This is a genomic window from Vibrio rumoiensis (genome assembly GCF_002218045.2).
Classification (GTDB): Bacteria; Pseudomonadota; Gammaproteobacteria; order Enterobacterales; family Vibrionaceae; genus Vibrio; species Vibrio rumoiensis.
Window position 1 is genome coordinate 1,322,180 of record NZ_AP018685.1, and the last position, 57,671, is coordinate 1,379,850.

The window sequence follows — 57,671 nt, forward strand, 5'->3', positions numbered from 1 at the left end:
TTGGTTGCCATGATGTCACCGGTACATAAGTGATAACCGCATCGAGCAAGTCCCTGACATACGAATTCAGCTAACTTGGCAAAGTATTCACCATGAAGCGCTTCATCATAGCTGTTATCTAAAATGATCGCGTTATCTTGGTCAGTGACAATTAGCTGCTCGTCTCTAGCCATCGAACCTAGAGCAAGGAAGCAATATGGAACGGGTGGTTCGCCATATTCTTCTTCCGCTAATTCTAGAATTCTTTGTTTAAAGCTGCGGCCAATCACCGCCATCGCACTCCCCACCATATGGGAATTGGCATCCTCATGTACTAAGCGAACAAAACAATCTTTCACTTGTTCAGAGATGGAAACTAAATCATCAATGTTTTGTTGTTGGTAAATTTGATTGACTAACAGCAAGCTATTTTGTGATTCGTAACGAATAATATCCGCCACTTCGATAATACCAATTGGCTGTTTATTTTTTAGGATTGGAAGATGATGGACATTACATCGTAACATTGACAACATCGCTTCATAAATATAAGCATTATGATCTAACGAAATGAGTTCATGAGACATCACTTCACTGACTTCTGATGTTGGGTCTAAGCCCTCCGCGAGTACGCGGGTACATAAATCACGGTCGGTTATGATACCAATCACTTGGTTGTCATTTTCTTCATCGATATTGATGGTGTCATCTGTGATCAATAGTGCCGATATATTCTCATCTGCCATTAATTTTGCAGCAGATTGAATCGTTTGATGTTTATCTAAACTGAATGCTTCTCGAGTCAATAAAGTTTTTACTTTCGAGGTGGTTAAGTCATTGGCATTTTTATTATCTGAGATGGCTTGTCGTAAACGAGCGTTATTTTCGATTTCGACAAAATCTGCGAACGTATCTTCAGTCTCATAAAGTTCATTGAATACTTCTACGGGAATACAATAAAGCAAGGAATCCGCTGTCGCAGTGGCCGGCAAACGGACTTTACCATTCATCAATAGCCCCATTTGTCCAAAGATATCGCCTTCATCTAAACGGTTATAAAGCTCACCTTTTCGGCGATATATTTCAACCATGCCAGAGCGAACGATATACAAATCTTTTATATGATCGCCAAATTTGATAATGGGCGTGTTTTCTCGGTAATAGGCAATCTCAGTATTATTTGCCACGTAGGATAACTTTTCTTCTGGCAAAGAATCAAAAGGAGGGTATTGGGCGAGAAAGTTTTGAATTTCTTGTAATTCGGCTTCCATAAGAACCACGACTGCATTATGAATTTGTTGTAACTATAGGCAATTACGCCTACGAACTAAAGCATTAATCACGTTATCTTTTTTAGTGAACTAGAATTAATCAATAGAAGCTAAATTTGTATAAATTGACGAATAAGTTCCGTCGGTTTTTTTAGTGTGTCATGCTAACCTCTACGCCATGTGTGATATTTTTCTAACCAATTTAAAATGGTTTGTGGAGCGTGCGCTTTTTTCCATTCACCCGCTGCATATTTGTTTCCTTCCGCCCAAGTAGGGTAAGCATGAATAGTGCCGAGTATTTTATTCAGCCCAAGTCCGTGTTTCATTGCCAAGACAAATTCAGAGATTAAATCTCCTGCTTGTTGGCCAACAATAGTAACACCTAAAATGGTATCTTTTCCTTTTGGGGTGATGACCTTGATAAAGCCTTTGGTACTGCTTTCGGTGATGGCTCGGTCTAATTCTTCAAATTCAAAACGAGTGACTTCGTAATCAATGCCTTGCTGTTGAGCTTCAGTTTCATTCAAACCAACACGAGCAACTTCGGGATCAATAAACGTTGTCCAAGGGATCACACGGTAGTCGACTTTGAATTTTTTAAGATTACCAAATAGGGCATTAACGGCGGCATACCAAGCCTGATGAGCGGCAACGTGGGTAAATTGGTAAGGGCCAACAATATCACCAGCCGCGAAAATGTTTGGGTATAAGGTTTCTAAATAATCGTTGGTTTGTACGGTACGGTTGGTTTCAATTCCAAGCTCCTCTAAACCATAACCTTCAAGGCGAGCTGAGCGACCTACCGCGCAAAGCAGTTGATCAAATTCGATTTCAATTTCGGCGCCTTGATGCTCTACCACGATGATCTTTTGATGATCACGTTTTTCACATCGTAATGCTTTGTGAGCGGTGAGAATCTCGACACCACTTTGAGCTAACTCTTTATGGGCCAGTTCCGATACTTCTAAATCTTCGCGCAGCATGATTCTATCGGCCATTTCAATTTGAATAACCTTAGATCCTAGGCGTGCAAAACTTTGCGATAACTCACAACCGATAGGGCCACCGCCTAACACTACCAGCCTCTTTGGCGGAGTATCGAGTTCAACAAAGGTTTCCCATAAGGTATCGCTCGTGACATAGCCCACGTCTTCTAAGCCTGGTAATGGTGGTACGAATGGTCGAGCACCCGTGGCGATCACAATATTTCGAGTGGTCAGTTTTTCTACCGAGCCATCGTGCAAAGTCATTTCGACTGTCCATGGGTCGATGATTTTGGCGTAGCCTTGTTTCACTTCAACGCCCAAGCTTGTATAGCGTTCAATGCTGTCATGAGGTTCTACTTGAGCGATGACATCATGGACTCGTTGCATCACTTTCTTAAATGAAAAGGTGGGTGCATGATTATCTAAACCGTAATTTTCCGCATGTCTGAACTGTTCGGCAACTTTTGCACTTTTGATGATTGCTTTACTCGGTACACAACCGTAATTTAAACAATCACCGCCCATTTTATGGCTTTCTATCAATGTGACTTTTGCTCGTACTGTGGCAGCAATATAGCTACTCACTAATCCTGCAGCACCACCACCAATCACAATCATATTACGATCAAATTTTTGGGGTTTATTCCATTTCGCATAAACTCGTTTTTTTTGAATCGTAGTAATGATGTTTTTGGCAATCAATGGAAATAAGCCAAGCAAAGCAAATGAGATCAATAAGTTGAAAGAGAGAATGCCTTTTAAACTCTCAATTTTTGCGAGTTGCGTTCCTGCGTTGACGTAAACAATCGTACCAGCCAACATTCCGATTTGGCTAACGAGATAAAATGTCAGCGTTTTGATTTTGGTTAGTCCCATTAATAAATTAATTAAGAAAAAAGGGAAAATAGGAACTAGACGTAAAGTGAATAGATAAAAAGCGCCATCACGTTCGATCCCTTCGTTAATAGGTTTTAAGCGCGATGAAAACTTTTTCTCAATGGTGTCACGTAATAAATAGCGAGAGACTAGGAAGGCAAGGGTTGCTCCAATGCTTGAAGCGAAAGAAACGATGATAAGTCCAGATGTTAATCCAAATAAACCGCCTGCAGCCAGGGTCATAATAGCGGCGCCAGGAAGTGATAGCGCGGTAACCAGTACGTAAATAACAAAAAAGCTCGCCGCCACCAAAACAGGGGAACGTTGTTGCCAGTCGCGAAAATCATCGATGCGAGCTTTTAACCCATCTAAGGTCAAAATATGCTGTAAATCGAAAGTAAAAAATAAACTGATGAGAATAATTGCACTCGCGAGTAATAAGAGTTTTTTTAGCATATTTATTTCCATATTGTGCTGTTATGTTTCGATAGTAGTATATCGATAGGAATAAACTAAGAGACAGGGTTTAGATTTAAAAAATTTCACATTAATAATTTTATTAATGTGGATTCGCGTTAAAAAAGAGGGGGATAGTTGGTTGCTTGAGATTTGGTTATAGATGTAAAAAAGGCCAGCAGACACTGACCTTTAAAATGTATATTGAGTCTGGGGTTATAAAACCGCCGCTATACCTTTACATAATGGGCCCATGTTTGATTTTGTCATACCCGCTACGCTAATACGGCCAGAACCAACAATGTAAATGGCGAATTCATCTTTAAGGCGTGCTACTTGTTCTTTGCTTAAACCAGAGAAAGAGAACATGCCGTTTTGGGCTTCGATAAAGCTGAAGTCTTGAGTCACGCCTTCTTCTTTTAACGTCTCAACAAAAAGGGTGCGCATCTCTTGAATGCGGTCACGCATTTCAGCCACTTCTGCTTCCCATTCAGTACGTAATGCTTCATCGTTTAAGATGAGTGTCACTACTGCCGCACCGTGAGCGGGTGGGTTTGAATAGATAGAGCGGATGATCTTCTTAACTTGAGAAAATGCGGTTGTTGCGGTTTCTGTCGTTGCGGCTACTAGCGTGAACGCACCAACACGTTCATTGTATAAGCCGAAGTTTTTAGAGAATGAACTTGCGACTAAAATTTCATCACAGTATTGCGCGAAAGTACGTAAACCCGCAGCATCGTCTTCAACACCTTTAGCAAACCCTTGGTAAGCAAAGTCAAATAGTGGAAGTAGGCCTTTATCAGCACATAGTTTAGCCAGTTGTTCCCATTCAGCAGCGGTAGGATCAATGCCGGTTGGGTTGTGGCAGCAACCGTGTAGCAATACCACATCACCTGCTTGAGCATCGGCTAGGCTAGCGAGCATGGCATTAAAATCTTTATCGTGAGTTTCTGCGTTATAGTAGTTGTATTGAGCAGTTTCTACACCTGCTGCAGTAAACACTCCTACGTGGTTTGCCCAAGTTGGATTGCTGATCCAAATTTTTCCTGCATTTAATTCACGTTTGATAAATTCGCCCGCTACGCGAAGTGCACCAGTACCACCCGGAGCTTGAGCTGTTTTTGCTAGCTTATCTGTCACAATTTTTGAATCAGCACCAAAAAGAAGCTTTTGCACTGCAACGCCATATTCGGCAGTACCTTCAATGGTTAGGTAAGACTTAGTCTTTTCTGATTCAAGTAATGCGGCTTCCGCTTTTTTAACCGTGGCTAGTACTGGCGTTTGACCTTCTTCATTCTTGTAGATACCTACACCTAAATTGATTTTGGTTGCTCGAGAATCACTCTTAAATTCTTCAGTTAAACCAAGAATCGGGTCGGCAGGTGCAGCAGGTACTTTTTCAAACATAATTTCGTCCATGTAAATGAGTAAATAATTCGATTATTTATACCGTTATACGCTATAGGTTACAACCGTAAATCATACTTGGTAGCATGTTTGATTCATATCATTCAATCATGAGTAAACAGGCGTACACTTGTCAGTCATTTTTAAAGGGGATGATTATGTTTACCAAATTACCGAAGTGGGTTGAGTATGGGGCTTTTACATTGTCCTTAATAGCCGGTTTTGTTAATGCGATTGGCTTACTTGGTTTTGAGCATCAAGCCATTTCTCATCTATCGGGCAGCGTTACCCAAATTGGCGTGAGTGTCATTGAGAGCCCAATGACTTCGGTCTTTTTAGTTTCTTTGGTAGGCAGTTTCGTCCTTGGGTCAACCATATCTGGAATGTTAATTTCTGGTGAGTCGTTAAAGCTAGGAAGACATTATGACCTTGTTTTGTTGTTAGAGGGCATTCTACTCGTCATTTCAACAGGATTACTCTATGAACACATTGGTTGGGGGTTATGCTTAGCATCGATGGCCTGTGGTTTACAAAATGCACTAGTAACCACGTACAGCGGAGCGGTTATTAGGACGACACATTTAACCGGTATTTTTACCGATCTTGGGTTGATGTTGAGTAGTAAACTACAAGGGAATGAAGTGAATAAAAGGAAGTTCGTTATGTTTAGTGTGATTATCGGTGGATTTCTCAGTGGTGGTATTTTCGGTTATTTGGCGTTCCAACGTCTGAATGTATCCGCACTCGCCATTCCCGGGGCATTCTGTTTGATCCTATCTTGTGTGTATAGAATCTATCGACAAAAGAATAAAAATTAACTGTTTTTCAGCGGTTGGTAACACTTTTTACGTTCATTTATAACAACGCCATGACACTGCAACATGTTCCGTTTAAGCTTCTAATATTCAAGGATGAATGGGAACAATGGAAAATGACACCACGTGCAAAATCTTATTTAAATCACTACCTTTTTTCATTAAATGAAAGTTTACGTCGACGCTATACCTCATTTAGTGCTGATTTTTTTTGTGCGACAGAGCAAGATGCCAATACTTGTGCTCAGCTTGTTGTTCAAGGAGAGAAAACGGCAACATGTAGCCTGAAGTATTGGTATGATCAAGCGAATGAACCAATGCCCGAAGTTGGTCACTTACAAGTGGTTCTTAATTGGAAAGGGGAACCACAATGCATTATCGAAACCTTAGAAGTCTTCGAAATTCCATTTAATCAAATGACTGAGCAATTTGCTTTTGAAGAAGGCGAAGGCGATAAAACACTTGAGCATTGGCAAACGACACATCAAGATTTTTTTGAGAAAGAATGCGAGCAAGAAGGCGTTATCTTTGATAAAAATATGGTGTTGGTTTGTGAACGCTTTAAGAAAGTTTACCCTTAATCTCTGGTGCTTAAGGGTAAGATCCTACTCTCCAATAACCAATGGATCTGATTAGCGAGTGAATTTTAAAATGTGGCCTTTAAATTCGCCGTCAATATAGTCGGTATGCATTGGTTTTTCATTAGTATAACTAAAACCAAATTCAATCATTTTAATGCTTAACTTATTTTTCCGACCTCGGCCAGGGTCGACTAAAATGACTTCACAATGCGGGTTAGCGTGTGCATCAATAAAGCTTGCCAGTAAATTAATATGATTATCTTCGTACAGCAAATCGCTCCCAATAATCATATCGAATAGGCCGAGGTTATCCGTTAAGTCTGCCCAATCGGTGCGTTCAAAATCAATGAGACTATCGCCATTTAATTCGGTGTTACGATCAAGAAAAGTTTGTACTTCTGGGTGGTAATCGGTGGCGGTAATGTCCGCGGATTGAGCATTAAGCACTAGGCTAGATAAGCCAATGCCGCAACCAATTTCTAAAATACGCTTTTTACCTGTTTCACAATCAAACATATAGTGCGCAAGTACTAAGCTAGAAGGCCACAACACACCAAAAATAGGCCAAGAAGCGTAAGCGCATCATAAACCCCGCATTCTAATCGTCTAGCCCGAATAATAAGATCAAACCTCCAACCCAAAGCAGCAAAGGAGATTTGAAATGGCCAAACGACGCACTAACCAAGAATGGCGAACCCTGTTCGAACGCTATGAATCCAGCCAACTATCACAACGATTATTCTGTGAACGTAACGGCCTCAGCCTTTCCACTTTTTATGCTAAGCACCAACAGTTAAAGCACATCGAAAAACCGAACACGGTTGGCTTTGTTAAAGCAGAAGTCGTTGAAAAGACCACAAAGTATCAAGCCACTCACCTTGCCGTTGCCAATATGACCCTGCTCGTCAATGATGTTGAACTGAGCATCCCACAAGGCACGCCAGCGACCTATCTTGCAGAACTTATCGGTGCGCTGTCATGAAACGTATGCTCAGTGCTCCCGAAATCTATCTCTATCGCGAAAGCGTCGATTTTAGAAAGTCCATCAACGGCCTCGCTGCGATTATCGAAAATGACACCGACTTGCCCTTGGGCAGCGGCGCACTATTCCTGTTCACCAACAAACAGCGCGATAAAGTCAAAGTGTTGTACTGGGATAAAACAGGCTTTGCTCTTTGGTACAAGCGCCTTGAAAAAGCCAAATATAAATGGCCTTCCAAAGAGAAAAATGACGTGTTTACCCTGACTCATTTCGAGCTTGATAGGCTGCTTTCAGGCTTCACGATTATCGGCCATAAACCCGTTAAAATAGAAGATTTTACAATGACTTAATCGATAATATAGTCTTATCCACCAAGCGTTAACGGCATGATTTTAGTATAATAAATGCCATGAAAAAGACGCCAAATATCAACCCAGAAAGCCAAGATGTTGCCGAGCTACAAGCGATGGTGAAAGCGCTGTTGGCGTCAGAAATCCAATTGAAACAAGAGCGCCAATCGCTGCTTGAACAGCTCAAACTTGCCTTCGACCGTCAGTTCGCTAAACGCTCGGAGGCGTTAAAGCCTTACAATGAATCCCAAGGTGACCTCTTCAACGAAGCGGAGTGTGAAGCTGCTAAAGAAGAAGAGGTTGACGTTGTCACAACGACCATCACAACGAAGAAACGCGGTAAACGCAGACCACTGCCAAAGAGCTTGCCTCGTGAGGTTATCGAACTCGATTTAGACGACGATGAAAAGCAGTGCGCTTGCTGCCAACATAGTCTGCATAAAATCGGTGAAGACCGCAGTGAAAAGCTTGAGTTCACGCCAGCGGTACTCAAAGTGTTGGAATATGTTCGTCCTAAATATGCTTGCCGCCAATGCGAGCAAACTCAGGACAACAGCCGCATTGTTCAAAAGCCAGCGCCGCAAAGCATTATCCCGAAGAGCTTCGCCACAGAAAGCTTGTTGGCCAATATCATCCTCGGTAAATACCAATACGCGATGCCACTTTATCGACAAGAGTCGTTGTTTACCCAGTCGGGTATCGAACTCTCACGAACCACGATGGCAAGGTGGATTATCCAAGTCAGTGAGAAGTTCGCCCCGCTTTACGCGGCCTTGAAAGCGCACCTACTTGAGCAAGTGGTGATTCAGGCGGATGAAACGCCGCTCAATGTCCTCAAAGAAGATAAACAGTGTTACATGTGGCTCTACTGCTCGGGCGCAGACTCGCCAGATGCCGCACTCCCCAATGTGAAAAATATCGTCTTGTACGACTATCAAAACAGTCGCGCGAGGGCGTGCCCCGTTGCCTTCTTGGGCGACTATGATGGGTATCTGCAAACCGATGGCTATGGTGTTTATGATGGGCTTCATCTCGTCACCAATGTCGGTTGCTTCGCGCATGCTCGGCGCAAGTTCATGGAGGCGAAAAGCTTCAAGGCAAAGGCAAGTCAGGTAAAGCGGATAAAGCGTTGGCCAAAATCCAGAAGCTTTATGGAATAGAATCACGCTTAAAAGGTGCCAGTGCCGAAAACGGAAAGCAGAGCGCCAAGAGCATGCTAAGCCGATACTGGATGAGCTTTATGAATGGATGACAACTCAGAAAGTGCTTGAGTCTAGCCCGCTGGGTAAAGCAATAAAATACACGCTCGGTCAGTGGCCGAAGCTCACCCGCTATATCGATGACGGTCACTTATCGATAGACAACAACCGAGCTGAACGCGCAATAAAACCGCTGGTTATTGGGAGAAAGAACTGGCTCTTCTCGACCAATCCCAATGGAGCTGAAGCGAGCGCGATGCTTTACAGTATCGTCGAGACAGCGAAAGCCAACGGCCTTATCGTTTACGACTACATGGTCAAGTGCATGCAGGAGTTAGCGAAAGCGGAACCTGATATCGATGCACTCCTGCCTTGGAACTTCAAACACTAACAATATCGCCCCGTGGGTTCATGGCGCGGATACCAAGAAGCCGATGAAATCCCGAGCTTTTCAGCAGTGCCATTAGGATCGTGAAACTCTTGATTACTGCGTAAGGTACACAGGTGGATATCCGTTTTACCAAATTCTACGGTTTGGTAACTTAAACGTAATTTTGTCATTGGAGGCCTAAATAGTTGGCGCTGAGCCAGCTAACTAGACATGCTAGATGAAATGACAAAACGAGAAAGGAATATTCAGAGTATAGAATAACAGCAAGAAGGCAATCTATTTATACATTGAGTTTATGTGGTTATTACGGTTATAAGAGGAATAAATGACAATATCATCAGTAGAAACCAAAAGAATAATGACAAAGAAGAATCGAATGATGTTACTGGTGGTGGGGGTCTTGTTGATTGCCGCGAATCTACGAGCACCGGTAACAGGCATCGCGCCGATGATTGAGTTGATATCCAATTCTTTCCAACTATCAGCAACTCAAGCAGGATTACTCACAACACTGCCGTTAATTGCTTTTGCTTTATTTGCACCGCCATCGGCTTATTTAGCCAAACGCTTTGGCGTTGAATATACGATATTTTTTGCACTGGTTTTCATTGCGGTAGGGTTAATTCTCCGTTCGCTTGGTGGTGTCAGTAGTTTGTTTCTTGGGACAGGTTTTATTGGGATTGGTGTCAGTATCGGTAATGTACTGCTGCCGATTGTGGTAAAGCGAGATTTTCCAATGAAAGTGGCCTTGATGACGTCTAGTTATGTCTTAGCCATGGGGATAGCTTCTGCATTGGCATCGGCATTTTCTATTCCACTGGCCAATTATCATCAAATAGGTTGGCAATGGTCTTTAGCCGCGCTGAGCGTACTTTCCTTTGTTGCTATGATCGTTTGGTTACCGCAACTGGCAAATAATCAGAAACCTAGCGCCGTCACTAATACGAGCGTTAATTCAGTTAACTTATGGTCTAATTCATTAGCTTGGCAGGTTTCTTTTTATTTAGGCTGTGGTTCGTATTTTACCTACACGATGGTGGCTTGGTTACCGAGTTTACTGGTTCAGGCTGGTTATAGCTCTACTGAAGCGGGAGTGGTGCATGGTGTTTTTCAAATTGGTACAGCGCTTCCTGGAATATTCATCATTCCATTAGTTGCTAAGCTCGCTAATCAACGAATGCCGGCATTTGGGATTTGTTTTATCGCTGGCGTGGCATCTGTAGGGTTATTGATGCTGCCACAATTTGCTTACATGTGGTCATTTCTACTTGGGCTTGCTTCGGGAGCTTGGTTTATTTTAGGGTTATCATTTATCAGCTTTAGAACCAGCAGCCCATTACAAGCTACCGCGTTATCTGGTATGGCGCAATTTTTAGGTTATTCATTAGCGGCTATCGGGCCGATGCTTGCCGGGTATTTACATGGTTTGAATAATGGTTGGAATGAAGTGATTTGGATGATTGTTATTTTATGTGCAGTCGCTGGCACAATAGGTCTATTTGCAGGGCGGAATACCGTCATTAAATAAGCGTTTATAAATTGGGCATCACTTGATTATTTAGTGATGCCCATAACGTACTTCGTATAAATGATGATAATTATTACGAGGCAGAAAGCTCTTTTAATTCTGGTTTATGGGTTTTAGTCTGAGCCTCTTGGCTGTGTTTCTTTTTAAGCTGTATATGACAAAGCTCGAGAATTAAACCAAATAACATCGCAAAGTAAACATAGCCTTTGTTGACATGAATAGTGAAGCCTTCTGCCATTAAAAGCCCTCCAAGCAAAATTAAGAATAATAATGCTAGCGTCTTAAATCCAGGGTATTGGATGACGAGATTATTGATCTTTTCCGCAATGCAAATCATGACAATCGCTGATGTTAAAATAGCAGCGACCATGATAGGTACTTCATTGGTTAAGCCTATCGCGGTGATGACTGAGTCCATCGAAAACACAGCATCAACGGCTACGATTTGCAGTAATACGACTGCCATACCTGTACGCATATGAGTTGAGTGCGCTTGTTCTGTGTGCGTCAACCACGACCATAACTCTTTTGCACTTTTAGCTAATAAAAACCCACCGCCTGCAATCATAATAAGATCACGGCCAGTTAAGCTAAAGTCTTGTATTATCAATAAGGGCTGTGTTAGTGACATTACCCATGAAATTGAGAACACTAGAGCGATACGAGTTAATACTGCCAAGCTGATACCTAAGTTCCTCGCAAGTTTACGTTGCTGTACTGGTAATCGTTCGCATAATACCGAGATAAAGACGATGTTATCCACACCTAAAATGATCTCAAGTGCGAATAATGTGGCAAAAATAGCCCACGTTTCTGGTTGTAAGAAGAGTTCTAGCATGTTGTCGCTCCCAAGGTTGTGGAAGCTTGGTGTGTGTACAGTCGACTAAAGGGGTCGTCCATATAGTTTGTATTTACCTCTTATTGTTTAAGGAAGAATAGTACATCACAGCTTCCTAATACTGACAATATAATCATTTGTAAGAATTTTTAACTGCAACTGTAGAGGTTTAGAGTGAATTACATTTTTCATCCTTTATATTATTCATTCTTGTGGATTCGACGGCTTATATAGGTATGCAGGATTCAACTATCAAGGCCGGATAAATAAAAAAATATAAGCGGAACGGCAATAAGTGGGCGGGTTAGCGTTGAAAGAGAGTGATGAGGATATTGAAATTAAAAAGCCTGCTCGTTGAAAGAGCAGGCTTGAACTTATTGGGTTAACATTCTAATGATTAGAAGTTTGCACTACGTGGTGTACGTGGGAATGGGATCACATCACGAACGTTACCCATACCGGTAACGTAAGAAACTAAACGCTCAAAACCAAGCCCGAAACCTGCGTGTGGCACTGTACCGTAGCGGCGTAGGTCACGATACCAAGACATGTGCTCAGGATCGATACCCATTTCAACCATACGAGCATCTAATACCTCTAAACGTTCTTCACGCTGAGAACCACCGATGATTTCACCAATACCTGGTGCTAGTACATCCATAGCCGCAACCGTTTTACCGTCATCATTCATACGCATGTAGAAAGCTTTAATGTCTTTCGGGTAGTTTTTCACGATCACTGGCGCTTTGAAGTGTTCTTCAGCAAGGAAGCGCTCGTGCTCAGAAGACATGTCGATACCCCATTCAACAGGGAATTCGAATTCACGACCAGAATCAAGCAAGATTTGGATAGCATCCGTGTAATCGACTTGTGCAAAGTCAGATTCAACAAATTGCTCTAGGCGTGTAATGGCTTCTTTATCGATGCGAGAAGCAAAGAACTCAAGATCATCACGACGCTCAGCAAGCACGGCTTTGAAGACGTATTTCAGCATGTCTTCGGCCAGTTTCGCGACATCATTCAAGTCAGCAAATGCCACTTCAGGCTCAACCATCCAGAATTCCGCTAAGTGGCGACTCGTGTTGGAGTTTTCGGCACGGAACGTTGGGCCGAAAGTGTAGACTTTACTTAATGCACAAGCATAAGCTTCAGCATTTAGCTGGCCAGAAACGGTAAGGAATGTTTCTTTACCGAAGAAGTCTTTATCGTAATCAACGTCACCTTTGTCAGTGAGAGGCAGGTTTGCTTGATCGAGTGTTGAAACTCGGAACATTTCACCTGCGCCTTCTGCATCAGAAGCGGTAATGAGAGGGGCTGACATCCAGAAATAACCATTTTCATGGTAGAAGCGGTGGATAGCTTGAGATAAACAGTTACGAACACGTGCAACCGCACCGATCACATTTGTGCGAGGACGAAGGTGGGCAACTTCACGTAAGTACTCAATTGAGTGGCGAGTTTTAGCCATTGGGTAAGTATCAGCATCTTCAACCCAACCAACCACTTTTACTGCGGTTGCCGATAATTCAAAGTCTTGGCCTTTGGCTGGTGATTCTACAATTTTACCCGTTACTTCAACTGAGCAACCTGTGGTCAGTTTTAGCACTTCATCATTGTAATTATTTAATTCATTAGGGACCACGGCCTGAATCGGGTCGAAACAAGAGCCGTCATAAATGGCAAGGAATGAGATTCCAGCTTTGGAATCACGACGTGTACGGATCCAACCACGTACAGTGATTTCACTGTCTACGGCTAATTTACCGCTTAGTACGTCTGCTACAGGCGCGTAAGTCATTTTTTTCTCCATTAAAACACTGCAAAAGAAGGGCAGTGCAAACTATTAATTAGGTGTAATAGACTATTAATTAGGTGCAATAGAAAATTATCACAAGTATTCGACATATTACCCATCACAGGTCTGGCTTCAACCTTTATTGTGCAATTATTTCCATTTTTAGCGCTTTAGTTTTAATTTCAGGTGATAGTGGCCAAAAATATGCGTAAAAAAAAGAGCTAAATAGGTTTTAGTCGAGCTACAATGGAGTCATAACTGACAGGTAATTAAGGGGGAAGAGTGACTTTTCGACTGTTATGTACCACTGTTCTGACAGCCAGCGTATTAGCGGGTTGCTCTACGATTGATGGTGATCGTGTTTCAGTAAAATCTGCACAAGACGTTAATGATCACATGACTTTCAAACGAGATTCTTTAACTCGTAGTCTTGATTTACAGACAGAATCTTATTGGACCAAATGTGAATCTGAATGGGATGGACTGGGTTACCGATATCGAACTTCTGTTTACCCAAGTGGTAATCAGCAAACTCAGATTTATATTCGTTTAAAATCCTCTCAAGGTGCCTATGGCATAGAAAAAGCGTTTGACGATAATGGTGAACACTATCCTGTTGAGTTGTATAAGCCAGAAAATAAGTCGGATTCCGTTGTTTATGAAAACCTCGCTTTAAATATTTCTCCTGAGCAATTAAAAGCCGCCAGTAAAGCCCCTGTTGTGATGCACTTAAAAGGCAAGCAGCATGATTGCTCCTTCACGGTTGAGCAACCAGTTAGTTACGCTTTTTCTTTAAATTATGATGAATTAATGAAGCAAGTGAGTGAAGCTAAAAAAGCGAAACCTGAACCGTCAAAAGGTCAAGATTCAAAAGAAGCCGTCGATAACCAAGCAATAGAGAGTGAAAATAATGACAATTAATCGAGTGAACCCTTGTGCACGTTGGTCTGATGTGACGGTTTATAATGGCATCGCCCATTTTGTCGAAGTACCTGAAACGGATACCAGCGTTGGGATTAGGGAGCAGGCTCAACAAGTGTTTGCTCAAGCAGAAGAAATGTTAGCGGCCGCAAATAGTGATAAATCACGTATTTTATCATGCACCATATATCTCACTGACTTCGCGAATATTGATGAATTTAATCAAGAATGGGAAGCTTGGTTACCTGAGGGCAGTGCACCAAGCCGAGCGTGTGTGAAAGCAGAACTTGCGAATCCTGAATATTTGGTGGAGATTGCGTTTGTCGCTGCTGCGAAATAACGAGTCTCGTTGCTAGGACGCTTTGCTGATCGTTAATCGAAAAAGCTTAAAAGCAAGCATTAAAAAAGGTGAACAATTAAACTGGTTCACCTTTTTATTTATTTGACTTCGAGTTTCCAAGAAGCGAAGCGTTCTAGATTCGATAACCGAGCATCAACAAATCACTTTGACCGCTAAACCACCTTGGGATGTTTCACGATATTTAGCGTTCATATCTTTACCCGTTTCGAGCATGGTTTCGATAACTTTATCCAGAGACACGCGTGGCTCAGAGGAACGGCGCATTGCCATGCGAGTTGAGTTAATCGCTTTTACTGCAGCAATACCATTACGTTCAATACAAGGCACTTGTACTTGGCCTGCAACAGGGTCACAAGTTAAGCCTAAGTTATGCTCCATGCCAATTTCTGCCGCCATGCAAACTTGTTCAGGACTGCCACCAAGTAATTCAGCAAGGCCAGCTGCTGCCATTGAACAAGCGACACCAACTTCGCCTTGGCAACCGACTTCAGCGCCTGAAATAGATGCATTTTGTTTATACAAACCACCAATGGCTCCCGAAGCTGCGAAGTAACGGATGTAGTCTTTTTCTGTGACGGGTTGAATGAACTTATCGTAGTAAGCTAATACTGCTGGAATAATGCCACATGCCCCATTGGTAGGTGCGGTAACGACACGACCACCAGCAGCATTTTCTTCATTAACCGCGAAAGCATACATGTTAACCCAGTCAATCACCGCCATGGGATCGGTTGACGTATTCGATGACGTCATCAATTGTTGGCGTAGGGCAGCTGCACGACGTGGTACACGTAGCGGGCCAGGTAAAATTCCCTCGGTATTCATGCCTTTTTCCATACACTCACGCATGGTTTTCCAAATATTTGCGAAATAAGTACAAACTTCATCTTGAGAATATTGAGCGCTTTCATTCTTCATCACTAAAGTACTGATCGATAAACCATGTTCTTTACATAGTGTGACTAATTCCATCGCAGAATTAAATTCGTAAGGCACGTTGTATGATGACTCAATTTTCTTACCAAAATTTTCTTCATCAACAATAAAACCACCACCAATTGAGTAGTAGGTTTTCGTATAAACTACTTCGTCGCCGATCCAAGCATGCAAAGTCATGCCATTTTCGTGCAATGAAAGGTTGGTCTTTTGGAAATTCATACCGCCATCTTTTGGAAAATCGACGGTGTGACTATCCATACCAATAGGCAAGCGTTCTGTTTCTTCAACACGAGCCATGAAGCTCGGGATGGCGTCAATATCTACGTGTTCTGGCGTGTTACCTGCCAGACCCATAATGATAGCGATATCAGTATGGTGACCTTTCCCTGTCAGTGATAATGAACCGTAAACATCGACAGTAATTTTTGTAATATCATGCAGTTTACCTTGCTCCGTAAGATCATCGATAAACTGTTTACCGGCTTTCATAGGGCCAACCGTGTGAGAACTGGATGGGCCAACACCAATTTTGTAGATATCAAAAACACTGATCATGTTATTACCTCTGATAAGCCCCTCTATATTAAGGGGCTTTGATTTTTTATTTATTAAGCTAACGGTCTAAGCTGCTTATTATTTTTTCAACAGCGTATGTTCTGTATTTTTTGTACTGATTAGCTAAATTATAGTCGACTTCTCTATAACGATAGCGTCATATATCAAAAGGAGCCGTAGATTACAGAAGTAATCGCTGCAACACCACAAATAGCTGTAAAGATTTGTGCGAAAGTTGAGGTTTTAAACTTCGCCATAGCAGGGACTTTACGCATTGCATAAATTGGCATAATAAACAGGATTGCCGCAATCATTGGGGCGCCCATTGATTCAATCATACCTAAGATGCTTGGGTTAATGATCGAAATGACCCATGTAGTCAACACAATGAAGAGTAATGAAACTTTGTTAGCCTTTGTTTCAGTCAATTTAGAGCGTGATTTAACTAAGCCAACTAAACCTTCGTGAGCCCCTAAGAAATGACCAAAGTAGCTTGAAGTGATCGCAGCAAATGCCACGATAGGGCCCAGGTAAGAAATCATTGGTGAAGAATGGATATTGGCTAAGTAAGATAATACGCTGATGTTTTGCGCTTGGGCTTCACCTAATTGCTCAGGTGTTAGAGATAAAACCACAGAAAATACAAAGAACATCACAAATGCCATCAACATGGTTGCTGCGCCACCGGTGATCATATCGGTTTTTTTCATTGCGTCATTGCCATAAACACGACGTTGTTCTTTAGTAAACTGGCTGATAATCGGGCTGTGATTAAAAGAGAACACAATTATAGGAATGGCTAACCAAATGATTTTTGGCATTTCTGCCCAGTTTGGTGTTACTTCCGTCATGCTGGTGTTCCATTCCGGAATTAAGAAGATAGAGAGAGCAAGCAGGATGAAAACCAAAGGGTAAACCATCAAGGAGGTCACTTTTAGCATTAACTCTTTTCCAAAGAGAACACCGCAAGTCATCAAGGTAATTAAGGCGCCGGATAATAACCAACGTGGAATCGATTCAAAACCCAATTGATTGACTAAGAATGAATCAACTGTATTGGTTATGCCAACACCATAGATTAGAACAATAGGGTAAATAGCAAAGAAGTAAGCGAAAGTAATGATGGTGGCACCGGTTTTACCAAAATGTTCTTCAACCGTATCGGTAATATCCGCATCGGGATTTTTCGCAGAGAGTACGAAACGCGCTAAACCTTTATGCGCTAGCCAAATCATCGGCATGGCGATTACCGCTAGAATTACCAGTGGCCAAAAACCACCCGCTCCAGCTTTAATCGGTAGAAATAACACGCCAGCACCAACGGCGGTGCCAAATAAAGATAGTACCCAAGAAAAATCTTGGTAGGTCCATTTACTCGAGGTTGAAATGTCCTCAGCTACAGCATTAATGGTTTTAGTATTCATTGTTAATTCTCTTAAAATTTTGGGAACAGGAAGAATTGCCGAGGATTATGCTGATCTTGAGCGATAAATATAGGATCAATATCACTTTATGTGCCGAATAAATTACAAGTGTTTCATAACATGCGCTGAGTCACGAAAAAATAGCGCTTCGGATTAGAAAAAGTAATTTGGTTTTTATGAAAAAGTAATCTGAAAAGGCAGTTTGCTTGAAGAGTGCACAAATGAAAAAGAAATGAATGTTAACGAATGACTTTAATCAGTGAATAATTGTACGTCGTTAGGGTGAAATATGCGCTAAATAATCTCTCGAGTTTGTAATGTGTGAAGGCATCATATTTTTAATATCTAATTGAGATTGTAAAGCTTGAATGATTTGAGCGGTGACTCCCCATATAAAATGCCTTTGGTAATTGATGGCAAAGATACGATGCGCCGTCCCTTTTATTTGCATTTTTTTACTATAAAGGTTGTCGGGATTAAATAAGTAATTCGCTGGAACCTCAAAGATATAATCGACTTCATTTTTATCGATAAGGCTTTGATAACCATCTTCAACAAAGGCGACGAACGGGGTGACATTAAAGCGGCTAATCGTTATCAACGCAGGTAACTGACCAATAATGCTGACTTGGCTTGGGTGTAAGCCAATTTCTTCATGGGCTTCTCTTAAGGCCGTATCGGCGAGGGAATGATCAAAAAACTCGTATTTACCGCCGGGGAAGCTGATTTGTCCTGGGTGGCTTTTTAGATGTGAAGCGCGTTTAGTGAATATTACCGATAAGCCTTGAGGGCGATCAACACAAGGAATGAGCACGGCCGCTTTTCTTAATTGAGAAGCATCTAAATGCGCCACTCGAAGGAGGCTTTCAGGTTGATAATTAGCAGGAATGTTTAGTGAAAATTGGCGTAATAATTCTTCTTTTTTCATAAGCATTCCTTTTATCTTATTTATAGGTTAGATAACGTAGGCAAAATTCGGCTGACTTTATCGAGCGTTTCTTGATATTCCGATTCCGCTTCGCTATCGGCGACGATTCCACCACCAGCCCAAGCATAAAGTTGCTGCCGATACGCCACTAAAGTTCTAATTGTGATATTGGTATCCATGCGACCGCAGCGGCTGATATATCCAATACTTCCACAATAGGTATTACGGCGGTGAGGCTCTAATTCTTCAATAATTTCCATCGCGCGAATTTTGGGCGCACCAGTAATCGAGCCGCCAGGAAAACAGGCGCGAAGCAAATCGCTAGCACATTGATCTTTATCGAGTATAGCACGGATTGTACTCACTAAATGATGCACTGCTGGGAAGCTTTCAATCGCAAATAACTCTGGTACGGTGACAGATCCGGGTTGGGCGACACGACCAATATCATTGCGTAACAAGTCAACAATCATTAAGTTTTCTGCTTGATCTTTCTCAGCATTTTTAAGCTGTTCAGCGAATTGACAGTCTTGTTTTGCATCGTTTGAACGTGGGCGAGTGCCTTTAATTGGCTTGGTTTCAATCACATTTTGGTTTAATTCTAGAAAGCGTTCTGGAGAAATACTGATTAATGTTGTTTCATCGGTACGAATAAATGCAGAAAAAGGCGCATGATTGGACTCTTCAAGTGCTTGATAAGCCAGCCATTCAGACCCTTGATATTGAGCATTGAATCGCTGAGCAAGATTGATTTGATAGCAATCGCCTGAACGTAGGTATTCTTGAATGGTGTTGAATTTTTCAATATACGACGCTTTGGTCATATTTGACTGCCAGTCAGAGGTTAAAGTAAATGCTTTGCTAGGCTGGCTGTGTTGTGACTCTAACCAAGCCTGATGTTGCTCGATATTCTGCCCAACGAAATAGGCTTGTTTTAATTGATGATCGACGATCAAGGCCCATTCATATAAACCAATGGCCATATCTGCGGTTGGAATGTCGTGTTCAGCCAAAGCGGGCATCTTCTCGACCCGACGACCGAGATCATAACCAAAGTAACCTAAAGCACCACCTATGAAAGGTACGTCATCAATGCTTGGGTGTTCTGGTAGTAATGTTTGTTGGTAATGGGATAGTAAAGTAAACGGATCCTCTTTTGAGTGTTCCTCTTGCCATTCATCATTGTTTTTTTGATGGATTTGAGTGGCATCACCATAAGTGAGTAACTTGGCCGTTGGATTCGCCACTAAAATATCGTAGCGATTATTAGGGTGGCCATCCGCAGCTGAGCGCAATAGCATGGCCCAAGGCAAGTGTTCGATGGTAGCAAAATAATGCTTAGCTAAAGATGCCGAATAAGAAATGTGCTTAATCTTTATACGGTCTTGATGTGTGCTTGAGTTGTTTTGAGTCATATTGGGATTATTTTGCTTTTTCATTCTATAAAGTGTGACAAAGGTTCAATCGTTACGTGGCATCGAATGCTGAGCGAGAGTATCATAATTCCAGATTAAGCAATGTATGTGAATCGGTAATTGATTGGTTTAGTTAAAATCCCGCCCAAACAAGGATTGGTTGGTTATCAGAGTGACGCTGTCACTATTGTAGCTATCCACTATCGCCAGTCTTTATCCAATTATAATAATGTAATGTGTAGAGGCATGTATGACCGTCATTCGTAAGCAAGATGTGATCAGCAGTGTGGCTGACGCTCTCCAATATATTTCGTACTACCATCCAATGGATTTTATTCAAGCGCTTGAAAAAGCGTATCACAAGGAAGAGAGCCAAGCTGCGAAAGATGCGATTGCTCAAATCTTAATAAACTCACGTATGGCTGCAGAAGGGCATCGTCCGATTTGTCAGGATACGGGTATTGTGACTTGTTTCGTTAATATTGGTATGGACGTTCGTTGGGATGAAACCGATATGACGGTTCAGCAAATGGTAGATGAAGGCATTCGTCAAGCCTACACCAATCCCGATAATCCATTGCGTGCATCGGTACTTTCTGATCCTGCTGGCAAGCGTATTAACACCAAAGATAACACGCCGGGTGTGGTACATATCAACATGGTACCGGGTAATAAAGTTGAGATTCAAATCGCGGCAAAAGGCGGCGGTTCTGAAAACAAAACTAAAATGGTGATGTTAAACCCATCCGATGATATCGCGGAATGGGTAGAGAAAACGTTACCGGCGATGGGAGCGGGTTGGTGTCCACCGGGTATGCTTGGCATAGGCATTGGCGGTACGGCTGAGAAAGCAGCGGTATTGGCAAAAGAATCCTTGATGGAACATATCGATATTCATGAATTGATCGAACGTGGCCCACAAAACGCGGAAGAAGAATTACGTTTAGATATCTTTAACCGAGTTAATAAACTGGGTATTGGTGCACAAGGTCTTGGCGGTTTAACGACGGTCGTCGATGTGAAAATTAAAACGGCGCCAACTCACGCAGCGTCTAAACCTGTGTGTTTAATTCCAAACTGTGCAGCGACACGTCACGTACATTTCACTCTTGATGGTTCTGGTCCTGCAGAATTAACGCCACCAAAACTAGAAGATTGGCCTCAAATTACTTGGGAAGCGGGTGAAAATACCCGTCGAGTGAATCTCGATACCATTACTAAAGAAGATGTTCTTCAGTGGCGTACCGGTGAAACAGTATTGCTATCGGGTAAGATCCTAACCGGTCGTGATGCGGCGCATAAACGTATTCAAGGTATGCTACAAAGTGGCGAAGGTTTACCTGAAGGTGTCGATCTTAAAAACAAATTCATTTACTACGTAGGTCCAGTTGATGCCGTGGGAGATGAAGTCGTTGGCCCAGCAGGCCCGACAACGTCAACGCGCATGGATAAGTTTACCGATATGATGCTTGAAGAAACCGGCATTATGGGCATGATCGGTAAAGCGGAACGTGGCGCAGACACTGTCGAATCGATCAAAAAGCATCAATCAGTCTACCTAATGGCGGTTGGTGGTGCGGCTTACTTGGTGGCGAAAGCGATTAAGAAAGCTCGTGTAGTAGCCTTTGAAGATCTTGGTATGGAAGCGATTTACGAGTTTGAAGTGGAAGATATGCCAGTGACAGTCGCAGTCGACTCAACCGGCGCTAATGCTCACCAAATCGGTCCTGATACTTGGAAGGTCAAAATCGCTGAGATGGAAAAATAACGCCTAGGTAACGAGTTGCGTGGTGCGAGCGCGCTACGCTTCGAGTTATTAGGTTATTTCAACCTATCAGTAAAATTTTCCTGACTAATGGCTGTAAATTGATTATAGTTTTATAAAGTAAAAATATAACAGGCTGAATATTTAGGAGATTTTATGCCACGTTTTGTACAGATTTTGCAGATTTTGATTGCTGTCATCGTTGGTGGTTATGTTGGCATCCAAATGATCCTTCATGGGATTGCCATTTTTGACACAACCAATAACTGGTTTGCAGTAATGACAGTGGTACTTGGCTTATTATTGGAATTGTCTCTATTTATCATCTATAAATTGATAGAAGAAGATTAGTTTATTCCAGCTAAAATTTGATATTCATGACAAAGGCCCGTATTGATAAAATACGGGCCTTTTATTTTAGTTACGATTTATCCAAGCCGCTGAAGATATTGATTTTATAGAAATATGATATGCTTGAAGCTGCTGAGTTGTCGTTATGCTTTGAGCTTTGGAGTGGTAAATGAAAATCAAACAAGAAGTGAATGATTTAGTGAAACGTAGTTTAGATCGGCACTTGCGTCTCGCGGTGACTGGGTTGTCACGTGCGGGCAAAACCGCATTTATCACTTCACTGGTTAATCAGCTTTTAAATAGCTCAACCCAAGATAACTTACCGCTATTTGAACCGAGCCGAAATAAGCAATTGCTTGGTGCGAAGCGTATTCCGCAAACCAATTTAATGGTGCCAAGATTTGATTACGATCTTGCTATCGAGCAACTGCATTCGACACCACCACAGTGGCCAGTGCCGACTCGTGATGTGAGCGAAATTCGTTTAGCGATTCGTTTTAAGCCTAAAAAGGGCGCGCGACGTTTACTCAAAAGCACTTCAACCTTGTATCTTGATATCGTGGACTATCCGGGAGAATGGCTACTCGATCTGCCATTACTGGATATGAGCTTTGAGCAATGGTCACAAAGCCAGCTTGAGTTATTAAGAGGTGAAAAAGCGGGGAGTGAACTACGTTCAAAACTGGCTAAAGAATGGTTATTGAAGTTGAATCATTTCGATAGCCTTACCGTTGCCAATGAAAATCGTGTGGCTGAACTGGCAAGATCTTATACTGATTACCTACATGCTTGTAAGGATGCTGGTCTGCATTGGGTACAGCCAGGTCGTTTTGTATTACCCGGAGAACTTGTCGGCGCGCCAGTATTGCAATTTTTCCCTGTTGAACTCGAAATGGATGAACAGGGTAAGCCGTTCAAAGAAATTAAACGAAATTCAGCTTATGCGATGCTGCGATCTCGTTTTAATGAGTATAAAAAGAAAATCGTGAAAAGCTTCTACCAAGAGCACTTTGCTTCGTTTGATCGACAAATTGTGCTGGTGGATTGTTTGCAACCACTCAACTCTGGTTATGATTCTTTTATGGACATGAGTGGAGCAATCAGCCAATTGATGCAGAGCTTTAAATATGGTCGTAACTCGATATTAAAACGCTTATTCTCGGCCAAAATAGATAAAGTGATGTTTGCCGCGACCAAAGCCGATCACGTGACACCAGATCAGCACGTCAATATGGTCTCTTTACTTCAACAGTTGGTGCATGAAGCATGGCAACATGTGTCTTATGAAGGCATCGATATGGAATGTGTCAGCCTTGCTTCAATTCAAGCCACGATGCCCGGTTATGCATCGACTGGCGATACGACATTACAAGCAATAAAAGGCACCACTTTGGAAGAAGAAACACTGACCTTATTTCCTGGTGAGGTACCGCCAAAGCTGCCGCAGAAAGATTACTGGCAGGGTAATGGTTTCGAGTTCTATGAATTTAGACCATTAAAAATACCTCATGACCAAGCATTACCGCATATTCGAATGGATAAGGTTTTGCAGTTTTTGTTAGGGGATAAATTACGATGAGTGATTATAAAAATAAAATTATCTTCAACAGCGATAAAGTATCCGATGCTCAACAAGAGACATTAGACGCATTAAATTCTGACCCTGGCTATCAAAAAATGGGTACAAAAGTGCAATTTGATGAAGCAACTGAGTTTGTTCCTATGTCGCAAGCGCAATTAAATGTGAGTGCGGAAAATCAAATAGAAGATGAAATGATTAATATCATTCGTCCTCGCTCCAAAAAACGTTGGTTTGTTACGGGGACTGTTGTTTCCTTCGCTGGGCTAGTCGGTTGGCAAAGCGTGCATAATGTTCTGCAAGCCTACCAACAATCAGATTGGCTAACGCTTGGTTGGACCGGCTTTATTGCGGCATTAGCATCACTGGGTATTGGCGCTACGGTTAAAGAACTGTGGAAATTAAGAAGACTGCGTAAGCAATTGAGCAGCCAAGAGTTGGCGATGGATTTAATTCATTCGCACAACACAGGCAATGCCAAACCGTTTTGTGAAGATCTTGCCTCTCAGGCGGGCGTAACGCTTGAGCATGCGGGCTATGATCGCTGGGTAAAAACAGTCAATGATAACCACAACGATGCCGATGTAATTGAATTGTACGATGACATGGTGATTGCGCAGCAAGACAAGCAGGCAAAAAAAGTTGTCGCCAGCTATTCCACTGAATCGGCGGTGTTGGTGGCACTCAGTCCACTTGCGATTGCCGATATGCTATTAGTCGCTTGGCGAAATTTCAAAATGATTGATGAGTTGGGCAAAATTTATGGGGTTGAACTAGGTTACTGGTCTCGTATTCGTCTTCTCAAGCTTGTTTTCATTAATATGGCCGCGGCTGGTGCGAGTGAACTGGCGGTTGATGTCGGTACCAACATGATGTCATTAGGCATCGCAGGTAAGATTTCCACTCGTGCCGCACAAGGGATAGGCGTAGGTCTTCTGACTGGTCGATTAGGAATTAAAGCGATGGCCTTACTTCGCCCATTGCCTTGGCGTAAAGATAAAGCCGTGCGCTTAAGCGAAATTCGTAAGCTTGTTGTTGGGCGTGTGATAGGCAAGTCAGAAGAGAAAAATTAGCGGTGGTTTGCGTAATAAGCCATCATTATCCGTTTGTATAACAAGTTTGTGCTCATGATTTAACTAAAGTCTATGAGCACAAACCAGTAATAAGTGTTTGTTAACTAAGTTCCTTGACGAAACTCCTCTCATACAACAAACTACTGTCAACTTTTCGTGACACCTTTTCAGGAATAGAACCGTGCGTTTAGAAGTCCTTTGCCAAGACCGCCTTGGTCTTACTCGTGAACTATTAGATATTCTTGTTTCTAAAAATATTGACTTACGTGGTATCGAGTTAAGTACTCGTGGTATTCACGTAGGCGATCCGGGGATTATCTATCTAAATTGTCCCGATGTTGAATTTGAAACTTTTAGTGGTTTGATGGCGCAAATCCGTCAAATTGACGGCGTGACGGATGTTCGTAAAATTCCATTTATGCCTAGTGAGCGCGAAAGTACCGAATTAAATGCGATTCTAGATACGCTGCCCGATCCGGTCATTTCGATAAACCTGAAAGGGGATATTGAAATGGCTAATTTTTGTGCGCTGGCGCTGTTTAAAGTCACGGTTCAAGAAATTCAAACCTACAGCATTTTTCATTACATTCCAAAACTAAAGTCTGCGCCTTGGTTTAAAGCGTTAGCCAGTGGTGAAGTCAAGCCGAAGCAAGGGAAATTTGATGAGGGCCTATTGCGTTATCGCGATAAGATCACCATTGAAGGTCTAAACTATTTAATGGATGTGATGCCGGTAATGATCCACAGTGATTCTGGTGAAGCGATTCTGGCGAGTGCCGTGATCATGCTAAAACCCATCGTGCATTCAGAAACTAAATTAACTGCCGTACCCGATTACAACCCACTCGGTTTTGAGCATTTTGTTGGCGTATCGAATCATCATCAGCGTTTAGTATCACAAGCCAAGAAACTCGCCATGTTAGACCAACCTTTGTTGATCGAAGGGGAAACGGGAACGGGTAAAGAAATGTTGGCTCGTGCTTGTCATAATCGCTCTCATCGCTCCAATGAACCATTCTTAGTGTTAAGCTGTGCTTCTATGCCAGATGATGCAGCAGAAACTGAACTGTTTGGTAATGCACCGGGCGCGTTTAATAACGACATTGGTCATAAAGGTATTTTTGAACAAGCGGATAAAGGCACGGTTTTTCTCGATGAAATTGGCGAGATGAGCCCACATCTACAGATCAAACTACTGCGCTTTTTACAAGATGGTTCATTCCGCCGAGTCGGTGAAGAAAATGAAATGCACGTTGATGTTCGAGTGATAGCATCAACCAAACAAACGTTGTCACAACTTACTCAATCGGGATCATTTCGTGAAGATTTGTACTACCGTTTGAATGTGTTGAATTTAAACATTCCGTCTTTACGCGAACGCAGTAGTGATGTATTGCCGTTAGTGGATATGTTTGTTGCCAAATATGCTCAACAGTTAGGCCTCAAGGTGCCTAGTTACGATGAACAATTGATCGAACAGCTAACGCTATATCCTTGGCCGGGTAACATTCGTCAGTTAGAAAACTCAGTGTTGCGCGCGATGACCCAGCTTGATGACGATGTATTGAAGTTTGAGCATTTCCAATTGCCAACGTTGCAAGCAAGCCGCTCTGCCTTTGAAACACAATTGGAAAACTTTACCTTAGATGGCTCACTCGATGAGATGATGCGTAAACATGAAGCGCAGATTTTGGAGCGTTTGTACCAATCTTTCCCATCGAGCCGTAAGTTGGCAAAACGTTTGGAAGTGTCACACACTTCGATTGCCAATAAGCTACGTGATTATGGAATTCGTAAATCGTAATGAAAACGGATCTTTCTACCTTCGAATTGCTGATTGGCGATAGCTTTGAACTTGATAACGTTAATGTACGTCTAATCGGCTCTGGTGATGAAAAGATGATGGCGGATTTTTATAACCACAATCATCAACATTTAGCGCCTTGGGATCCTATTCGAAGCTCTGAGTTTTATACCGTCGAAGGGTGGAAAAGCCGAATTAAACGTTTGAATGACTTTCATCAAATGAATACGGTGTTTAGCTTCATTATTGTTGATAAAGAAGAGACTCAAGTACTTGGTACGATTAACTTCACCAATGTTTCAGGTTTCCCGATTCATGCTTGTAACTTAGGTTATTCATTAGCCGAAACCGCCCAAGGTAAAGGGATTATGACTCAAGCTTTGCAAGTGTGTATCCAGTGGATTTTTCAACACCAAAATCTACATAGAATCATGGCGGCTTATATGCCACATAATAGTCGCAGTGAGAAAGTGCTTGACCATTTAGGGTTTGAATTCGAAGGCGTCGCAAAAGATTATTTATTGATTAATGGCCAGTGGCAGACTCACCGCTTAATGTCGTTGATCAACTCATCATGGCGAGTGGAAGCATAACACTGAATATAAGGAGATAGCGTGGAACGACTGAATAAACAATTAGCGTTATTGATGGAGCTCGACAAACTGAAGACCGTATTACGTCGTACTCGAGTAAAAGCAGCGGAAGGGCGTTTAGAAAATACGGCTGAACATAGTTGGCACGTTGCGATGATGGCATTGTTGATGGAAGAACATGCGAATGAGCCCGTAGACATCGCTAAAGTCGTGAAGATGTTGCTGTTACACGATATTGTAGAAATTGATGCTGGTGATACTTTTGTGTACGACACTGCAGCCTCACAAGTACAAGAAGAAAATGAATTAAAAGCCGCTCAGCGATTATTTGGCATGTTACCCGACGAACAAGGTGCAGAGCTAATGGCTATTTGGCAAGAGTTTGAACAAGCACAAAGCGCAGAAGCGAAGTTTGCCAAAGCGCTAGATCGCTTAATACCAATGCTACTGAACTACTATAATAATGGTCAAAGCTGGATGGAACATGGCGTCACAAAAACCCAAGCATTAACCGTCAATGCAAAAATTGAATATGGTTCAGAAGCATTGTGGCAAAAAACGCAGCAAATCGTCGCTGAAGCAGTAAAAAATGGCTGGTTGAAAGACCAATAAGAAATTAACAAAGCGAGTTACTATGTCGTATACACCTTTGGACCAATACCAAAGAAAGTGGATTTTCACTCACCAATCACTTCCTGTCCCAGCAGAAGACTTAGTTCATATTAAGCCGATTTCTCAGCAGCGTGCCGCGCAGCTATGGATTGAAAATATTAGTAAACAAAGCCCAGATGCTGAACGTTTAAGCTCTGGTGACTGGCCAAGCAAAGCCAGTAATTGGTCAGATGAAGTCGATTGGTCGGCTGCTTGGGAGGCTGATGAACCTGAGTTGCCGCAAGCCATTTTAGAGCACATCGATTGGCAAGATGATGTCACGGTTTACTTCTGTTATGAAAAGTACAACATCATTGAAACCAAATGGTCGATTTTTAAAAAACATTGGAAGAACTTTTTATTTTTCGATGATGGCCCGATTTTAATTGGCCGCCGACGATCTGAAGCCTTGTGGTTTAATACCAATGGTTCGGTAAAGTTAGGCCAACGAACAGAATAAAAGACACAACCTTGAATGAAATAAAGCTGCCAATGGCGGCTTTTTTTGTGTGTGCTATTTTTATCTCGTTATGTTCAGAGCTAGAGATAAGGTGGGAATCATGAATCCAGTATGTTGGTTTGAAATTTATGTCGATGATATGCCAAGAGCGAAAGCATTTTATCAAACGGTACTTAATGTGGAATTACAACCATTATCGGTACCGGATGGTGCGCCTGAAATGGGGATGTGTGCTTTTCCTTCGGCAATGAATAGTTATGGTGCCACGGGCGCGTTAGTTAGAATGCCCGGTTGCGAAGTCGGTGGGTATAGCACAATTGTCTATTTCACATGTGAGGACTGCGCGGTAGAAGGTAGTCGGGTAGTGGCTGCGGGCGGTTCGATTCACCGAGAAAAGTTATCAATTGGCGCGCATGGGTTTATTGTTCTTGCTGTTGATACTGAAGGGAATATGTTTGGGCTGCATTCAATGAATTAAGTTTGGGTGATTCCTCTAAAAAGTAGGTGAGAAGTTTGCCGAAAAATCTAAGATTCAGTAGTGTGAATTCAGTCTAAAATACACGTGGAATACTATGCACAAGTTAAAGGTTTTTCAGCAAACGGACACTGAACATTTATATAAAATCATTCATGATTACCCTTTTGCAACGTTAATATTAAGCAACGCCTCGGGCATCGAAGTGGATCATCTTCCGATGATTTTGGCTATTGATGATGGCGTTGCGACCCTTCAAGGACATATTGCCAAAGCAAACCCACTCGCTCGATTAGTTAATGATGAAACTAAAGCGACCATCATTTTTCACGGCCCCAATTGTTATATCTCTCCAAACTACTACCCAACAAAAAAAGAAAATGGCAAAGCAGTACCGACATGGAATTATATTGTTGTGCATGTCACTGGCGCGATTAAATGTATCAATGACAGCGTTTGGAAGTTGGGTTTCTTAAATAGGCTAACGAATAAGCATGAATCTAACTCTGATGAACCTTGGTCGATTTCTGATGCACCTCAAGAATATATTGAGAAAATGCTACCAGTGATTGTTGGCTTGGAAGTACAAATTGAATCGATAGAAGGTAAGTGGAAAGTGAGCCAAGACAAGCCGGAAATCAATCAAAAAGGCGTTGTCGAAGGCTTACAAGTAGTAGGGCATAGTGAAATGCAAGCTTGGGTTCAAAAGTTCATTGTTTCTGGTTAATTTTATCTGAACCAAAGAAACACCAATGACAAGTTACTTGGTAGTTGAGTTGTGATAGCTAAGGGAAGGGTTGATACACAGTGGCTTTTTGAAGTCAGACATGCGTTTAGATTCATATCTATATTTGCTGGTTATAAACACAGTACTATCTTATGAGTTGTAAGTGGTGAACTAGACGGATTATTTCCGTATTTCATGTTAGCTAATTATGCGGCAAGTTTGATTTTATCAGCTAACTTAGATGTTTAGCTTGTTGGATGGAAAACTCTTGGCGCTACCGGCTTTTTGCAACGCTACATAACCGAGGTTCAAAGTGTTGGCTACAACGATGCTCCGCTAGAGAAATTAGCTTATGCATTTGATCATCACTTTTCTCAAGGTGGGCAAAAAGTTGATGTCCCAAGCTATGTAGAAAATAAAATATAACAATAAATTTAAGAGTGATTCACAACGCTTGGCGCTTTCTCGTCAAGACAGTTTAGTGTTTATGGCACAATGCTTTAGGTTTAGGCGAAGGATTTATGGGTATCTAACCCAATAAAAAGAGTGGTATCGTTATTCATGCTAGCTTCCTAATTTAGTTCTTTAGCAAACTAATTATGGCTCTGGCTTCACTAACCCACGAAACTGGAGGTTAGCACTTTCGTGGAAGTCATTATGTCTACGCTTCTCAAGGAAATAAGGAATAAAAATGACAGAGTTGGTTGCAAATTGTCCTAGATGTCAGGCTACAAACATGACATTTGATCTATTAAATCAAGTTGTTGTTGGAGAGCGGCATGGTTGGCAATGTGTGTTGGAAGCGTTCTGTATCTGCCGTAATTGCGGAAAACCATCATTATTTGTCGTTTCCCCAAAGGAGCCGAGATTTAAAGGTATTGCAAAAGGTGGTTTGGAAAACTTTCATGGTTCTGCTAACCAACTAGTGAATGTAGAGCGTCATGTGTCAATTAGAGATCAGTCATCTGAACAGCCACCAGAATATTTGCCTGAGGAGATCGAGCGAGTTTTTAACGAGGGTGCTGCCTGTATGGCTGTTGGCTGCAATAATGCAGCAGCAACCATGTTTAGGTTGTGCTTAGATATAGCAACTCAAAACTTGTTACCAGAGCAGGCTGAAGGGCTCACAAACCGAGTTCGTCGAAGTTTGGGCTTGCGACTTCCGTGGTTATTTGAAAATGGTATTTTACCGGAAGGACTTCGAGATTTGTCTACCTGTATCAAAGATGATGGCAATGATGGTGCTCATGAGGGTACATTAACTGTAGAAGACGCCGCTGATATCTTAGACTTTACATATATATTGTTAGAGCGAATCTATACAGAACCTAAACGTTTAGAAGAAGCAGCAAAAAGAAGGCGTGCACGTCGAGAATAAGCCTCATCAAGCATTTAAGAGTGGCTCTCAACGCTTGGCATTTTTCATTCCATTGTTGGGTTTTGTGTTTATGGTGGTATGGTTAGGTTTCGTGGTGGCGTTACTCACTACTTAACGCAGTGTTAGTAGCATTTATACTCTTACTAAATATCAAATATTGTAGATATTCGAATATTGAGGCTCCGATGAAATTTCTCCGTCAGTATAAAATAAGTATTCTTTTCTGTATCAGTGGTATGTTGTGTTTAATGGCTTATAACATCATCGGTTCATCAGTAGATCAGAATGGTTTATTAGTTGAGCCATTTGGTTTAATTCCCTTATTTTGGCTTTTTCAACTACTTGCATTAATGGCTTTGCTTGTCACTTTAGTTAAACATAGAAACGCCCAGTAAACGGGGGAGCAAAACTACAAACACGCGAAGATACTTCGTTATAACGAATGATGAGCGTCTTACGGTTTCTATTTTTAGTAGTTTAAACAAAAAATGCCGCTTCAAATGAAGCGGCATTTTTGTTGATTCAGTAATATTAGTATCAATTATTTCTTACGGCAGTATTCTGCAATGATGTACATTGATTGGCCGTTGGCTTTACCTGACACCAACTTAGGATCATCGGCAAGGCTGATACCACGAACAACGGTGCCTTGCTTGATAACTTGAGAAGAACCTTTGATAGGCAGATCTTTAATGATGGTTACGTCGTCGCCTTTTTTCAGTTCAACACCGTTTACATCACGAGGCTTGTCTTCATCTTCGTCCATGCCTGTCTCTGCCCATTTCTTGGTGTCGTCTTCAAGATACATCATATCTAAAAGCTCATTTGCCCATGTCTCGCCTTTACGAGAAAGGTGAGTCAGTTGACGCCATGCAAGAACTTGTACTTGTGGTACTTGGCTCCACATGCTGTCGTTAAGGCAACGCCAGTGGTTTACATCCATGTCTTCTGGTGATTCAACTTGTGCACGACAAGTATCACAAAGCATCACAGCATAATCGACGGTGATTTGAGTTTGTGGCGCAACAGCCAAAGGCGCTAGTGAAGAAGTTGAAGAGCAAAGCTCACATTTCGATTCGCAACGTTCAAGTAGCGTAGCTTCTGTAGACATAGTGTTTACCTAATTTGGTCAGGGTTTAATTTCGAGCCGCTATTATCCATGTTATCCATAGGATTTAAAGGGGAATGTCTATTTTAGGCTATTTTTTGACGCAGTTGCAGGGTTGCAGATGGAGCGAAAGTCGATTCACAGGCCATCAAGAATTGATATTAAGGTGTGATTTTCCTCTTAACCTGATTAAATCTGAAACATTTTGGCTAATGTTAGTTTTTCTTGCTCTGTTAATACTGGAGAAGAATAGTCATAAACCGCTTCCATGTCATCTAGGAATTGCTGAACTTTAGTGAGTTGTTTCGGGTTCATATCCACCATGCGTTCAATGATATTATCAAGTTGCTCGGAAGCGGAATCTTGCGATAGTTGAGTTTGATGTGAAAGCGAAGTTTGCATAGGATCCATCCTTACAGCCGTTTATAAAAATATTGAAATGTACTGGAATAGGTAAACAAGGCGTCCAGCTAAATAAGAGTTATATCAACAATTATGGACGGATTGTTCAATTTGTGTAAAATTGGCGCCAAATATTCCATAGGAATGGGAAAGAGTGAGATGAGTAAGTTAGTTTTTTGGATAGTATTGATTGGTGTTGGTATCGGAATTGGCATTAAGTACCAAGATGAAATTTTAGATATGTTGAATATGCGCGATATGGAAAGCCTTTATGACCATATTGAAGATGCCGCTGACAGTCTTCAAAACGGTAGCGATTCGCTATCAGATACGGTCAGTCAACTAGCTGAATAAAGCTAATTGGTGTCATATCATTAATAATAAAAATAGCCCGTATCTGATTGCGGGCTATTTTTTTAACGGAGTTAACACTACATTATCGCTTGATTGCCGTGTAACCATAGCTTTCGATAAGTTGCTGTCCTTCTTTTGATAGCACGTAATCTAAAAATTTTTCTGCGCGCGCTTCCAAATGATCCTTTTTATAAATGATTAAGAAAGGGCGAGTTAGTTTGTATTTACCATTAGCAATATTATCTGGTGTCGGTTTGATACCATCTAATTCTATTGCTTTAATCGACTTATCAATAGAACCCATAGACACAAAGCCGATGGCTTGTGGGTTATTGTTAATCAGCGTTTTCATCATGCCGTTGCTATTTACCACTAAACTTTTCGCGTTGATGTTAGAGACACTTTGTCCATTGACGACTTTGGTTAAACCAAGCTGGGTTTCAAAGCTATAACGAGAGCCTGATGACGCTTCACGTGTTACAACGGCAATCACTTGATCTGAGCCGCCAACTTCTTTCCAATTTTTAATCTCACCAAGGTAGATCTTAGCCAATTGATCACGAGTTAGACTTTGCACTGGATTTTGGATATTGGTCGCAACGGCAAGTCCGTCTTGAGCAATGGTGACAATCGCCACTTTGTCATTGGCTTCTGCTTCAGTTAGATAGCGAGAACTCATCCCCAAGTCTGCCACGCCCTTTTCAGCAAGAACAATACCAGCGGTCGAATCGACACCTTGAACGGCAATATAATCTTCTGGGTGCTCTTGATTATACTTTTCAGCTAGCACATCCATAACACGGGTGACGGAAGTGGAACCTGAGACAACAATCTGTTTAGCTTGAACAGCAGAAACAAATAGCACTGAAGATAAAAGGGTAGCCAGTAAAGCTCGAAACATGTCGTTCTCCAATATAATAACGCGATAAATTTGCCATCATTCTATTTCGTTTGTGTGACAGTTTTGTGACTAAATTAGTCGATAAGTGATGGTTAGTTATTTGATAATGCATAGGAACTTGATTGTAAGAGTAGAATACTGCAGCTTGTGTTCACTGGGTATATACTCATAGTGGAGGTCTACTATGATCAATGAATTAGATTGGCGTCGATTACTTAAACGTTGCGAACAACTCTGTCATTACCGAAATGGCAGCGTGCCTGTTGGTCAAGGGAAAGCCTGCTTTGAGAGTGATGAAGCCACGAAAGTTTTGATTTTTTCTAATGCGGTATTTTCGGTTGATTCACTGCATTGTAGTCATACTGTCGAAGTGGCTAAGTTAGATTATGATTGTACGCATGAAATGTGGGAGCTTTATATTAATAGCGCCGAGGATCCATCGCTGGCGGATTCTGAATGGTTGCCGCATCCTATACATTTCGCCCATTCTAACCCGATGATCTTATTATCGGTTATCGAAAAAGATGCAGAAGAATGTATTTGGCGCTAGTAAGGTTTAAGAGGTGACAAAAAAGGCTACCGTATGATCGTACTGGTAGCCTTTCGTTTTATTTATGCTTAGTGTTATTCAGAAGTGGCTTCGTTTGCTGTTGTCTCAACTGACTCTGGTAACGGCGCAAAAGTTTGTGTCGGTTTCGCGACAATATTGCGGTTTTCAAGGCTCACCATAATCAAGCTGACTTCAATTTCATCACCGAGCTTGAATTCAACATTACCATCAATTTCAATCGTTCCAAGTTCACGAGAAGCGGCAATACGTTCTTTGTTGTCGATGATTTGAGAACAAGGGATGAATGCCGCTGCGCCATTTTCAAGCAGGCGAACACGCGCACCGGCACGGTTAATATCAAAGATTTCAGCTTGATATTTTGTGGCATTTTCTGGTTCATTAATCAACGTTCGAGCATATAACCAATCCGATACATTGCGCTCTGCCATGCCATGATAACGGCGGCATAGTGATAATTCTGCTCCTACTGTATCATCTGGCGTTTGCACTGGTGCTTTATCTAAAATCAGCGCTTTTAACATACGGTGATTGATCATGTCGCCATACTTACGGATTGGTGAAGTCCAAGTGGCATAAATATCTAACCCCATTGCAAAATGCTGCTCTGGCTTGTGATTAATTTCACTATAGGCTTGGAATTTACGAATACGGTTGTCTAAGTATTTTTGATTTTGTGCGGTTAACCAACGGCGTAGGGCGCTGAAACCTTCTAAAGTCACAATACTTTCGGCAGTAAACGGTAGGTCGCCTTCTGGGTTAATCAGTGAGATCACTTCTTTTACTTTATCTTCTTTAAAGCCAGCATGAGTATTGAAAATGCCTGATTCGAATTTCTCTTTCAGTACGGTCCCTGCACAGATGTTGGCCGTGATCATAGACTCTTCTACCAACTTATTGGCGGTACGACGCATATCCGCATGAATCGCGATCACATCGTTATCTTCACTTAACTCAAAACGGTAATCAGGGCGGTCAGGGAAGACGACCGCATTATTTTGACGCCACTCACTACGAGCTTGAGCAAATTTATGCAGCGTAGAAACGACTTTGGCGATCGTTTCATTGGGTTGCCAATCAGCGCAAGTACCCGTTTCTAGCCAATCAGAAACGTGGTCATAAACAAGACGAGCATGCGATTGAATGTTGGCGGCAAAGAATTGAATATCGTCACCAATCACGCCGTCTTTGCTTACGGTTACGCTACAACATAGAGCGGCACGTAGTTCATCTTGTTTAAGTGAACATAGGTCATCAGCCAGATCACGAGGTAGCATTGGAATGTTGCGACCAGGAAGATAGATAGTGAAGCCACGTTTTCTTGCGACCGTATCCATATCCGAATCTGGTGTGATGTAGGCGGTTGGATCGGCAATGGCGATGGTTAATTTGAAGTCGCCGTTGTCAAGCGCTTCTGCGTATAAGGCATCATCCATATCTTTGGTTGAGGCGCCATCAATGGTCACGAATGGTGTGTTTGTCAGATCAACGCGCTCTAGAGCTTCATCATCTTTGAGTTCCCACTCTTTACCTTCTTCTAAGCCTTGTGGCTCACAATTCGGTAAATCGTTTTGTGCCAGCGTTACCCACCAAGGCGCGATCTTGTCGTCGGCATCGGTGATCTTTTCTGAAATCTCAGCAAAGAAGTTATCTTTATCGCAATCTTTAGCAAGAGGATGGTCAACAAGATGAGCGACAACCCAGTCACCGTCTTTTAATGTTTCAGGGTTAACCCCTTTACGAGCTTTGGCTTTTAAAGAGAGCTTTTTAAGTTGTGGGTGATCGGGCACCACATTTAAGCGACCTTTGAATAACTTAATACGAGCAATAAAACGGGTTAGTGCGGGCTCGACTAATTCATCCGGTTCTGCGCTTTCTTTATCGTTCTCAGAGCGAATAATCGCGATAACTTTGTCACCATGAATACATTTTTTCATTGAAGCGGGTGGGATGAAGTAGCTGGTCTTACTATCAACTTCTAAAAAACCGAACGCTTTATCGGTCGCTTTCACCGTACCTTCTTTCTTCGGCAGGTTTTCTTTCATTTGTTGTTTGAGTTGAGCAAGTAACGGGTTATCTGAAAACATAGGATAAATTCTTTATGAGTTTTTTGGGTATTAATTCAGGGCACACTATAATGATTGCACTAATGGATTACCACTGTATTGATTTAAACAAAGATAAAATTCTGGCTTCAAAGTTGTTGCGTTTTGTGCTGACTAATAAAAATGCAATCTTAGGTGACGGCTAGACGTCTAAAAATAAAGAGATAGGGCGGTTTTTTATGTAATTTGGCCTGATTAGAACAAAAATGTGATGAAATTCAATTTTTCCTAGCTTTTTTTGTGTTTATCAGGCAGAATGCGCCTCCCTTAATGATGTCCCGAAACAGCTTAAGGCGTTTTCTACCTAATCCATGATATGTATGGATACTAGATGTTAGGGTAGGTATTAGAGGTAGTAGAGCTTAATGGGACCGAAATTTTCCTTAAATAAGTAGGAACCCCATGTCAGAAAATCAAATCAAATTCGTCGATCTTGATCTTAACGAAAACCTTCTAACCGCACTTAACTCTATGGGTTTTGAAAGCCCAACTCCAATTCAAGCCGCTTCTATTCCTTTTCTTTTAGAAGGTAAAGATGCGCTAGGTAAAGCTCAGACCGGTACTGGTAAAACAGCTGCGTTCTCTTTACCCGTTCTAAATAAAATCGATTTAAACCAACATAAACCTCAAGCAATTGTGATGGCTCCAACTCGTGAGCTTGCTATTCAGGTTGCTGCTGAAATTAAAGTACTTGGCCAAAATATTAAAGGCTTAAAGGTTATTGAGATTTACGGTGGTGCATCTATCGTTGATCAAATGCGTGCACTTAAAAATGGTTCACACATTGTTGTTGGTACTCCTGGTCGTGTTAAAGATTTAATCAATCGTCGTACTCTACATCTTGATGAAGTGAAAACTTTCGTTCTTGATGAAGCCGATGAAATGCTAAAAATGGGCTTTGTTGATGATGTAACTTGGATCATGGAACAAGCGCCAGAATCGGCACAACGCGTATTGTTCTCGGCAACGATGCCTCCAATGGTAAAAACCATCGTTGACCGTTTCTTACGTAATCCTGCTCGTGTTGATGTTGCTGGTGAAAACCGCACTGTTGCAAAAGTTGAGCAGAACTACTGGGTAGTGAAAGGCGTAGAGAAAGACGAAGCTATGACTCGTCTACTTGAAACTGAAGACACTGATGCTTCAATCGTATTCGTTCGTACTCGTCAAGATACTGAGCGTCTATCGGATTGGTTATCTGCGCGCGGCTTTAAATCTGCTGCACTGCACGGTGACATTCCTCAAGCACAACGTGAACGCACAGTTGATAACATCAAACGTGGCGTTATTGATATCCTAGTAGCAACAGACGTTGTCGCTCGTGGTCTTGATGTTCCTCGTATTACTCACGTATTTAACTACGACATTCCGTTTGATACAGAATCTTACATCCACCGTATTGGTCGTACAGGCCGTGCTGGACGTACAGGTAAAGCGATCTTATTAGTTCGCACAAACCAAATTCGTATGTTGCGTACTATTGAGCGTGTAACACGTTCAAGCATGGAAGAAATTCAACTTCCTAACCGTGACAAAGTAGCTGAAGCGCGTCTCGTTAAGCTAAGCGCTGAACTAGAAGCTGAAAAAACAAGCAACACAATTGCTAACTTTGCTGAGCTAATTGAAAAGCTACAAGCTTCTCTAGAAGTTGACGCCGCGACATTGGCAGCAATCTTGCTTCAACGTCAACAAGGTAAGCGTCCGTTGTTCTACACGGGTGCGGATCCAATGATCGAAGCCATTGAACGTGATAATAAGCGTCGTAAAGAGCGTCGTGATAATCCACGTGATGCGGGTGCTGGTCGTGATGGCGGTCGTTCATTCGGCGGCACTAAACAAGATTGGGATACTTACCAATTACAAGTAGGCCGTGACAGCGGTGTTCAAGTTAAAGATATCGTAGGTGCACTTGCTAACGAACTTGGCTTAACTAAGCACTCTATCGGCGCGATCAAATTAGCTCAAGGCCATACGTTTGTTCAGCTTCCAAAAGCAATGACTTCTGAAGTGGCAGGTAAGCTTAAAAAATTACGCATTCGTCAAAAAGATGTTGGCGCAGTAGTGTGTGATTTTGATGACTTCCGTGAATCACGTGGTCCTCGTACTGGTGGTGCACCTCGTCGTGACGGCGCTCCTCGTGGTCGTGGTGGTGAAGGTCATCGTGGTCGTCGTGAAGGCGGAAATGGTTCAGGTAATGGTGAGCGTCGTTTCGACCGTAATCGTGGTCCTAAACCAGCTGGTAAGCCTGCTCCACGTACTAACCGTGAAGGTTAAGCTTAATCATTATTTAAGCTAGAAATACTAAAGCCGAGATAGCATTTGTTATCTCGGCTTTTTCGTTTCTGGCGCTTGAATTTATTTAGTCTCTAAAAGAAATTATCTCTTGTTTTAGATCAAGCAAACCTTTTCTCATTACTGAAACTACCAAAATAAAGTTGAAAGATTAAAAAAATATTGAATAATGTAATGAAACCTACACGCAATCTATAATATAGTGTAGATCTCTACAGACCCCAGAAAAGAGAGACTCATGTCAAAGCAATACGTATTAGTTATCAACTCAGGCAGCTCTTCACTGAAATTTGCACTTATCGATTCAAAAACAGGCGAGGCGATTTTAACCGGTTTAGGCGAATGCTTCGGTTTGGAAGATTCTCGAATGAGTTGGAAGTATCAAGGAAATAAACAAGAAATTGCAATTGTTGGCGATGAAAATCACCATCAATTAGCCGTGAACAAACTTGTTGAGATTGTGAGTGATTATGGCTTTACAGACTCAGTTATTGCGTTAGGGCACCGAATTGTTCATGGTGGTGAAAAATTCACAAAAACGATTCAAGTTAATGAAAACATTGCGGATGAAATTGAATCAGTCAAAGAACTTGCACCACTTCATACACCCGCTAATGTCACGGGCGTTCGTGCTGGATTAAAAGCTTTCCCAGCACTTCCTCAGTTTGCCGTGTTTGACACTGCGTTTCACCAAAGCATGCCAGCTAAAGCATATACAGGCGCAATTGATAAGACCTTGTATACAGAGTATGGTATTCGCCGTTATGGTTTCCACGGTACGAGTCATTATTATGTTAGCCGTGAAGCCGCTAAGATGATTAATAAACCTGTAGATGAATCCAGCTTTATCTCTGTCCATTTGGGCAACGGTGCTTCTGTTTGTGCGATTAAAAATGGTAAGAGTGTCGATACGAGCATGGGCTTTACACCATTAGCCGGCTTAATGATGGGAACGCGCTGTGGTGATTTAGACCCAAGTATCATTGAGTTTCTATTGAATAAAGGTTGGACTCAAGAGCAAGTCTTTGACACCTTGCATAAAAAGTCTGGTTTCCTAGGGGTGTCAGGATTAACATCTGATGCGCGTGGTATTTTAGAAGCGATGGAAGAAGGGCACGAAGGCGCAACATTAGCATTCCAAGTGTTTACTTATCGTGTAGCAAAATATATTGCTTCATATATGGTCGCGCTTGATCAAGTTGACGGTATTATTTTCACTGGTGGTATTGGTGAGAATGCACTACCAATACGTCGCGAAATTCTTCAATACCTCAAAGTGTTTGGCTATAAAGAAAATGAGCAAGCTAATGCCGATGCTCGTTTTGGGGAAGGTGGTATCATTACCATGCCTGACTCACCAATTGCGATGGTTATTCCAACCAATGAAGAGTTTGTTATTGCTCAAGAGTCTGTTGCTTTAATGCAGTAATCGCTAAGGTCTGTTGTTGTTAAATATCAACAGGCATAAAGATTGAACGAATAAAAAAGCGAGCTTAAAGGCTCGCTTTTTTATTTTTATCGCTAATGAGAGAATCGGTTAATTAGTCATTCTTATGTTCGGTAACGGTTTTAACTGGCTCATCTTTTAGCTTTTTAACGTCATCAGAAATCTTGGATTTTTTATCTAAAACCTTATCTTTCGTGTCCGCTAGTTTGTCTCTCTTTTGATCGACTTTGTCTGAGACATTATCGACGGCTTCATCTTTTGCTTGCTCTGCGGTTTTTGCCGCATCACAACGACCACTAATGCCAACCGTGTTTTCTAACGCTGCATTTTTAGCAACTTTAGAAGCATCACAATCTGGTTTAATCAAGCCGGCATAAGCGGTTGATGTTGCTAACAAAATAAACGGAATGAAAAGCTTCAATTTCATGATGCTATCTCTGTGATTCTTTACGCAGTTGCCGCACGAACTTTTAAAAGTTCATCGTAAGTACCGCGGAAGTCATGAATCTTACCATCACGAATCTCTAATATACGGGTCGCAAGTGATGATACAAATTGGCGGTCGTGAGAGACAAAGAATAGGGTGCCTTTGTAGTTCTCAAGCGCTAAGTTCAATGATTCAATCGATTCCATATCCATGTGGTTAGTTGGTTCATCCATTAACAGCATGTTAGGTTTATGCATCATTAATTTACCAAGCAGCATACGGCCTTGCTCACCACCAGATAATACTTGAACATCTTTTTTGATGTCGTCTTGGCCAAATAGCATACGACCAAGGAAGCTACGTACTACTTGCTCATCGTCGCCTTCTTGACGCCATTGTGCCATCCAATCAAACACTTTTAGGTTTTCTGCAAACTCATGAGCGTGGTCTTGAGCGTAGTAGCCAATGTTTGAGTTTTCTGACCATTTGTAGTTACCCGTTTTAGGCTCTAAAACACCCGCTAGCGTATTAAGAAGGGTAGTCTTACCCACGCCGTTTTCACCGATGATGGCAACACGCTCACCCACTTCAAAAATCGCGTTGAAATCTGAGTATAGTGTGGTTTCGAAACCTTGGCTTAAATCTTCAACGATAAGCGCGTTACGGAATAGCTCTTTGCTTTGTTCAAAACGAATGAATGGGTTTTGACGACTTGATGCCTTCACTTCATCTAATTGAATTTTATCAATTTGTTTAGCACGAGAAGTGGCTTGTTTCGCTTTTGATGCGTTAGCAGAGAAGCGAGATACGAAGGTTTGTAGCTCAGCAATTTGTGCTTTCTTCTTCGCATTATCGGCCAATAAACGCTCGCGAGCTTGAGTCGCTGCAAACATATAGTCATCGTAGTTGCCTGGGTAGACACGTAGCTCACCGTAGTCGATGTCCGCCATGTGAGTACACACAGAGTTTAAGAAGTGACGGTCATGCGAGATGATGATCATAGTGCAGTTACGTTGGTTTAGCGTTTCTTCCAACCAGCGAATGGTATCCATATCCAAGTTGTTGGTTGGTTCATCAAGTAGCATGATGTTTGGATCGGCAAATAAAACTTGAGCCAAAAGAACACGCAGTTTCCAACCTGGTGCGATTTCGCTCATTGGTCCCCAATGTTGTTCTGTTGGAATACCTACAGATAGAAGTAAATCACCCGCGCGAGCTTCTGCAGTATAACCGTCCATTTCAGCAAATTGAGTTTCAAGATCGGCGACTTTCATGCCATCTTCTTCACTCATTTCAGCTAAAGAATAGATACGATCACGCTCAACTTTCACTTCCCATAATTCTTTATGGCCCATGACAACCGTATCGATAACCGTAAACTCTTCGTAAGCGAATTGATCCTGATTCAATTTTGCAACGCGCTCGTTTGGATCAACACTTACGTTACCAGAGCTAGGCTCAAGCTCACCGCTTAAGATTTTCATGAAGGTTGATTTACCGCAGCCGTTTGCACCAATTAGGCCGTAACGATTACCGTCACCAAATTTAACAGAGATGTTTTCGAATAGGGGTTTCGCACCAAATTGCATGGTGATATTTGCTGTACTTAAGATAACGGCATTCCTCAGGTTTAATCTTTACTTTTTCATCAAGGGCGACAATGTCTATTGTGAAGATATATTCAACCATTGATTATGAATTAGCGCGCATTATAGACGATTAAAAGCGTATGTGATACCCGTCAAATTTTGAAAGTATGTGAATTTATTCTTTCTTACCGGTAGGAAAAAGCGCCTAGCTGAGAACAGTAGGCGCTTGGTAAAAATAGGGCAGTGATTACTTAATCAAGGCCTTGAAAGCATTTAATTTTTCATTAGTCGGAACATCCAAACTTTCACCTGATGCAATGTCATAGATATAGGCGGCAGGTGTGTTTGATGAGTCTGTAGCAGTAATGTACAGCTTGTTATCATCCGTTAGGTTGATGGTATCGATCTCAGTATCAGCAAGAACAGGATCCAATAGTTTATTGTTATCGGTTCTATCAATGATTGAGATTTGAGTTGCCTCTTTAATCACAATATAGCTGTCGTTTACCCAAAGGTAGCTTTGTTGACCGCCTTCTATTTGGCCATCATAGTTGCCGGTATTAAAACCATTTGAGTTAATTTCAGTAGCTTCTAACTGATCAGAACTATTTATCGAAATTGAGTATAAACATTGTAATGGACTTGCAGCACAAGTTTGATTGTTGATAGATGTGCTCAGCAGCAATGATGAGCCACTGTGTACTGTAGATTCACCACTCCAACCACCGGAATAGGTTTGATCTAAATGACCATCATTACTTAATAGACCGGAATTCAGTAGAGTAAATTCAGAGTTAGGCGTTGGTAACATTTGAGTGACATCGCCTAGATTTTGAATTTTGGTATCTAAGGTGATTTTAGATAAGCCGCCATTAATAGTGTTGACTACTTTTTTACAAACTGGTCGTAAAGCGATGGAAAGGCCTGAGCATAGAGAGTCAGTATCGAAAGAGACATTTTTAGACGTAGTGCTTTCTATTAAAATGTTTCCTACTGTTGGGCTGATAGCAATGAAACTGTCGCTATTCATTAAATTAATATCAGACGTTTTCTCAATTTTATTCTCTGTTATTAAATGAGCCCGATTTCAGATAATAAGTGCGACATTCATGGAAAGGTGTAGAAGAGGAAGCCAACTGCTGAAAGTGGTACGCTCTTCTCTCCAAAGAAACAAGCAGTACTACCATGAATTATCAGCAGTTGACCGAGGGCAGAAGATACCAGATTTCTGCTCTTTTGGAACGGGGAATTTCGGTTTCTGAAATAGCCAAAACCGTTCAGTGCCATCGCTCTACGGTATATCGGGAGCTTAAACGCGGCCGCAAAGGCAGTCATTATTGCCCAAGCGAAGCTCAGGCATTCTCAATCAAAAAACGCACATCAGCGCGTAAATACAGAATACCAAAGGAGCGTGTTGATTTTATCCGCCTCCTTCTAGAAGCAGATTGGAGTCCAGAGCAGATTTCCAGTGTATTAAATAGAGTCGGTGCCGCTGTCAGTCATGAGTGGATCTACCGATTTGTTGCGCAGGATAAACGCTTGGGAGGCAAGTTATATCGCCACTTGAGGCAAGGTCACAAGCGGTATCGTCGCGGTAGAAAAGAGAAAGCGCCAGCGATCAAGAATGCTGTTTCTATCGATGATAGGCCAAGCATCGTTGACAGTAAGGAGCGATTGGGTGATTGGGAAATCGACACCGTATTAGGTAAACATGGCACTGGTGCTATGGTGACCATTTTAGAGCGTAAAACTCGATTTTACGTGGTCAAGAAAGTGCCATCGAAGTCAGCAGATGATGTCACCCAAGCCACCATAGAGCTACTCATGCCTTATAAGGAACATGTCCATACCATCACGGCAGATAATGGGAGAGAGTTTGCAGGCCACGAAACCATCGCAAAGGCGTTGGAGGCTGATGTGTACTTTGCCCATCCTTATAGCTCTTGGGAGCGTGGAGCCAATGAGAATGCTAACGGGCTTTTAAGGCAATATGTGAAGAAAGGAACCGACTTAACAACGGTAACAGACAGCGATATTGAATTCGCTGTATCACGGATAAATTATCGCCCGAAAAAGTGTTTAGACTTCAAGCAACCAGCGATTGTCTTTAAAGAAATGGCATTGGCTGCTTGATATTGGAGAGTGTCGCACTTCGCAGTTGAATTCGGGAGTTATCACATCTTTGATGGATTCTGAATCATCTTGATCAGGATTTTTGATAGTCGATATTGCATCGATAATCGACTTAGCATCTAATGCGATATCGTTAAATTTTTGCCCTGTGCGTTTGGTTACAGTGTTAAATGTTTCACCATCAGAAAAAATCAAGAGACCTTCTGAGTTTTCTCCCATGAATGATGGTAGGTCGCGTTTGTTACTAATAAGGTAATATTCGCCTTGAGAATTGACGTAATACCACACTGGGCGGCGAAAAGTTTGCGTGACATCAACAATGGGTTTGTCATTTTTGATGGATTCAATCAATTTTTGGATTGTAGTTTCTTCTTCGTCAGTAGAATCAACAGGCGCTAATCCCTGAGTGTATTTATAGATTGCCTTATGTTTCTCACTAACCTCAACAACCAAGCCACCATCTGCAGTTGGAGTGAAGTCTTCAACACCCATATTGGAAATCTCACCAACTGGCGCGCCATTCGCATCAAAGCCAATTAACGGGCTACCATCTTCACTTGACGTTTCAACACGAGCAATACTCGATACATTTGAAAGATTTTCGAAACGTAATGTTGTCAGCGGTTCAGATGGTTCGGTACTCGAGCTGTTTGAAGAATCGTTACAAGCTGAAAGGGCAATACAAACGGTTGTCGCGAGTAATAATTTTTTTAACATGACGAATCCTATATTTTGGAAGCTGGATCTTATCACTAAAATTTTATTTTCCAAGTGTATAGTAAGTTTGATGAAAATAAAAACCGTGCCACAACGTATTAGTTTGGCACGGTTTTTTATTCAACTAAGTTCTCAATATTGCAGCGTTTGAGAACATTCACGCTATTATTGCTGGTCAATTGGCTAGTTATAGGCTCTAGCAAAGTGACCCGAGCTTAACACTTTATATTCACCAGCAGAGTATGGAATAAAGGCGGATTGACCTTTACGAAGCATCAGCACGTCACCATGAACATGGGTTAAGGTGACATCAGAATCAATGGCGAAGATGATTTCTGCGCTTTCACACAGTAAGTTAGCCTCACATTCATACACGCTAAATTTAAAATCTTCGACTGGAATAGGATAATGCTTGGCATTTTTTTCTTCGATAGGAGTTAGAAGAATTTCATTATTGGGTTTTGGTTTGCATACAGTATTCGCGATCAATTCAGGTACATCCATATATTTTGGTGTTAAACCTGCGCGCAATACGTTGTCGGAGTTAGCCATGATTTCTAGACCGGTGCCTTTAATGTAGGCATGTGGCGTGCACGCATCAAGGAACATTGCTTCACCTGGTTTTAGCGTGATCACATGCAACATTAGTGGGGCAAATAAACCCACATCACCTGGGTACTGTGTCTCTAATTCAATTAATAAATCCGCGAGTTCGTTGCCTTTGTACGCTTGTGCGTGAGCCATTAACGCCTGAATCGAAGAGTCTTTAGCGTCACCCGTTAGAGATAACATAGCTTCGAAAAATTGGCTTAGACCGGATTCGGTTTGATTGGCTTTTAATGTCGCAACATAATCTTGTAGAGCAGGGGCGTTAACCGTTTCAAACATACGAATTATATCTTTAAAATTGCGAAAACCATTCATTGCTTGATATGGAGTTAACGCGTAAACCAATTCAGGTTTGTGGTTAGGATCTTTGTAATTGCGGTTAGCCGCTTTTAAGTCGATGCCAGCTTGGTTTTCTTTTTCAAATCCAATCTCGGCAGATTGTTTACTTGGGTGAACTTGAATCGAAAGGGCTTTTTCTGCCGCAAGTACTTTGAATAAGTAAGGCAGTTCATTGAAGCGTAGCTCTGTGCGTTCACCTAAAATTGTCGTTTTGTTTTGTTCAATAATACTATCTAAGCGAAGAACGTCGTTGTTGATTTCTACTTGAGAGCAGCCATTAGAGTGTGCACCCATCCAGATTTCGGCTTGGGGCTTATTCTCTGGGTTTGGGATGTCGAACAACTGCTGAATAGAAGAAGTGCTGCCCCATGCGTAGTCTTGAATGACGTTTTGCATCAACATAAAAGGAGGAAGTGTTTTCATAATGATCCTTTACGACTTAATACCCTTTGTCCTTGTTGTGGCAGGTTTGAGTCGTTTCACTCGTTTACTGCAACGCCAATTAGAGGGGTATATAAAGTTAATAATTTCAGAAAAAACAATGCAGGCATTATAGCCTGCATTCAATTAAAAATGTTTAGAAGTTAGCGGGTTCAAATATTAAGCCGCAACCATTTTTGTTTTGCGCATTTTTTTCAGTGCCACACAAACTACAGCGGTGACGATGGCACCAGTTGCCATACAGAAAATCGCAAGTAGAGGCTTATTCATCGCACCTAATAGGGCAACCACTGGACCACCGTGAGCGACGCTGTTGGTAATACCGAATGAGAATGCCATTACTGCGCCAACCATAGAACCAATCACGTTTGCTGGGATTACCGATAGTGGATCTTGTGCTGCAAATGGAATGGCACCTTCAGAAATACCGACTAGACCCATTGCACCGGCGGCTTTACCTGCTTCAATTTCGCTGTCTTCAAAGATATCAAACTTACGACCAATAACCGTCGCAAGCGCCATGCCGAGTGGTGCAATTGGGATAGCCACAGCCATTGCGCCCATGAATTGAGTTTGGCCACTTGCAATCATGCCGACAGAGAATAGGAAGGCAACTTTGTTGAATGGACCACCCATATCAAAGCCAGCCATACCACCAAGAACAATACCGAGTAGGACTACGTTACCTGTGCTCATTTCAGTTAGAACAGCGTTTAGCCATTGCATTAGATCCGCAATCGGTGCGCCAATCACAAAGATAAATAATGAAGCAATAAATACTGTACCTAAGATTGGAGCAATCATAATAGGGACGAGAGGGGCAATCATTTTGTGGTATTCACGTTGAGCAATAAAGCGAACAAAGTAACCGACTAATAGGCCAGCAATAATGGCACCAATAAAGCCAGTACCCGCATCCGCGTCATAAAATGAGCCGTTATTTGCAATCCAACCACCAATGAAACCCGGAGCAAGCGCGGCGCGGTCACCAATGGCAAATGCAATGTAACCGGCAAGAATTGGTATCATGAGGGTGAAAGCAACCACACCGACATTTAATACTTGGTTCCACAAGCTACCATCTGGAATTTGCATACCATTCGGTGTTGGCTCGCCACCAATTGCGAGTGAAAGGGCGATCATCAAACCACCAGTCACCACAAATGGGATCATGTGTGATACACCATTCATTAGGTAACGGTACAGATTTGAACGGGCAGAATTTGCACCAGATTTTTCTTCTTTCGTATGGCTGGCTGCTTCGGCTTGATAAGGCGCGGCATCTAATGCTTGTTGAATAACACCTTTACCGTTACTGATCGGCGCTTTTACGCTAGTTTGGATCAGTTTCTTACCATTAAAGCGAGCCATGTCTACTTGCTTATCACAACTCACCACAATCGCGACGGCACGATCGATTTCTTCTTGTGTTGGCGCATTTTTCACACCAATTGAACCATTGGTTTCGACTTTAATTTCGTAACCCATTTCAGCTGCGGCTTTTTCTAAACCTTCGGCAGCGAGATACGTGTGCGCAATACCCGCAGGGCAGCCTGTTACACCGATGATTAAGCCTTTATCGGCTGCAACTGTGTTTTCTACTTTTTTCTTTTCAAGTAATAAAGCTAAAGCATCTTCCGGTGATTTTGCTTTGAAAAATGCTTCAATAAAGCCATCTTCGATCAGTTTTGAAGAAAGTTCTGCAAGCACTTCAATATGATGATCCGCGCCACCATCTGGAGAAGCAATCATAAAAAATAGTTTTGAATCTTCACCATCTTCCGCACCATATTCAATACCAGAACGGCTGATACCAATAGCAACAGCAGGCTCTGCCACAGCAGCACTTTTGGCGTGGGGAATGGCAACACCTTCTTCAAAACCAGTATTGCCAATCTCTTCACGGGCATAAATGTCTTTTAAAAATTGTGCTTTATCACTTAACTTTCCTTGGGCATCTAAAATTGCCACCATTTCATTGAACACTTCGTCCTTGGTGGTCGATTTTAAATCTAAGCAGATTAGTTTTGCATTAATCAACTGAGTAATCATGACAGTACCTATTATTAGTATTGGTGTTTTATTGAGGTGAATTGTTGGATATTTGCCAAGGAAAGGATAGTGCACAGAAGTAGCATTTACTGGATTATTGTAACCACTAAATTTGTTTGTGATCGCGATCACTGGGAAATCAAATGGTGTTATATAGCGTAGAATAGTTTTCTTATAGAATGTTGCTCGAGAAAGGTGTTCTGCCTTAATAAAATAATCTAAGGTTGTATTTCATAATGAATCAGACTTTCGTCAACGTACTAGAAGGCGTGTTATCCGACCGGGAGCACTTTAATCGCGTGTGGTTTGCCCATGATCACACCACGCCACCGCCTTTTAGTTATCAAGTCAACTTCCCGCGAATGGAGTTTGTGATCACGGGAGAATACATCAATGAAGTTGAAGATCCTGATTTTGGGGTGACCAAAGTCAAGATTCTGCCCGGTGATATTTTGTATATTCCGCCGAATAGCTGGAATAAGCCTGACTGGGATAGTGATTGCTGTGTACTGAGTTTACTGTTTGGTAAACGCCAACTGGGTTTTAGTTTGGTTGAAAAAAGAAAAGGGGAAGCCAATTTTTTTGACGTGCAGAAGCACAGTATTCAAACTCGAACCGGTCATGCAATAGACCATATTCTCAGCGCACTTAATACGTTATCAAAAGAAAAGAACCTTCATCCTACGGGTGGACATTTATTAATGGCGCTAATGACGTATTGTCACGGCATGCTGTTATCACCAGACGCCTCTGCTCAAGGTCGCAGTGAAGATCTTTATCAAGGGATATGTATTTATATTCAAGAAAACTTCCACCGCAACATCACTCGGGACAGCATCGCACACCGATTTAATATTAGTCCAAATCACCTTTCACGATTGTTTCGCCAACAGGGCCACATGCGTTTAGCCGATTACATCACTTGGGTGCGGTTAGAGCGAGCAAAATTCATGTTAACCCGTTATTCATTCCGCTTAAGCGAAGTCGCGTTACGTTGTGGGTATAACGATGTGAATTACTTCTTTCGAGTGTTTAAAAATAAAACCGGTAGGACGCCGAGTGAGTTCCGCGCCATGTATGTGGAGTAGTGGATTTTGTTAGAAAGTCCGGTATGCATCAGAGATATAACGCCGTTTTCGCTTCGCTTTAGATACTGTTCAAATATACAGCCCTGTATCATGGGTTGGTTTTGTTGAATTATGTGGATTATTTTCGCACTTCATACTGAAGAGTTATGAAGTAAACACTACTTTTTGAATAGATTTAGTCATTTAGCTTGTTGTTCTAAAAAGTGACTGAGAAGATAGACGGAAAGACTATACGGACTTTTTCGTATATTAAATTGTTAAATGCACGTGCGTTCTAATAGGATTGACGGATGAATCGAAATATAGAATTTAGAGCTAATACATGGCATTGGAAAATGGTGTTGTCAATGGTGATGGGGTATGTCGTTTTCATGCTTATCTTCAATTGGCTCACTGAAGCTGAATTTAAATTATGGCCATTTCTAATCGCAGTGACGAGTATGGTCGTTGTATATTCAGTTCTTGCCTTGTTTAAGAAAAGCCATTTGTCAGTCGTGGGAAATGATGTTTGCCTCCGTGGCCTCAAAGCTGAGTTGATAGCTAAGAGAGATATATTTGGATATCAGTATATCCAAATTACCTCAAATACAGAGAAGGGCTATCATAGACTCAGAATTACCAAGAATCAGATTGCTCTTTCAGACTGGGAGTTTTTGTTGGGAAAGTGCATTTAACAAACAATTTAAAAGGGATTCCCAACGCTTGGCATTTTAGTTCTACTTCAAATTTAGTGTTTATAGCACAATGCCTTAGGTTTGGGGGCGGCGTTGCTCCCCCTTTAATTGAGCGTTATGCGCTCGCAGAAATGGAGATGATCAATCATGGAAGATTTAGCTAATTCGTTAAGAAGTTCTGGCCTAAAAGTCAAAATTAAAAAAGGAAAAATTGCAGTTAGACTTGACGGACTTTCAAATCCGGTTTCGATAATAAAAGATATACCTGCTGATGAATATAAAGTGAAAACGAATGATTCGATTTTATCGATAATTGCCTGCCTTTTGCTATTTATTGGTCTATCAGGTATTTATGAGTTTAGTGGTAATACTTTGATAAATATTGCACTTATCTCCGTTTCTATATTGTCCTTTGTTACAGTGTTACTTACAGAGTTTAAGCTGACTAAATTACGCGCTACTGTAGTTGCGTTCAATCGTGGAGAACGCGCATAACAAGGCGTTATATTTTTGTTCAAGTTTGGAGGCAGTATTGAGTAATAATGGTAGAGAATATGAGGAGTTCGTAGCTTCTCTGCAAAAGGCACTGTTCGAGTCTGAGCAATGGACTGAGTTGCGAAATATTCAAATTGAGCAGAACAAAAAAATCAAAGACAATTTTGGCACCTTACGTGAGTTTGACCTTTATTGGGAATATGAACTAGCTGGAATTACATATAAAACAGTTATTGAGTGTAAGGATTATGCATCCAAAGTAAGCATAGAGAAAATTGACGCTCTGCTAGGTAAAATCCGAGATATACCTGATTTAAAGCCAATATTTGCGACTAAAACAGGTTACCAGTCCGGTGCAAAAGCCAAAGCACATAATAATAAAGTCGAGCTTCTAATCGTGCGTGAACAGAATGACACAGATTGGGAATTAGATGATGGTACGTCTTTAATTAGAGAAGTTGTGATAAATATGCATGTAATACCAGCAGCAAGAATTGTTTCATTCTCGCCAAGTATTGATGGTAATTGGGTTAAGGAAAACACTGAAATCGATATATCGAGTGGTAACTTTCAACTTAATATGCGTAACGACATGACTTTTATCGAAGACATTTCTAAATCAGAGAAATACTCACTTCTTCAACTTGAAGAAAGGTTAGGTAGAGGAACTGAAGCTGATTTTGGAGAAAGAAAGCTGACTTTGAATTTTGATGACGCATTTTTACATTGTGCCGATATGAAGTTAAAAATGAGAGCCGCTGAAGTTACGTACTTTATGCCGAAGCCAATTGAACAACCTATTCATCTCGACTTTTCAAAAGAACTAGTTGGCGTCATCGAGTATCTAGGTAAAAGCTCAAAGACAGCAATCTTCAAAGATCGTATTGTCAAAGACTGGGGTTCAAAAATATAACAAACGAGTATGGCATCAATAATTAATTTTTAGCGATATTTACATCCCACATGACGCCATCTCTTAGCATCGAATTTAAGATAACAACCATCTTACGAACACAAGCAATGATAGCGGCTATTTATCTAACTTCATAAAACAAGTGATGATAGCTTGTAGTTCCGAATGGTGCTTATGCTGACAAATAAATTGATTAATTTCGGAATTCACTAAAGCCGTCGCTAAGTGCCTAACCGCGAGTAATACTTGTTTATCCACTTGTATTGGTAACATCAACGCGATGATATGAGTGACAAAAGGGAAGTGATTGCCCCAATTGATCGGAGTATCTGTGGTTAAAATAACGATTTGTGGTTTATCAATCGCGACATTCAGCAAGTGAGGTAAGGCGACTCCGTTTGCCATGGCGGTTGAAGATAACGCTTCTCTATTTTTTAATGCTTCTTCAATTGCTGGGGCATTCTGACTTTGCGTTAATTGAGACAGTCTTTTCAGGCAGTATTTCTTTTGAATTAATGATTCATCTGTCTCGTTATACAGCGCGGAATAAAGTTTAGTAAAATTCGCGACTTCTTTTTCAATATCAAAACATTGAATTTGAAATAAGCTGTTGTTTGACCTAGACGTAGCATTGTTTTGGTTCGTTTCGATAACAAAGCAATCTTGCTGTAGAAACGTGATTAATGCTGGTTGGAATAGCTCGGCATCTTTGCCTGTTAATACTAATTGGCATAGCTCGAAAGGGTGAAACGCCAGCGTCATGGCACTGAGGTAATCTTTGACATCCACGTGCTGCAATGACTGCACTTTCACTAATGCAGCTTTGCCAGTAAAAGACTTTAATTGCTGATGAATGCCTTTAATAAGCCAAGTCGGTAGGCCTGTTGAGCCTAAGTAAAAACTAATTCGTTTACTTTGCATGATCGATGCAGCGTTGGATGACCGAATCAGGGTTGGTTAATACCTCTTCGATAGAGACTTGAATCATCTGGGTTTGCTCGAATCTATCCGCATTTTCAATTTGAATATCAGAGGCAATGAGAACCACTTGAGCCTGACTTATGTCTTTATAAGTGAGCTTATTATCGATTCCCATTGCGCCTTGAGTTTCCACATGGATAGTAATTTGTGCTTGTGCTGCCGATTTAACAAGGGCCTCAGCAGCCATATAAGTATGCGCGATACCTGTTGGACAAGCAGTAACAGCAACGATTTTCATCGGCTTTTCCTATTTGGTCACTTTAATCGGCACATCATACTTCTGAGGCCACAACTTTCAACTTGTTTTGTATCAAGCTTTTATCTATTCGATACTTTTGGGCTTAAATCGAAGCAATCTTAATGCATTTAAGGTCACTAAGGCGGTTGCGCCTGTATCCGCTAATACTGCGACCCATAACCCGGTGATGCCCAATAAACTGGTGACTAAGAATACCGCTTTAAGGCCCAACGCTAAGCTTACGTTTTGACGAATATTTGCCATGGTTGCTTGAGACAATTCAATCATCGCTGGCAATTCGGTTAAGCGGTTGTGGGTAATGGCTGAGTCTGCCGTTTCTAGTGCAACATCGGTTCCTCCACCCATCGCGACACTCACACTGGCTGCTTTCATTGCTGGCGCATCATTTATTCCATCACCGACCATCGCAACATGCGACTGATTAGCAAGCTGTTCAATGAAATCGACCTTATCTTGGGGGAGTAAACTGGCTTTATATTCCATTGATAATTGGTTGCTAATGGCATCGGCGCTTCTTGGATTATCACCAGTGAGCATAATCGAACGGATACCCAATTTATGCAGAGCTTGAATGGCCTGTTTTGCATCGTTTCTTAAGGTATCTTGCCACGCAATAATACCAATAACCGTTTGACTATCGCGGTTCACAATGACAACTGTTTTACCTTGGTCTTCAAGTTGCTCAACCGTCTGTTGTATTGTGTCATTTAATGACATCGTAAGTTTAGATGGAGACATCAATTGAATGAGTTGTCCATCAACTTCGCCTTGCACCCCAATACCGGCTAATGCTTGCTTGTTTATAGCTTCCGGAATCATCACGCCATGGGCTTCTACTTTACGAATTAACGAGGTAGCGAGTGGGTGGCTTGAACCAGTTTCAACCGCGCCAGCGTAGCGCATGAGATCGTCTTCATTGGTATCATTTAAAGCGATGATGTCCGTTACTTCAGGTTTACCTTTAGTTAAGGTGCCGGTTTTATCAAAGGCCATGACTTCGACCTTGCCTAATTGTTCTAAGGCTGCGCCACCTTTAATTAATGCGCCACGGCGCGCTGCTGTTGCTAAGCCGGATGTTATCGCAGCTGGAATTGAAATGACTAGCGCACAAGGGCAAGCAATCAATAACAATGCTAAACCACGGTAGATCCAAGTATCCCAAGCTTGAGCAAATACTAATGGTGGGGTGATGATCACCATCAAAGCAACCAACATCATTAATGGCGTGTACCAACGGCTAAACTTATCCAGAAAACGCTCTAATGGGGCTTTGCGTGATTCGGCATCCTCAATTAAATGTAAGATGCGGTCGATGGCATTTTCACCTTGTTTTGAGGTGATTTTAAAGCGCACCACACGGTCTGTGGCAATGGAACCAGCCATTACGTTGTCACCTTTTTGGTGTTCAACAGGAATCGATTCCCCGGTTAATGCACTTTCATCAAAGCTCGCATGGTTATCTTGAAGTTGGCCATCTGCTGGTAAGCGCGAACCAGGAGAAACCTCTACCAGATCACCGGGTTGTAGTGATGCTGCGGAAACCGTCACTCTTTCACCATTGACGATTTTAGTCGCGTTTTCTGGCACCAATTCCATTAACGTTTGAACACCACTCCGAGCTCTTGATGCCGCGAAAGCTTCTAAGCGCTCGCCAATTAAAAAGAGTAGCAATACCATGGCGGCTTCAACGGTTTCACCTAAATAAAGCGCCCCTAAAGCGGCGACAGTCATTAAGGTTTCAATGGCAAAAGGGGTACCCGATCTCGCAAGCTGAATGGCTTTTTTACCAATAGGAATCAAACCTAATAAGCAAGTTAAGGTAAACATCCAGTCGCTGATTTCTGGTGACCATATTTTAGCCAGTGCGCCAAGTAGCATCGCACCGGAAATAGTAATAATTTGTAGGTTGTCTTTAACAATATTCGTAGATTTTGTAGTGGCGCTTTCTGCTGTCGCTGAATTTAAATTATTCAAAGTAAAGCCAGCATTTTGACAGGTTTGCTCAATTTGTTGAGCAGTGGCAGGTTGCGTGAAATTAACGAGTAGCTTTTCAGTCGCAAAGAGAACGTGAACATTTTGAACGCCTTCAATTTTTGATACCGCGTTCTCGATTTTTTGTGCGCAGGATGGGCAGTCCATCCCATTCACTTTCCAACTTTGTTGTTGTGATGAGAGTGAAGTCAGTGAGAATCCTGCTTTTTCGGTGGCTTTTTCCACCTCAGATTTTAGTGATGGGTCACGTAAAGTCACCACTAATTTTTCAGTAGTAAAGCGTACTTTCGCCGACAGTACCCCCTCTAATTGATTGACGGCATTTTCGACCTTTTTCGCGCAGGAAGGGCAATCCATTCCAGATACTTTCCATTCCTCTATCCATTCTTTGCTTGCGTGATCGTGTTTGGTATGAGGCGTCATCGAGTTAGCATCATCATTACAAGCAATTGGAGATGAATGTTCCTTTGAATCTTGCTCAGATAAAGGTTGTACGGATGAAATTTTGTGAAGTCTTTCAATATTATTTATGGTCATAACCAAACTCCATTCAGGCTGTTAAGGTAACCATACACCTTGGACTGTACTCTAAGGTCAAGCCGAAATTTGAATATTAATAAATTGAAAATGACAGACTGGCTAATTAAAAATAAAAAACGCACTAGATTTAATGAATCTAGTGCGCAGGATAATAATTATTGATCAGTAGGTTAGTCTAACTAAGTACGAACTTTTCAATCGCAAGAGCAACACCACTATTATCGTTAGTGTCAGTCACATAATCGGCGATTTGTTTGGTTGCTTCGGTAGCATTACCCATTGCGATACCTAAACCTGCGTACTTCAACATGTGGTGATCATTGCCTGCATCGCCTAGTGTCATCACTTCTGAAGCCTTTATACCTAAATGTTCAGCTAAGGCTTGCACGCCCGAGCCTTTATCACTGGTTGGGTTCATAAATTCTAAAAAGAAAGGGGCACTACGGACAATTGTAAATTGTTGATGTAATTCTGATGGGATTTGTTCAATTGCTTGCGTAAGTTTGTGTTCCTCTTCAACCATCATGACTTTTAAAATCGGATCAGCATCATTAAGCGTTTCAAAAGGGCGTTCAGTTAATGCGATATTGTTGATTTCTGATTCATGGGTCGTGTAGCGATTGCTTTTCGGGCTAATTAAACCTTCTTCTAAAGAAAATGCATGAATGAAAACGTCTAAGCGCTGTGCCCAGTCATTTAATAGCTTCGCATCTTTCCCCTTAAGAATTTCTTGGCGAATCATCGCATTGCTCGCCACGGTTTGAACTAATGAACCGTTATAACTGATCACATAATCGCTATCTTGAGTCATATTTAATTCATTAAGCGCAGCACGCATTCCATCTAGCGGACGCCCCGATGCCAATACGACATGAACACCTTGTTGTCTAGCTTGGGCAATGGCTTGTTTATTTTGCTCAGAAATTTTACCTGAACTATTTAATAGCGTTCCATCCATATCGATAGCGATAAGTTTGTACATTGAATCGATTCCTTACAGCGAGAGAGGCAATGGGAGTATTGATTTTATGGCTGCAATACTATCATTTTATTATAGCCACTCGCTAATTATTACCACTCGCCATCGTCATCACACGTTTTAAAATCCAACGAAGTAGCAGTGGGATTTTTTCTGGACCATGTTCTTCACAATATTCAACTATGCCCAATGCGAGATCGGGTTTCGCATGTTTTTTTACCGCTCGTTGAACAATCTTTTTTGCAGGAATAGGGTGATCTGGAGTGATGTGCACCATGCCACGGAAGAAGTCTTCAAACCCATTGTGATAGAGAAAGTGTTCGATATCGCGATCAGGCAGTTCGGTGAGTCGATGTTTCTCCATATCTTGCGCGAGTTGGGTTCTAACCGTTGTCGCGTATTTTTTCCCAGCAGGATCGCCATCGACGACCACATGCCAATCAATATGCAAGGCTTTCGCCATTTTTATGAGGGATTTCAAACCGGATTGAGCAAACTCTATAATTTGAACGCCTTCTGCGGCGAGGTTAAAGCCATAAATTTTCGCCAATTCATTAAATAACCATACTTCAGTTTCGCCTTCGACCAATAACCAACACCGTGCAAATAGGGCATTAGGGCGATGAAAGCGAATATGAAAGCTGATTCTCCTCAGATCATCTCGATTTAATTGATGCTCTTGAATACTGTAAGCCTGTGTCATATCAGATTGACGAACAAGGCGACGTATAGAGGAAAGCGGCACTGCGCTCAGTAAAATGCCACTATTGGTAGTGAGAATTTTTTGCATAGGAATAAGTTGCAGTATTTCCCACGATTTTAATAAATTGGTTGGGTGTAACCGTCCTTCAGGATCTTCTAAGATCAATATAGGTCGAGCCATCGTGCTAATGGTCGCGTTTCCCTTGGCTTGCAAGAACGCATTGAGTAGCCCCATCAGTAATAATTTACTTTGCTGATTTTTACTCTTACGCAGAATTTTTATTAAGCTAGTTTGATCTTCTGATGAAGGATGTTCTCCGCTAAACAGGTTTTCCCTTGGCTCTAATCTTTGTTGCGTAACATGCCGTTCAAAAGAGAAGTAGTGTTCGATCAAGTCTTGCATAGCATTAATGGTGCTTTTTAATTCTCCTTTGTTCACATGGCCGGGCATCGCAAGTAATCGACGATAAGTGTTATTAATACGTTTTTCTGTTTTATCGTTAATTGGGCTTTCAAGTTGTTGCTCCCGGTGCTTTGGCATCGGTATTCGTCTAGCATCTCGTAGCCGAATGACGGGATGTACACGGGATAACTCCATCGCTAATTTATAAGCATCATTTAACTTAAGTGGGTTGCCTTGTTGATCCAAAAACTGATATTCAGTATCAATTTTAAGCTCACTGCGAGAGGCACCCAGCTGATAGATACAGG

The 57,671-nt window shown here is 41.7% G+C and carries 54 protein-coding genes and 1 pseudogene (2 of these 55 running past the window's edge); 29 read left to right on the plus strand and 26 right to left on the minus strand.

Features of this window, described 5'->3' with window-relative positions; genetic code table 11:
• From VRUMOI_RS06120 to VRUMOI_RS06130, 3 genes are all read right to left on the minus strand, one after another.
• A protein-coding gene (locus VRUMOI_RS06120) for a DUF294 nucleotidyltransferase-like domain-containing protein (protein ID WP_089138749.1) crosses the window boundary here: on the minus strand, window positions 1-1,250 show its 5' portion. The gene continues 682 nt to the left of window position 1, outside the view; only the first 1,250 of its 1,932 coding nucleotides appear in the window; the start codon lies at window positions 1,248-1,250; its stop codon lies off the left edge, out of view.
• A 164-nt stretch (window positions 1,251-1,414) separates the two neighbouring features.
• Complete coding sequence (locus tag VRUMOI_RS06125; RefSeq protein ID WP_089138750.1) at window positions 1,415-3,568, minus strand: FAD-dependent oxidoreductase; 2,154 nt, start codon at window positions 3,566-3,568, stop codon at window positions 1,415-1,417.
• A 216-nt stretch (window positions 3,569-3,784) separates the two neighbouring features.
• On the minus strand, window positions 3,785-4,975 hold the full coding sequence (locus VRUMOI_RS06130; protein ID WP_089138751.1) for an amino acid aminotransferase: 1,191 nt from the start codon (window positions 4,973-4,975) through the stop codon (window positions 3,785-3,787).
• A 158-nt stretch (window positions 4,976-5,133) separates the two neighbouring features.
• On the opposite strand from VRUMOI_RS06130, the gene VRUMOI_RS06135 reads away from it, so the two are divergent.
• Window positions 5,134-5,793 carry a YoaK family protein gene (locus VRUMOI_RS06135; protein ID WP_089138752.1) on the plus strand — a complete coding sequence of 220 codons (660 nt, stop codon included), beginning with the start codon at window positions 5,134-5,136 and terminating at the stop codon, window positions 5,791-5,793.
• Window positions 5,794-5,906: 113 nt separating this feature from the next.
• A complete protein-coding gene (locus VRUMOI_RS06140) occupies window positions 5,907-6,371 on the plus strand; it encodes an ASCH domain-containing protein (protein WP_089138753.1) in 465 nt (154 codons plus the stop codon).
• A gap of 51 nt (window positions 6,372-6,422) precedes the next feature.
• Here the strand turns inward: VRUMOI_RS06140 and VRUMOI_RS06145 are convergent, their stop codons facing one another.
• A complete protein-coding gene (locus VRUMOI_RS06145; protein WP_269459978.1) occupies window positions 6,423-6,923 on the minus strand; it encodes a class I SAM-dependent methyltransferase in 501 nt (166 codons plus the stop codon).
• Between the two features lie 109 nt (window positions 6,924-7,032).
• Here VRUMOI_RS06145 and tnpA point away from each other — a divergent pair, with 109 nt between their 5' ends.
• From tnpA to tnpC, 3 genes and pseudogenes are all read left to right on the plus strand, one after another.
• A complete protein-coding gene (gene tnpA, locus VRUMOI_RS06150) occupies window positions 7,033-7,353 on the plus strand; it encodes an IS66 family insertion sequence element accessory protein TnpA (protein WP_110410644.1) in 321 nt (106 codons plus the stop codon).
• Complete coding sequence (gene tnpB / locus VRUMOI_RS06155; RefSeq protein WP_025794881.1) at window positions 7,350-7,703, plus strand: IS66 family insertion sequence element accessory protein TnpB; 354 nt, start codon at window positions 7,350-7,352, stop codon at window positions 7,701-7,703. Before tnpA ends, tnpB begins: the two co-directional genes overlap by 4 nt.
• A gap of 59 nt (window positions 7,704-7,762) precedes the next feature.
• A pseudogene (gene tnpC, locus VRUMOI_RS06160) lies at window positions 7,763-9,293 on the plus strand (IS66 family transposase).
• Here the strand turns inward: tnpC and VRUMOI_RS06165 are convergent.
• Window positions 9,290-9,463 (minus strand): hypothetical protein, encoded by a 174-nt coding sequence (locus VRUMOI_RS06165; RefSeq protein ID WP_197712951.1) that lies wholly within the window; start codon window positions 9,461-9,463, stop codon window positions 9,290-9,292. The pseudogene tnpC and the gene VRUMOI_RS06165 sit on opposite strands and share 4 nt — an antisense overlap.
• A 155-nt stretch (window positions 9,464-9,618) precedes the next feature.
• Between VRUMOI_RS06165 and VRUMOI_RS06170 the strand changes: the two genes are divergently transcribed.
• Window positions 9,619-10,821: an MFS transporter gene (locus VRUMOI_RS06170; RefSeq protein ID WP_089139559.1), complete on the plus strand. Its 1,203-nt coding sequence runs from the start codon at window positions 9,619-9,621 to the stop codon at window positions 10,819-10,821.
• 73 nt (window positions 10,822-10,894) lie between these two features.
• Here VRUMOI_RS06170 and VRUMOI_RS06175 read toward each other — a convergent pair whose 3' ends face one another.
• Together VRUMOI_RS06175 and asnS are read right to left on the minus strand one after the other, a co-directional pair.
• Window positions 10,895-11,659 (minus strand): TerC family protein, encoded by a 765-nt coding sequence (locus VRUMOI_RS06175; protein ID WP_089139558.1) that lies wholly within the window; start codon window positions 11,657-11,659, stop codon window positions 10,895-10,897.
• 397 nt (window positions 11,660-12,056) lie between these two features.
• Window positions 12,057-13,457 carry an asparagine--tRNA ligase gene (gene asnS / locus VRUMOI_RS06180; protein WP_089139557.1) on the minus strand — a complete coding sequence of 467 codons (1,401 nt, stop codon included), beginning with the start codon at window positions 13,455-13,457 and terminating at the stop codon, window positions 12,057-12,059.
• 279 nt (window positions 13,458-13,736) lie between these two features.
• On the opposite strand from asnS, the gene VRUMOI_RS06185 reads away from it, so the two are divergent.
• Window positions 13,737-14,375 carry a hypothetical protein gene (locus tag VRUMOI_RS06185; RefSeq protein WP_089139556.1) on the plus strand — a complete coding sequence of 213 codons (639 nt, stop codon included), beginning with the start codon at window positions 13,737-13,739 and terminating at the stop codon, window positions 14,373-14,375.
• Complete coding sequence (locus tag VRUMOI_RS06190) at window positions 14,365-14,715, plus strand: RidA family protein (RefSeq protein WP_089139555.1); 351 nt, start codon at window positions 14,365-14,367, stop codon at window positions 14,713-14,715. The genes VRUMOI_RS06185 and VRUMOI_RS06190 overlap by 11 nt, the downstream gene beginning before the upstream one ends.
• A gap of 153 nt (window positions 14,716-14,868) precedes the next feature.
• Here VRUMOI_RS06190 and VRUMOI_RS06195 read toward each other — a convergent pair whose 3' ends face one another.
• The 4 genes from VRUMOI_RS06195 to pabB form a co-directional block, all read right to left on the minus strand.
• Window positions 14,869-16,230: an L-serine ammonia-lyase gene (locus tag VRUMOI_RS06195; RefSeq protein WP_089139554.1), complete on the minus strand. Its 1,362-nt coding sequence runs from the start codon at window positions 16,228-16,230 to the stop codon at window positions 14,869-14,871.
• Between the two features lie 164 nt (window positions 16,231-16,394).
• On the minus strand, window positions 16,395-17,654 hold the full coding sequence (locus VRUMOI_RS06200; RefSeq protein ID WP_089139553.1) for an aromatic amino acid transport family protein: 1,260 nt from the start codon (window positions 17,652-17,654) through the stop codon (window positions 16,395-16,397).
• A gap of 277 nt (window positions 17,655-17,931) precedes the next feature.
• A complete protein-coding gene (locus VRUMOI_RS06205; protein ID WP_089139552.1) occupies window positions 17,932-18,588 on the minus strand; it encodes a CoA pyrophosphatase in 657 nt (218 codons plus the stop codon).
• Between the two features lie 14 nt (window positions 18,589-18,602).
• Window positions 18,603-20,021, minus strand: coding sequence for an aminodeoxychorismate synthase component 1 (pabB, locus tag VRUMOI_RS06210; protein WP_089139551.1), 1,419 nt, complete (start codon window positions 20,019-20,021; stop codon window positions 18,603-18,605).
• A gap of 226 nt (window positions 20,022-20,247) precedes the next feature.
• Between pabB and VRUMOI_RS06215 the strand changes: the two genes are divergently transcribed.
• From VRUMOI_RS06215 to VRUMOI_RS06270, 12 genes are all read left to right on the plus strand, one after another.
• A complete protein-coding gene (locus VRUMOI_RS06215) occupies window positions 20,248-21,765 on the plus strand; it encodes a fumarate hydratase (protein WP_089139550.1) in 1,518 nt (505 codons plus the stop codon).
• A 153-nt stretch (window positions 21,766-21,918) separates the two neighbouring features.
• Window positions 21,919-22,113, plus strand: a complete 195-nt coding sequence (locus tag VRUMOI_RS06220) for a hypothetical protein (RefSeq protein ID WP_089139549.1) — start codon at window positions 21,919-21,921, stop codon at window positions 22,111-22,113.
• Between the two features lie 169 nt (window positions 22,114-22,282).
• A complete protein-coding gene (locus VRUMOI_RS06225; RefSeq protein WP_089139548.1) occupies window positions 22,283-23,692 on the plus strand; it encodes a YcjX family GTP-binding protein in 1,410 nt (469 codons plus the stop codon).
• The gene (locus tag VRUMOI_RS06230) at window positions 23,689-24,765 is read left to right on the plus strand and encodes a YcjF family protein (RefSeq protein WP_089139547.1); all 1,077 of its coding nucleotides are present in this window, start codon (window positions 23,689-23,691) and stop codon (window positions 24,763-24,765) included. The genes VRUMOI_RS06225 and VRUMOI_RS06230 overlap by 4 nt, the downstream gene beginning before the upstream one ends.
• Before the next feature lie 181 nt (window positions 24,766-24,946).
• Complete coding sequence (gene tyrR / locus VRUMOI_RS06235; protein WP_089139546.1) at window positions 24,947-26,569, plus strand: transcriptional regulator TyrR; 1,623 nt, start codon at window positions 24,947-24,949, stop codon at window positions 26,567-26,569.
• On the plus strand, window positions 26,569-27,162 hold the full coding sequence (rimJ, locus tag VRUMOI_RS06240) for a ribosomal protein S5-alanine N-acetyltransferase (RefSeq protein WP_231897494.1): 594 nt from the start codon (window positions 26,569-26,571) through the stop codon (window positions 27,160-27,162). The genes tyrR and rimJ overlap by 1 nt, the downstream gene beginning before the upstream one ends.
• Before the next feature lie 21 nt (window positions 27,163-27,183).
• On the plus strand, window positions 27,184-27,774 hold the full coding sequence (locus tag VRUMOI_RS06245) for an HD domain-containing protein (RefSeq protein WP_089139545.1): 591 nt from the start codon (window positions 27,184-27,186) through the stop codon (window positions 27,772-27,774).
• 22 nt (window positions 27,775-27,796) lie between these two features.
• Window positions 27,797-28,273 carry a DUF2947 domain-containing protein gene (locus VRUMOI_RS06250; RefSeq protein WP_089139544.1) on the plus strand — a complete coding sequence of 159 codons (477 nt, stop codon included), beginning with the start codon at window positions 27,797-27,799 and terminating at the stop codon, window positions 28,271-28,273.
• Window positions 28,274-28,373: 100 nt separating this feature from the next.
• Window positions 28,374-28,751: a VOC family protein gene (locus tag VRUMOI_RS06255; protein WP_231897495.1), complete on the plus strand. Its 378-nt coding sequence runs from the start codon at window positions 28,374-28,376 to the stop codon at window positions 28,749-28,751.
• A 94-nt stretch (window positions 28,752-28,845) separates the two neighbouring features.
• The gene (locus VRUMOI_RS06260) at window positions 28,846-29,475 is read left to right on the plus strand and encodes an FMN-binding negative transcriptional regulator (RefSeq protein ID WP_089139543.1); all 630 of its coding nucleotides are present in this window, start codon (window positions 28,846-28,848) and stop codon (window positions 29,473-29,475) included.
• Between the two features lie 691 nt (window positions 29,476-30,166).
• Complete coding sequence (locus tag VRUMOI_RS06265; RefSeq protein ID WP_089139542.1) at window positions 30,167-30,853, plus strand: DUF4145 domain-containing protein; 687 nt, start codon at window positions 30,167-30,169, stop codon at window positions 30,851-30,853.
• A 185-nt stretch (window positions 30,854-31,038) separates the two neighbouring features.
• Complete coding sequence (locus VRUMOI_RS06270) at window positions 31,039-31,248, plus strand: DUF3955 domain-containing protein (protein WP_089139541.1); 210 nt, start codon at window positions 31,039-31,041, stop codon at window positions 31,246-31,248.
• Between the two features lie 146 nt (window positions 31,249-31,394).
• On the opposite strand, the gene VRUMOI_RS06275 is transcribed toward VRUMOI_RS06270, so the two are convergent.
• Entirely contained in the window at window positions 31,395-31,964 is a 570-nt protein-coding gene (locus tag VRUMOI_RS06275) for a PhnA domain-containing protein (protein ID WP_089139540.1), read from the minus strand.
• Between the two features lie 186 nt (window positions 31,965-32,150).
• Window positions 32,151-32,363 (minus strand): hypothetical protein, encoded by a 213-nt coding sequence (locus VRUMOI_RS06280; protein WP_089139539.1) that lies wholly within the window; start codon window positions 32,361-32,363, stop codon window positions 32,151-32,153.
• 159 nt (window positions 32,364-32,522) lie between these two features.
• Here VRUMOI_RS06280 and VRUMOI_RS06285 point away from each other — a divergent pair, with 159 nt between their 5' ends.
• On the plus strand, window positions 32,523-32,717 hold the full coding sequence (locus VRUMOI_RS06285; protein ID WP_089139538.1) for a hypothetical protein: 195 nt from the start codon (window positions 32,523-32,525) through the stop codon (window positions 32,715-32,717).
• 82 nt (window positions 32,718-32,799) lie between these two features.
• Here VRUMOI_RS06285 and VRUMOI_RS06290 read toward each other — a convergent pair whose 3' ends face one another.
• Window positions 32,800-33,618, minus strand: a complete 819-nt coding sequence (locus tag VRUMOI_RS06290) for a phosphate ABC transporter substrate-binding protein (protein ID WP_089139537.1) — start codon at window positions 33,616-33,618, stop codon at window positions 32,800-32,802.
• A gap of 184 nt (window positions 33,619-33,802) precedes the next feature.
• Here VRUMOI_RS06290 and VRUMOI_RS06295 point away from each other — a divergent pair, with 184 nt between their 5' ends.
• Window positions 33,803-34,168: a DUF3024 domain-containing protein gene (locus tag VRUMOI_RS06295; RefSeq protein WP_089139536.1), complete on the plus strand. Its 366-nt coding sequence runs from the start codon at window positions 33,803-33,805 to the stop codon at window positions 34,166-34,168.
• A 74-nt stretch (window positions 34,169-34,242) separates the two neighbouring features.
• On the opposite strand, the gene rnb is transcribed toward VRUMOI_RS06295, so the two are convergent.
• Window positions 34,243-36,273, minus strand: a complete 2,031-nt coding sequence (gene rnb, locus VRUMOI_RS06300) for an exoribonuclease II (protein WP_089139535.1) — start codon at window positions 36,271-36,273, stop codon at window positions 34,243-34,245.
• A gap of 420 nt (window positions 36,274-36,693) precedes the next feature.
• Between rnb and VRUMOI_RS06305 the strand changes: the two genes are divergently transcribed.
• Both VRUMOI_RS06305 and VRUMOI_RS06310 read left to right on the plus strand, forming a co-directional pair.
• The gene (locus VRUMOI_RS06305; protein WP_089139534.1) at window positions 36,694-38,565 is read left to right on the plus strand and encodes a DEAD/DEAH box helicase; all 1,872 of its coding nucleotides are present in this window, start codon (window positions 36,694-36,696) and stop codon (window positions 38,563-38,565) included.
• Window positions 38,566-38,821: 256 nt separating this feature from the next.
• The gene (locus VRUMOI_RS06310; protein WP_089139533.1) at window positions 38,822-40,012 is read left to right on the plus strand and encodes an acetate/propionate family kinase; all 1,191 of its coding nucleotides are present in this window, start codon (window positions 38,822-38,824) and stop codon (window positions 40,010-40,012) included.
• A 112-nt stretch (window positions 40,013-40,124) separates the two neighbouring features.
• On the opposite strand, the gene VRUMOI_RS06315 is transcribed toward VRUMOI_RS06310, so the two are convergent.
• The 3 genes from VRUMOI_RS06315 to VRUMOI_RS06325 all read right to left on the minus strand — a co-directional run bounded on the left by VRUMOI_RS06315 (window position 40,125) and on the right by VRUMOI_RS06325 (window position 43,076).
• On the minus strand, window positions 40,125-40,457 hold the full coding sequence (locus VRUMOI_RS06315; protein ID WP_089139532.1) for a hypothetical protein: 333 nt from the start codon (window positions 40,455-40,457) through the stop codon (window positions 40,125-40,127).
• Between the two features lie 20 nt (window positions 40,458-40,477).
• Window positions 40,478-42,070: an ABC-F family ATPase gene (locus VRUMOI_RS06320; protein WP_089139531.1), complete on the minus strand. Its 1,593-nt coding sequence runs from the start codon at window positions 42,068-42,070 to the stop codon at window positions 40,478-40,480.
• A gap of 223 nt (window positions 42,071-42,293) precedes the next feature.
• Complete coding sequence (locus tag VRUMOI_RS06325) at window positions 42,294-43,076, minus strand: hypothetical protein (protein ID WP_089139530.1); 783 nt, start codon at window positions 43,074-43,076, stop codon at window positions 42,294-42,296.
• Window positions 43,077-43,231: 155 nt separating this feature from the next.
• Here VRUMOI_RS06325 and VRUMOI_RS06330 point away from each other — a divergent pair, with 155 nt between their 5' ends.
• The gene (locus VRUMOI_RS06330) at window positions 43,232-44,179 is read left to right on the plus strand and encodes an IS30 family transposase (protein WP_110410612.1); all 948 of its coding nucleotides are present in this window, start codon (window positions 43,232-43,234) and stop codon (window positions 44,177-44,179) included.
• Here VRUMOI_RS06330 and VRUMOI_RS06335 read toward each other — a convergent pair.
• The 3 genes from VRUMOI_RS06335 to VRUMOI_RS06345 form a co-directional block, all read right to left on the minus strand.
• Entirely contained in the window at window positions 44,126-44,896 is a 771-nt protein-coding gene (locus tag VRUMOI_RS06335; RefSeq protein ID WP_089139661.1) for a hypothetical protein, read from the minus strand. The genes VRUMOI_RS06330 and VRUMOI_RS06335 overlap by 54 nt on opposite strands.
• A 183-nt stretch (window positions 44,897-45,079) precedes the next feature.
• Window positions 45,080-46,267: a mannose-6-phosphate isomerase, class I gene (gene manA, locus VRUMOI_RS06340; protein WP_089139662.1), complete on the minus strand. Its 1,188-nt coding sequence runs from the start codon at window positions 46,265-46,267 to the stop codon at window positions 45,080-45,082.
• Window positions 46,268-46,444: 177 nt separating this feature from the next.
• A complete protein-coding gene (locus VRUMOI_RS06345) occupies window positions 46,445-48,337 on the minus strand; it encodes a PTS fructose transporter subunit IIABC (protein WP_089139663.1) in 1,893 nt (630 codons plus the stop codon).
• Window positions 48,338-48,573: 236 nt separating this feature from the next.
• Here VRUMOI_RS06345 and VRUMOI_RS06350 point away from each other — a divergent pair, with 236 nt between their 5' ends.
• From VRUMOI_RS06350 to VRUMOI_RS06370, 4 genes are all read left to right on the plus strand, one after another.
• Window positions 48,574-49,425, plus strand: a complete 852-nt coding sequence (locus VRUMOI_RS06350; protein ID WP_089139664.1) for a helix-turn-helix transcriptional regulator — start codon at window positions 48,574-48,576, stop codon at window positions 49,423-49,425.
• A 290-nt stretch (window positions 49,426-49,715) separates the two neighbouring features.
• Window positions 49,716-50,099 carry a hypothetical protein gene (locus VRUMOI_RS06355; RefSeq protein WP_089139665.1) on the plus strand — a complete coding sequence of 128 codons (384 nt, stop codon included), beginning with the start codon at window positions 49,716-49,718 and terminating at the stop codon, window positions 50,097-50,099.
• A 147-nt stretch (window positions 50,100-50,246) separates the two neighbouring features.
• Entirely contained in the window at window positions 50,247-50,594 is a 348-nt protein-coding gene (locus VRUMOI_RS06365) for a hypothetical protein (RefSeq protein ID WP_089139666.1), read from the plus strand.
• Between the two features lie 37 nt (window positions 50,595-50,631).
• Window positions 50,632-51,507 carry a restriction endonuclease gene (locus tag VRUMOI_RS06370; protein WP_089139667.1) on the plus strand — a complete coding sequence of 292 codons (876 nt, stop codon included), beginning with the start codon at window positions 50,632-50,634 and terminating at the stop codon, window positions 51,505-51,507.
• Between the two features lie 117 nt (window positions 51,508-51,624).
• On the opposite strand, the gene VRUMOI_RS06375 is transcribed toward VRUMOI_RS06370, so the two are convergent.
• The 5 genes from VRUMOI_RS06375 to VRUMOI_RS06395 all read right to left on the minus strand — a co-directional run.
• The gene (locus VRUMOI_RS06375) at window positions 51,625-52,428 is read right to left on the minus strand and encodes a PTS sugar transporter subunit IIA (RefSeq protein WP_089139668.1); all 804 of its coding nucleotides are present in this window, start codon (window positions 52,426-52,428) and stop codon (window positions 51,625-51,627) included.
• Window positions 52,418-52,726: a PTS fructose transporter subunit IIB gene (locus VRUMOI_RS06380; protein ID WP_089139669.1), complete on the minus strand. Its 309-nt coding sequence runs from the start codon at window positions 52,724-52,726 to the stop codon at window positions 52,418-52,420. The genes VRUMOI_RS06375 and VRUMOI_RS06380 overlap by 11 nt, the downstream gene beginning before the upstream one ends.
• A gap of 84 nt (window positions 52,727-52,810) precedes the next feature.
• Window positions 52,811-55,096 carry a zinc/cadmium/mercury/lead-transporting ATPase gene (locus tag VRUMOI_RS06385; RefSeq protein ID WP_089139681.1) on the minus strand — a complete coding sequence of 762 codons (2,286 nt, stop codon included), beginning with the start codon at window positions 55,094-55,096 and terminating at the stop codon, window positions 52,811-52,813.
• Window positions 55,097-55,454: 358 nt separating this feature from the next.
• Window positions 55,455-56,261 (minus strand): sugar-phosphatase, encoded by an 807-nt coding sequence (yidA, locus tag VRUMOI_RS06390; protein ID WP_089139670.1) that lies wholly within the window; start codon window positions 56,259-56,261, stop codon window positions 55,455-55,457.
• 82 nt (window positions 56,262-56,343) lie between these two features.
• Window positions 56,344-57,671, minus strand: the 3' portion of a protein-coding gene (locus VRUMOI_RS06395) for a DUF2813 domain-containing protein (RefSeq protein ID WP_089139671.1). It continues 337 nt past the right edge of the window; 1,328 of the gene's 1,665 nt are visible here — the last part of the coding sequence; its start codon lies beyond the right edge, outside the window; the stop codon is at window positions 56,344-56,346.

Excerpts from the sequence above, each read along its gene's own strand:
- VRUMOI_RS06165 (WP_197712951.1), bottom strand. The coding sequence starts at position 9,463 with ATGACAAAATTACGTTTAAGTTACCAAACCGTAGAATTTGGTAAAACG.
- VRUMOI_RS06135 (WP_089138752.1), top strand. The coding sequence starts at position 5,134 with ATGTTTACCAAATTACCGAAGTGGGTTGAGTATGGGGCTTTTACATTG.
- VRUMOI_RS06265 (WP_089139542.1), top strand. The coding sequence starts at position 30,167 with ATGACAGAGTTGGTTGCAAATTGTCCTAGATGTCAGGCTACAAACATG.
- VRUMOI_RS06130 (WP_089138751.1), bottom strand. The coding sequence starts at position 4,975 with ATGTTTGAAAAAGTACCTGCTGCACCTGCCGACCCGATTCTTGGTTTA.
- VRUMOI_RS06195 (WP_089139554.1), bottom strand. The coding sequence starts at position 16,230 with ATGATCAGTGTTTTTGATATCTACAAAATTGGTGTTGGCCCATCCAGT.
- VRUMOI_RS06200 (WP_089139553.1), bottom strand. The coding sequence starts at position 17,654 with ATGAATACTAAAACCATTAATGCTGTAGCTGAGGACATTTCAACCTCG.
- VRUMOI_RS06355 (WP_089139665.1), top strand. The coding sequence starts at position 49,716 with ATGAATCGAAATATAGAATTTAGAGCTAATACATGGCATTGGAAAATG.
- VRUMOI_RS06260 (WP_089139543.1), top strand. The coding sequence starts at position 28,846 with ATGCACAAGTTAAAGGTTTTTCAGCAAACGGACACTGAACATTTATAT.
- VRUMOI_RS06275 (WP_089139540.1), bottom strand. The coding sequence starts at position 31,964 with ATGTCTACAGAAGCTACGCTACTTGAACGTTGCGAATCGAAATGTGAG.
- VRUMOI_RS06140 (WP_089138753.1), top strand. The coding sequence starts at position 5,907 with ATGACACCACGTGCAAAATCTTATTTAAATCACTACCTTTTTTCATTA.
- asnS (WP_089139557.1), bottom strand. The coding sequence starts at position 13,457 with ATGACTTACGCGCCTGTAGCAGACGTACTAAGCGGTAAATTAGCCGTA.
- VRUMOI_RS06255 (WP_231897495.1), top strand. The coding sequence starts at position 28,374 with ATGAATCCAGTATGTTGGTTTGAAATTTATGTCGATGATATGCCAAGA.
- VRUMOI_RS06295 (WP_089139536.1), top strand. The coding sequence starts at position 33,803 with ATGATCAATGAATTAGATTGGCGTCGATTACTTAAACGTTGCGAACAA.
- VRUMOI_RS06230 (WP_089139547.1), top strand. The coding sequence starts at position 23,689 with ATGAGTGATTATAAAAATAAAATTATCTTCAACAGCGATAAAGTATCC.
- VRUMOI_RS06285 (WP_089139538.1), top strand. The coding sequence starts at position 32,523 with ATGAGTAAGTTAGTTTTTTGGATAGTATTGATTGGTGTTGGTATCGGA.
- VRUMOI_RS06365 (WP_089139666.1), top strand. The coding sequence starts at position 50,247 with ATGGAAGATTTAGCTAATTCGTTAAGAAGTTCTGGCCTAAAAGTCAAA.
- pabB (WP_089139551.1), bottom strand. The coding sequence starts at position 20,021 with ATGAAAAAGCAAAATAATCCCAATATGACTCAAAACAACTCAAGCACA.
- VRUMOI_RS06220 (WP_089139549.1), top strand. The coding sequence starts at position 21,919 with ATGCCACGTTTTGTACAGATTTTGCAGATTTTGATTGCTGTCATCGTT.
- VRUMOI_RS06330 (WP_110410612.1), top strand. The coding sequence starts at position 43,232 with ATGAATTATCAGCAGTTGACCGAGGGCAGAAGATACCAGATTTCTGCT.
- rnb (WP_089139535.1), bottom strand. The coding sequence starts at position 36,273 with ATGTTTTCAGATAACCCGTTACTTGCTCAACTCAAACAACAAATGAAA.
- VRUMOI_RS06350 (WP_089139664.1), top strand. The coding sequence starts at position 48,574 with ATGAATCAGACTTTCGTCAACGTACTAGAAGGCGTGTTATCCGACCGG.
- VRUMOI_RS06345 (WP_089139663.1), bottom strand. The coding sequence starts at position 48,337 with ATGATTACTCAGTTGATTAATGCAAAACTAATCTGCTTAGATTTAAAA.
- VRUMOI_RS06310 (WP_089139533.1), top strand. The coding sequence starts at position 38,822 with ATGTCAAAGCAATACGTATTAGTTATCAACTCAGGCAGCTCTTCACTG.
- yidA (WP_089139670.1), bottom strand. The coding sequence starts at position 56,261 with ATGTACAAACTTATCGCTATCGATATGGATGGAACGCTATTAAATAGT.
- VRUMOI_RS06190 (WP_089139555.1), top strand. The coding sequence starts at position 14,365 with ATGACAATTAATCGAGTGAACCCTTGTGCACGTTGGTCTGATGTGACG.
- tnpB (WP_025794881.1), top strand. The coding sequence starts at position 7,350 with ATGAAACGTATGCTCAGTGCTCCCGAAATCTATCTCTATCGCGAAAGC.
- VRUMOI_RS06270 (WP_089139541.1), top strand. The coding sequence starts at position 31,039 with ATGAAATTTCTCCGTCAGTATAAAATAAGTATTCTTTTCTGTATCAGT.
- VRUMOI_RS06170 (WP_089139559.1), top strand. The coding sequence starts at position 9,619 with ATGACAATATCATCAGTAGAAACCAAAAGAATAATGACAAAGAAGAAT.
- VRUMOI_RS06175 (WP_089139558.1), bottom strand. The coding sequence starts at position 11,659 with ATGCTAGAACTCTTCTTACAACCAGAAACGTGGGCTATTTTTGCCACA.
- VRUMOI_RS06205 (WP_089139552.1), bottom strand. The coding sequence starts at position 18,588 with ATGCTTATGAAAAAAGAAGAATTATTACGCCAATTTTCACTAAACATT.
- rimJ (WP_231897494.1), top strand. The coding sequence starts at position 26,569 with ATGAAAACGGATCTTTCTACCTTCGAATTGCTGATTGGCGATAGCTTT.
- VRUMOI_RS06375 (WP_089139668.1), bottom strand. The coding sequence starts at position 52,428 with ATGCAAAGTAAACGAATTAGTTTTTACTTAGGCTCAACAGGCCTACCG.
- VRUMOI_RS06125 (WP_089138750.1), bottom strand. The coding sequence starts at position 3,568 with ATGCTAAAAAAACTCTTATTACTCGCGAGTGCAATTATTCTCATCAGT.
- VRUMOI_RS06305 (WP_089139534.1), top strand. The coding sequence starts at position 36,694 with ATGTCAGAAAATCAAATCAAATTCGTCGATCTTGATCTTAACGAAAAC.
- VRUMOI_RS06225 (WP_089139548.1), top strand. The coding sequence starts at position 22,283 with ATGAAAATCAAACAAGAAGTGAATGATTTAGTGAAACGTAGTTTAGAT.
- VRUMOI_RS06280 (WP_089139539.1), bottom strand. The coding sequence starts at position 32,363 with ATGCAAACTTCGCTTTCACATCAAACTCAACTATCGCAAGATTCCGCT.
- VRUMOI_RS06250 (WP_089139544.1), top strand. The coding sequence starts at position 27,797 with ATGTCGTATACACCTTTGGACCAATACCAAAGAAAGTGGATTTTCACT.
- VRUMOI_RS06380 (WP_089139669.1), bottom strand. The coding sequence starts at position 52,726 with ATGAAAATCGTTGCTGTTACTGCTTGTCCAACAGGTATCGCGCATACT.
- VRUMOI_RS06325 (WP_089139530.1), bottom strand. The coding sequence starts at position 43,076 with ATGAATAGCGACAGTTTCATTGCTATCAGCCCAACAGTAGGAAACATT.
- VRUMOI_RS06290 (WP_089139537.1), bottom strand. The coding sequence starts at position 33,618 with ATGTTTCGAGCTTTACTGGCTACCCTTTTATCTTCAGTGCTATTTGTT.
- VRUMOI_RS06315 (WP_089139532.1), bottom strand. The coding sequence starts at position 40,457 with ATGAAATTGAAGCTTTTCATTCCGTTTATTTTGTTAGCAACATCAACC.
- tnpA (WP_110410644.1), top strand. The coding sequence starts at position 7,033 with ATGGCCAAACGACGCACTAACCAAGAATGGCGAACCCTGTTCGAACGC.
- manA (WP_089139662.1), bottom strand. The coding sequence starts at position 46,267 with ATGAAAACACTTCCTCCTTTTATGTTGATGCAAAACGTCATTCAAGAC.
- VRUMOI_RS06215 (WP_089139550.1), top strand. The coding sequence starts at position 20,248 with ATGACCGTCATTCGTAAGCAAGATGTGATCAGCAGTGTGGCTGACGCT.
- VRUMOI_RS06335 (WP_089139661.1), bottom strand. The coding sequence starts at position 44,896 with ATGTTAAAAAAATTATTACTCGCGACAACCGTTTGTATTGCCCTTTCA.
- VRUMOI_RS06385 (WP_089139681.1), bottom strand. The coding sequence starts at position 55,096 with ATGGATTGCCCTTCCTGCGCGAAAAAGGTCGAAAATGCCGTCAATCAA.